Source organism: Ancylomarina longa (assembly GCF_003996985.1).
Taxonomy (GTDB): Bacteria; Bacteroidota; Bacteroidia; order Bacteroidales; family Marinifilaceae; genus Ancylomarina_A; species Ancylomarina_A longa.
The window spans coordinates 1-57,671 of sequence record NZ_RJJX01000025.1 but is presented as its reverse complement, the minus strand read 5'-3'; the positions used below and the strand labels follow the sequence as shown (position 1 = coordinate 57,671).

General features: G+C 34.8%; 48 protein-coding genes (1 of these 48 running past the window's edge). 25 read left to right on the top strand and 23 right to left on the bottom strand.

Annotation, left to right across the window (positions count from 1 at the left end):
* From DLK05_RS14195 to DLK05_RS14180, 4 genes are all read right to left on the bottom strand, one after another.
* A protein-coding gene (locus DLK05_RS14195) for a zinc ribbon domain-containing protein (protein ID WP_127344673.1) crosses the window boundary here: on the bottom strand, window positions 1-681 show its 5' portion. It extends 156 nt beyond the left edge of the window; the window shows 681 of its 837 coding nt (coding positions 1-681); its start codon is at window positions 679-681; its stop codon lies off the left edge, out of view.
* Between the two features lie 5 nt (window positions 682-686).
* The gene (locus tag DLK05_RS14190; RefSeq protein ID WP_127344672.1) at window positions 687-1,781 is read right to left on the bottom strand and encodes a Nif3-like dinuclear metal center hexameric protein; all 1,095 of its coding nucleotides are present in this window, start codon (window positions 1,779-1,781) and stop codon (window positions 687-689) included.
* Between the two features lie 19 nt (window positions 1,782-1,800).
* Window positions 1,801-2,136 (bottom strand): MerR family transcriptional regulator, encoded by a 336-nt coding sequence (locus tag DLK05_RS14185; RefSeq protein WP_209319891.1) that lies wholly within the window; start codon window positions 2,134-2,136, stop codon window positions 1,801-1,803.
* Window positions 2,137-2,274: 138 nt separating this feature from the next.
* On the bottom strand, window positions 2,275-3,243 hold the full coding sequence (locus DLK05_RS14180) for a M23 family metallopeptidase (RefSeq protein ID WP_127344671.1): 969 nt from the start codon (window positions 3,241-3,243) through the stop codon (window positions 2,275-2,277).
* Window positions 3,244-3,373: 130 nt separating this feature from the next.
* Here DLK05_RS14180 and alaS point away from each other — a divergent pair, with 130 nt between their 5' ends.
* Window positions 3,374-6,007 carry an alanine--tRNA ligase gene (alaS, locus tag DLK05_RS14175; protein ID WP_127344670.1) on the top strand — a complete coding sequence of 878 codons (2,634 nt, stop codon included), beginning with the start codon at window positions 3,374-3,376 and terminating at the stop codon, window positions 6,005-6,007.
* A 79-nt stretch (window positions 6,008-6,086) separates the two neighbouring features.
* Here alaS and ccsA read toward each other — a convergent pair whose 3' ends face one another.
* The 5 genes from ccsA to DLK05_RS14150 form a co-directional block, all read right to left on the bottom strand.
* Complete coding sequence (gene ccsA / locus DLK05_RS14170; protein WP_127344669.1) at window positions 6,087-6,872, bottom strand: cytochrome c biogenesis protein CcsA; 786 nt, start codon at window positions 6,870-6,872, stop codon at window positions 6,087-6,089.
* Between the two features lie 17 nt (window positions 6,873-6,889).
* A complete protein-coding gene (locus DLK05_RS14165) occupies window positions 6,890-8,143 on the bottom strand; it encodes a cytochrome c biogenesis ResB family protein (protein ID WP_209319890.1) in 1,254 nt (417 codons plus the stop codon).
* Window positions 8,144-8,265: 122 nt separating this feature from the next.
* Window positions 8,266-9,777 carry an ammonia-forming cytochrome c nitrite reductase gene (gene nrfA, locus DLK05_RS14160; RefSeq protein WP_127344667.1) on the bottom strand — a complete coding sequence of 504 codons (1,512 nt, stop codon included), beginning with the start codon at window positions 9,775-9,777 and terminating at the stop codon, window positions 8,266-8,268.
* Window positions 9,778-9,788: 11 nt separating this feature from the next.
* On the bottom strand, window positions 9,789-10,388 hold the full coding sequence (nrfH, locus tag DLK05_RS14155; protein WP_127344666.1) for a cytochrome c nitrite reductase small subunit: 600 nt from the start codon (window positions 10,386-10,388) through the stop codon (window positions 9,789-9,791).
* A gap of 36 nt (window positions 10,389-10,424) precedes the next feature.
* Window positions 10,425-11,696, bottom strand: a complete 1,272-nt coding sequence (locus tag DLK05_RS14150; protein ID WP_127344665.1) for an alginate export family protein — start codon at window positions 11,694-11,696, stop codon at window positions 10,425-10,427.
* 594 nt (window positions 11,697-12,290) lie between these two features.
* On the opposite strand from DLK05_RS14150, the gene DLK05_RS14145 reads away from it, so the two are divergent.
* Window positions 12,291-15,356, top strand: a complete 3,066-nt coding sequence (locus tag DLK05_RS14145) for a cytochrome c biogenesis protein (protein WP_127344664.1) — start codon at window positions 12,291-12,293, stop codon at window positions 15,354-15,356.
* Between the two features lie 100 nt (window positions 15,357-15,456).
* Here DLK05_RS14145 and DLK05_RS14140 read toward each other — a convergent pair whose 3' ends face one another.
* Complete coding sequence (locus DLK05_RS14140; RefSeq protein WP_127344663.1) at window positions 15,457-15,675, bottom strand: hypothetical protein; 219 nt, start codon at window positions 15,673-15,675, stop codon at window positions 15,457-15,459.
* Between the two features lie 877 nt (window positions 15,676-16,552).
* On the opposite strand from DLK05_RS14140, the gene DLK05_RS14135 reads away from it, so the two are divergent.
* Complete coding sequence (locus tag DLK05_RS14135) at window positions 16,553-17,296, top strand: DUF6261 family protein (RefSeq protein WP_127344662.1); 744 nt, start codon at window positions 16,553-16,555, stop codon at window positions 17,294-17,296.
* Window positions 17,297-17,525: 229 nt separating this feature from the next.
* Window positions 17,526-17,933, top strand: coding sequence for a hypothetical protein (locus DLK05_RS14130; protein ID WP_127344661.1), 408 nt, complete (start codon window positions 17,526-17,528; stop codon window positions 17,931-17,933).
* A gap of 27 nt (window positions 17,934-17,960) precedes the next feature.
* Here DLK05_RS14130 and DLK05_RS14125 read toward each other — a convergent pair whose 3' ends face one another.
* Window positions 17,961-19,400 (bottom strand): sodium:solute symporter, encoded by a 1,440-nt coding sequence (locus DLK05_RS14125; RefSeq protein ID WP_127344660.1) that lies wholly within the window; start codon window positions 19,398-19,400, stop codon window positions 17,961-17,963.
* A gap of 265 nt (window positions 19,401-19,665) precedes the next feature.
* Between DLK05_RS14125 and recR the strand changes: the two genes are divergently transcribed.
* The 4 genes from recR (at window position 19,666) to DLK05_RS14105 (ending at window position 25,514) form a co-directional block, all read left to right on the top strand.
* The gene (gene recR / locus DLK05_RS14120; RefSeq protein WP_127344659.1) at window positions 19,666-20,292 is read left to right on the top strand and encodes a recombination mediator RecR; all 627 of its coding nucleotides are present in this window, start codon (window positions 19,666-19,668) and stop codon (window positions 20,290-20,292) included.
* A 114-nt stretch (window positions 20,293-20,406) separates the two neighbouring features.
* A complete protein-coding gene (locus tag DLK05_RS14115) occupies window positions 20,407-21,717 on the top strand; it encodes a dihydrolipoamide acetyltransferase family protein (protein ID WP_127344658.1) in 1,311 nt (436 codons plus the stop codon).
* Window positions 21,718-22,039: 322 nt separating this feature from the next.
* Window positions 22,040-24,976, top strand: coding sequence for a PD40 domain-containing protein (locus DLK05_RS14110; protein ID WP_148114108.1), 2,937 nt, complete (start codon window positions 22,040-22,042; stop codon window positions 24,974-24,976).
* Between the two features lies 1 nt (window position 24,977).
* Window positions 24,978-25,514 carry a GNAT family N-acetyltransferase gene (locus DLK05_RS14105; protein WP_127344656.1) on the top strand — a complete coding sequence of 179 codons (537 nt, stop codon included), beginning with the start codon at window positions 24,978-24,980 and terminating at the stop codon, window positions 25,512-25,514.
* On the opposite strand, the gene DLK05_RS14100 is transcribed toward DLK05_RS14105, so the two are convergent.
* Entirely contained in the window at window positions 25,501-25,959 is a 459-nt protein-coding gene (locus tag DLK05_RS14100) for a type I restriction enzyme HsdR N-terminal domain-containing protein (protein ID WP_127344655.1), read from the bottom strand. The two genes, DLK05_RS14105 and DLK05_RS14100, sit on opposite strands and share 14 nt — an antisense overlap.
* A gap of 61 nt (window positions 25,960-26,020) precedes the next feature.
* Between DLK05_RS14100 and DLK05_RS14095 the strand changes: the two genes are divergently transcribed.
* The 8 genes from DLK05_RS14095 (at window position 26,021) to DLK05_RS14060 (ending at window position 33,562) form a co-directional block, all read left to right on the top strand.
* The gene (locus tag DLK05_RS14095) at window positions 26,021-26,791 is read left to right on the top strand and encodes an AMP nucleosidase (RefSeq protein WP_127344654.1); all 771 of its coding nucleotides are present in this window, start codon (window positions 26,021-26,023) and stop codon (window positions 26,789-26,791) included.
* Window positions 26,792-26,871: 80 nt separating this feature from the next.
* Window positions 26,872-27,810 (top strand): DNA polymerase III subunit delta, encoded by a 939-nt coding sequence (gene holA, locus DLK05_RS14090; protein WP_235832009.1) that lies wholly within the window; start codon window positions 26,872-26,874, stop codon window positions 27,808-27,810.
* Window positions 27,811-27,856: 46 nt separating this feature from the next.
* On the top strand, window positions 27,857-28,534 hold the full coding sequence (locus tag DLK05_RS14085; RefSeq protein WP_127344652.1) for a T9SS type B sorting domain-containing protein: 678 nt from the start codon (window positions 27,857-27,859) through the stop codon (window positions 28,532-28,534).
* A 2-nt stretch (window positions 28,535-28,536) separates the two neighbouring features.
* Window positions 28,537-29,490, top strand: coding sequence for a PorP/SprF family type IX secretion system membrane protein (locus DLK05_RS14080; protein ID WP_127344651.1), 954 nt, complete (start codon window positions 28,537-28,539; stop codon window positions 29,488-29,490).
* A 5-nt stretch (window positions 29,491-29,495) separates the two neighbouring features.
* On the top strand, window positions 29,496-31,580 hold the full coding sequence (locus tag DLK05_RS14075) for an OmpA family protein (RefSeq protein WP_127344650.1): 2,085 nt from the start codon (window positions 29,496-29,498) through the stop codon (window positions 31,578-31,580).
* 9 nt (window positions 31,581-31,589) lie between these two features.
* Window positions 31,590-32,195, top strand: a complete 606-nt coding sequence (locus DLK05_RS14070) for a rhomboid family intramembrane serine protease (protein ID WP_209319888.1) — start codon at window positions 31,590-31,592, stop codon at window positions 32,193-32,195.
* A 3-nt stretch (window positions 32,196-32,198) separates the two neighbouring features.
* Window positions 32,199-32,696: a D-glycero-alpha-D-manno-heptose-1,7-bisphosphate 7-phosphatase gene (locus tag DLK05_RS14065; RefSeq protein WP_127344648.1), complete on the top strand. Its 498-nt coding sequence runs from the start codon at window positions 32,199-32,201 to the stop codon at window positions 32,694-32,696.
* 2 nt (window positions 32,697-32,698) lie between these two features.
* Entirely contained in the window at window positions 32,699-33,562 is an 864-nt protein-coding gene (locus tag DLK05_RS14060; RefSeq protein ID WP_127344647.1) for an aminotransferase class IV, read from the top strand.
* Between the two features lie 5 nt (window positions 33,563-33,567).
* Here the strand turns inward: DLK05_RS14060 and DLK05_RS14055 are convergent, their stop codons facing one another.
* Window positions 33,568-34,158, bottom strand: coding sequence for a YqgE/AlgH family protein (locus DLK05_RS14055; protein WP_127344646.1), 591 nt, complete (start codon window positions 34,156-34,158; stop codon window positions 33,568-33,570).
* A gap of 295 nt (window positions 34,159-34,453) precedes the next feature.
* On the opposite strand from DLK05_RS14055, the gene DLK05_RS14050 reads away from it, so the two are divergent.
* Window positions 34,454-36,400 carry a Na+/H+ antiporter NhaC family protein gene (locus tag DLK05_RS14050; RefSeq protein WP_127344645.1) on the top strand — a complete coding sequence of 649 codons (1,947 nt, stop codon included), beginning with the start codon at window positions 34,454-34,456 and terminating at the stop codon, window positions 36,398-36,400.
* A 384-nt stretch (window positions 36,401-36,784) separates the two neighbouring features.
* Here the strand turns inward: DLK05_RS14050 and DLK05_RS14045 are convergent, their stop codons facing one another.
* The gene (locus tag DLK05_RS14045; protein ID WP_127344644.1) at window positions 36,785-39,229 is read right to left on the bottom strand and encodes an alpha-ketoacid dehydrogenase subunit alpha/beta; all 2,445 of its coding nucleotides are present in this window, start codon (window positions 39,227-39,229) and stop codon (window positions 36,785-36,787) included.
* A 232-nt stretch (window positions 39,230-39,461) separates the two neighbouring features.
* On the opposite strand from DLK05_RS14045, the gene DLK05_RS14040 reads away from it, so the two are divergent.
* Window positions 39,462-39,707 (top strand): hypothetical protein, encoded by a 246-nt coding sequence (locus DLK05_RS14040; RefSeq protein ID WP_127344643.1) that lies wholly within the window; start codon window positions 39,462-39,464, stop codon window positions 39,705-39,707.
* Window positions 39,708-40,038: 331 nt separating this feature from the next.
* On the opposite strand, the gene DLK05_RS14035 is transcribed toward DLK05_RS14040, so the two are convergent.
* From DLK05_RS14035 to DLK05_RS14005, 7 genes are all read right to left on the bottom strand, one after another.
* Window positions 40,039-41,043 (bottom strand): FAD:protein FMN transferase, encoded by a 1,005-nt coding sequence (locus DLK05_RS14035; RefSeq protein ID WP_127344642.1) that lies wholly within the window; start codon window positions 41,041-41,043, stop codon window positions 40,039-40,041.
* A gap of 191 nt (window positions 41,044-41,234) precedes the next feature.
* Entirely contained in the window at window positions 41,235-42,494 is a 1,260-nt protein-coding gene (nqrF, locus tag DLK05_RS14030) for an NADH:ubiquinone reductase (Na(+)-transporting) subunit F (protein ID WP_127344641.1), read from the bottom strand.
* 52 nt (window positions 42,495-42,546) lie between these two features.
* Window positions 42,547-43,164, bottom strand: coding sequence for an NADH:ubiquinone reductase (Na(+)-transporting) subunit E (nqrE, locus tag DLK05_RS14025; RefSeq protein ID WP_127344640.1), 618 nt, complete (start codon window positions 43,162-43,164; stop codon window positions 42,547-42,549).
* 20 nt (window positions 43,165-43,184) lie between these two features.
* Window positions 43,185-43,829, bottom strand: coding sequence for an NADH:ubiquinone reductase (Na(+)-transporting) subunit D (locus tag DLK05_RS14020; RefSeq protein WP_127344639.1), 645 nt, complete (start codon window positions 43,827-43,829; stop codon window positions 43,185-43,187).
* Between the two features lie 7 nt (window positions 43,830-43,836).
* Window positions 43,837-44,541 carry an NADH:ubiquinone reductase (Na(+)-transporting) subunit C gene (gene nqrC, locus DLK05_RS14015; protein WP_127344638.1) on the bottom strand — a complete coding sequence of 235 codons (705 nt, stop codon included), beginning with the start codon at window positions 44,539-44,541 and terminating at the stop codon, window positions 43,837-43,839.
* Between the two features lie 20 nt (window positions 44,542-44,561).
* Window positions 44,562-45,746 carry an NADH:ubiquinone reductase (Na(+)-transporting) subunit B gene (locus DLK05_RS14010; protein WP_127344637.1) on the bottom strand — a complete coding sequence of 395 codons (1,185 nt, stop codon included), beginning with the start codon at window positions 45,744-45,746 and terminating at the stop codon, window positions 44,562-44,564.
* 113 nt (window positions 45,747-45,859) lie between these two features.
* Window positions 45,860-47,215 carry a Na(+)-translocating NADH-quinone reductase subunit A gene (locus tag DLK05_RS14005; RefSeq protein ID WP_127344636.1) on the bottom strand — a complete coding sequence of 452 codons (1,356 nt, stop codon included), beginning with the start codon at window positions 47,213-47,215 and terminating at the stop codon, window positions 45,860-45,862.
* Window positions 47,216-47,423: 208 nt separating this feature from the next.
* Between DLK05_RS14005 and DLK05_RS14000 the strand changes: the two genes are divergently transcribed.
* From DLK05_RS14000 to DLK05_RS13975, 6 genes are all read left to right on the top strand, one after another.
* Entirely contained in the window at window positions 47,424-48,713 is a 1,290-nt protein-coding gene (locus DLK05_RS14000) for a type IX secretion system plug protein (protein WP_127344635.1), read from the top strand.
* A gap of 223 nt (window positions 48,714-48,936) precedes the next feature.
* Window positions 48,937-49,293 carry a hypothetical protein gene (locus DLK05_RS13995; protein ID WP_127344634.1) on the top strand — a complete coding sequence of 119 codons (357 nt, stop codon included), beginning with the start codon at window positions 48,937-48,939 and terminating at the stop codon, window positions 49,291-49,293.
* 21 nt (window positions 49,294-49,314) lie between these two features.
* Window positions 49,315-50,289, top strand: coding sequence for a biotin synthase BioB (bioB, locus tag DLK05_RS13990; RefSeq protein ID WP_127344633.1), 975 nt, complete (start codon window positions 49,315-49,317; stop codon window positions 50,287-50,289).
* A gap of 262 nt (window positions 50,290-50,551) precedes the next feature.
* Window positions 50,552-52,033 carry a Na+/H+ antiporter NhaC gene (gene nhaC, locus DLK05_RS13985; RefSeq protein WP_127344632.1) on the top strand — a complete coding sequence of 494 codons (1,482 nt, stop codon included), beginning with the start codon at window positions 50,552-50,554 and terminating at the stop codon, window positions 52,031-52,033.
* Between the two features lie 136 nt (window positions 52,034-52,169).
* Window positions 52,170-53,801, top strand: coding sequence for an L-glutamate gamma-semialdehyde dehydrogenase (gene pruA / locus DLK05_RS13980; RefSeq protein WP_127344631.1), 1,632 nt, complete (start codon window positions 52,170-52,172; stop codon window positions 53,799-53,801).
* 267 nt (window positions 53,802-54,068) lie between these two features.
* The gene (locus tag DLK05_RS13975; protein ID WP_127344630.1) at window positions 54,069-54,377 is read left to right on the top strand and encodes an FtsB family cell division protein; all 309 of its coding nucleotides are present in this window, start codon (window positions 54,069-54,071) and stop codon (window positions 54,375-54,377) included.
* Window positions 54,378-54,380: 3 nt separating this feature from the next.
* Here the strand turns inward: DLK05_RS13975 and DLK05_RS13970 are convergent, their stop codons facing one another.
* Both DLK05_RS13970 and DLK05_RS13965 read right to left on the bottom strand, forming a co-directional pair.
* Window positions 54,381-55,649: a glycosyltransferase family 2 protein gene (locus DLK05_RS13970; RefSeq protein WP_127344629.1), complete on the bottom strand. Its 1,269-nt coding sequence runs from the start codon at window positions 55,647-55,649 to the stop codon at window positions 54,381-54,383.
* Between the two features lie 90 nt (window positions 55,650-55,739).
* On the bottom strand, window positions 55,740-56,327 hold the full coding sequence (locus tag DLK05_RS13965; protein ID WP_127344628.1) for an OmpH/Skp family outer membrane protein: 588 nt from the start codon (window positions 56,325-56,327) through the stop codon (window positions 55,740-55,742).
* A gap of 309 nt (window positions 56,328-56,636) precedes the next feature.
* On the opposite strand from DLK05_RS13965, the gene DLK05_RS13960 reads away from it, so the two are divergent.
* A complete protein-coding gene (locus DLK05_RS13960) occupies window positions 56,637-57,542 on the top strand; it encodes a proline dehydrogenase family protein (protein WP_127344627.1) in 906 nt (301 codons plus the stop codon).
* Window positions 57,543-57,671 lie beyond the last annotated feature (129 nt).

Here is a 57,671-nt window from a genome sequence, read left to right as displayed (position 1 = left end):
TTGACGTTGAGGTGGTATCTTATTAAAACAACCTCCACAAGCATCACGTTCAACAGTAACTACAGCCAAACCATTTCTTGCGTTAGCACGAATTCGGGAATAAGCTGTCAACAATCTTTCTTCAATTTTATCCTTAAAAGAATCAGATTGATCTACTAATTTACTTTCCTCTTTTTGAGTTTCTGAAACAATCTCATCCAACTCGCCTTTCTTAGACTCCAAATCACCTTTCTTGTCAGCAAAAACTGCGTCCAAATTCTCAATTAAAGCTTTCTTGCTATTCATATCAGCAGTAAACTCTTTAATTCTTTTTTCGCACAATTCGATTTCAAGATTTTGAAATTCGATCTCTTTAGAAATAGAGTCAAATTCACGATTATTGCGAACATTCATTTGTTGAGCTTCATACTTTTTAATAAGCAATCCAGCTTCTTTAATCTCTTGCTTCTTCTTGGCGATTGTTTCAACAAGTTCTTTTACTTCATTATTTAGATTCGTACCTCTTGTTTCGAGCCCGGCGATCTCATCTTCCAAATCCTGAACTTCAAGTGGAAGCTCCCCTCTAAGCGTTCTAATTTGGTCCACCTCAGCATCAACTCTTTGCATCTCATAAAGAGTGCGTAATTTTTCTTCAACTGAAATATCCTTTAAATCTGAAGCTTTTGGATCTTGTGTTGTCATATGTTTTACAAATAATTTATTGGATTCGAATTTATCTCTGAAATATGAACTGCAAAGTTAGGGAATTTTTTTGTAACTAACTCATAAAAAATATCGCGAGTAAATTGTTCACTTTCATAGTGTCCAATATCTGCAATCATCAGCTTTTCTTCTGCATTAAAAAACTCGTGATATTTAAAATCACCAGTAATAAAAACGTCAGCTTCTTCCTTTATAGCCTGAGCAAGAAGAAAACTACCACTTCCACCGCAAACAGCTATTTTACTAATTTTTTCATTTACAATATTAGTATATCTAATACAGCCAACATTGAAGATCTTTTTAATTCTATTCAGAAATATCATAGCATCTTCCGACTCTTCCAAAACACCTATTCTGCCATGGCCGACTAAAGGATTTTCGTTCTCTATTGGATAGATATCATAAGCTACTTCTTCGTAAGGATGACTCTTTAATAATGCATCAATCACTTTTCTTGTTCGATATCCAGAAAAAATCGTTTCGATTCTTACCTCCGATTCTTCATGCAACTTATCCTTTTCACCTACAAACGGATTTGCATTTTCTCCTCCCCGAAACGTACCTATTCCTTTTGCATTAAAACTACAAGAATCGTAATTTCCAATACTTCCTGCACCAGCTTGAAAAATAGCATTCCTAACTTTCTCGGCATAATCCTCTGGAACAAAACTTACCAGTTTCTTTAAATCTCCTTGAACTGGAACTAAAACCCGTGTATCTTTTAATCCTATTAAATCACAGATTCTATCACTTACGCCACCCTGAACAGCATCCATATTGGTATGGGAAGCATAAATTGCTATTTTATGCTGTATTGCTAAAATCAAAGTTCGCTCTACATAACTTTTACCTGTCAAACTCTTTATTCCTTTAAAAAGAATAGGGTGATGAGAAATAATTAAGTTATCACCTTTCTGTATGGCCTCCTCAACAACGGCCTCGGTAACATCCAAACATATAAGTACACCACTAACCTTCAAATTAGAGTCGCCAACAATTAATCCTGAATTATCATATGACTCCTGATAAGATAGAGGAGCCATCTGTTCTATAGATGAAACAATATCTTGTACCTTCAATTTTTACTCGTTTAAGTGATTATAACGCATCTTTAATCTCCAAAAGAAGATCTTTTATTTCCTGCAATCTGGTGACAACGACAAAATTGTTCTCCGTATCCTCCTTATTTTCTTTTATTTTCTGTTTTGCTCCTTTCAATGTCATTCCCCGTTCTTTTACAAGATGAAAAATTAAATGAAAATTTTCAATGTCTGCTTGCGTGAAAAAACGGTTTCCCTTTTTATTCTTTTTAGGTTTTATAATATCAAACTCCTTCTCCCAGTATCGAATCAGAGAGGTGTTCACCTGAAACATATCGGCAACTTCACCTATAGAATAATAAAGTTTTTCTATTTTCATTTCTTTATAAGGCACGATTATACTTTTTAAATTTAATAGAAAAGTAAAACAAAGTTGTTTAAGAACAATTTACAAACTAAAGTAATAAATAAAATGGCACAGAATATGATTTCCTATGCCATTTTTATGTCTTCTTATTTATTATGCGTTGATCTAATCCATTGTTTGACCAGTATTTGCTGATATAGCTACCATTCTATCATATTCATCAGCAGTTAAATCATTAAAGTAATAATTTACCGGATCGACGGGCTTATTATTTTTTCTAACCTCATAATGAAGGTGTGGCCCTGTTGACTTACCTGTATTACCCGAAAATCCAATTACTTCTCCTCTTTTTACTCTTTGTCCTTTCTTTACATTATAAACACTTAAATGAGCATAAACAGTCTTATAACCATATCCATGATCTATTTCAATCTTTTTTCCGTATCCTCTTTGCTTATGCGCGAATCTAACTACTCCATCCCCCGCCGCATATATTGGTGTACCGATAGTACAAGTAAAATCCATTCCATCATGGAATTTTCGGGTTTTATAAATAGGGTGAATCCTCCATCCAAAACCAGCTGATATTCGTCCATAATCCTTTAAAGCGAGCGGCATTATTGCAGGTATTGCTGCCAACATTTTGAACTTATTCTTCACCATGTCCTCCACATCGTCGTAAGACTTTGTCTGAACATACATGGATTTAATAATTCCATCTAATTTCTTCGTAGTTGAAATAACCAAATCTGCATTGTCTAAATTCTCCAAATTCTTATATCGGTTTACACCACCAATTCCGGCTTTTCGAATATTAGAATGAATGGGTTCCGCTTCAAAAATAACACGGTATATATTATCATCTCGCTGTTCCAGATCCGACAATACACTTTCAACTTGTTCAAATTCCGAGTTTAATCTGTTATATTGAGAAAGAATTTGTTGATTTTCACGTATCAATGATCGCTCCTTAGGTGAGCCAAAGAAATAGAACAATACTACTACCATTGCAATAGCAAGTACTGAACTCGAAGCAATGTGCTTCAATACCTTGATAATTCGAGTCTTAATATTGAGCTCAACCTTTTCGTAGCTAATAGACTCAGGGTTAAACTGATACTTAGTTTTCGCCATGTAATATTTTTCGGTTAATTTTGCAGAAAAAGCCTAAATTTTTGCTCATTTTAGATAACAAAATTAAGGAAATAATCTAACTTTGCAAGCTAAGTATCAAAATCTCACTGATTTAAAACATAATCAACATATGAATTCTAGCGAAATCAGACAAACATTTTTGAATTTTTTTGATTCAAAACAACATAAGATAGTTTCTTCAGCACCAATGGTGATAAAGGACGATCCTACATTGATGTTTACTAATGCAGGAATGAACCAGTTTAAGGATATTTTTTTGGGCAATACTCCAATAAAATATAAACGTATTTCAAATTCCCAAAAATGTTTGCGAGTGTCAGGAAAACATAATGATCTGGAAGAGGTCGGACATGACACCTATCATCACACAATGTTTGAAATGTTGGGTAATTGGTCTTTTGGAGATTATTTTAAAAAGGAAGCTATTGATTGGGCGTGGGAACTTCTTATTGAGGTATTTAAACTGCCAAAAGACAGAATTTATGCTACCGTTTTTGAGGGATGCGAGGATGATAAATTAAGTAGGGATAATGAAGCTTCTCAATATTGGAGCAAATATCTCCCTGAAAGTCATATTATCAATGGGAATAAAAAAGATAACTTTTGGGAAATGGGTGAAACAGGTCCCTGTGGTCCTTGTTCCGAAATTCATATCGATTTAAGAAGTGATGAGGAAAGAAAAATATTGGATGGCGCAAAATTAATCAACCAAGATCATCCTCAGGTTATTGAAATATGGAATCTGGTATTCATGCAATACAATAGAAAATCAAATAAATCATTGGAATCCTTACCTCATCAACATGTGGATACTGGAATGGGATTTGAACGATTATGCATGGCTTTACAAGGAAAAACTTCCAACTACGATACAGATGTATTCCAACCTATTATCCAGACCATTGCTAAAATGGGTGGAAAAAAATATGGCGAAGAGGAAGAAATAGACATTTCACTTCGTGTGATTGCTGATCATATCAGAACAATTGCATTTGCGATAACTGATGGACAATTGCCTTCTAATAATAAAGCGGGCTACGTTATCCGAAGAATTTTACGTCGAGCAGTTCGTTACGGATATACATTCCTTGGATTTAAAGATCCATTTATGTACCAATTGATTCCTGTTCTGATTGAAGTGATGGGACAACATTTCCCCGAACTTATCAAACAACAAAATTTAATCGAAAAAGTGATTAAAGAGGAAGAAAATTCATTTTTGCGAACCTTAGAAAATGGAATACGCCTATTAGATCAAATTATCGTAAAAACTAAAGCTGATGATTTCAAAGTGATCCCGGGAAAATTAGCCTTTGAATTATACGATACCTACGGATTTCCTTTAGATTTAACAGAACTCATTTTAAAAGAAAATGATCTTGTCGTAAATCGCAAGGAGTTTAATCTGGAAATGGAAGCTCAGAAAAATCGCTCCAGATCCGCAACATCCATAGAAACTGGCGATTGGATCGAAATTTTAAAAGATGATGTAGAGGAATTTATAGGTTACGATTATTTATCTACTGATGTAAAAATCACCCGTTATCGTAAAATCACTTCCAAAGGAAAAGATCTATATCAGCTAGTTTTCAACATTACACCTTTTTATGGTGAAAGTGGCGGACAGGTTGGCGATACTGGTTACATTGAAGCTAATGGTTCTAAAATATCTATCCTTGATACCAAAAAAGAGCATGGTTTAATTGTTCATCTAACGAATAAAATTCCTGAGGATCCAACTACTATATTCAAAGCCGTTGTTAGTGATAAAAAACGTACTCTAACGGCCAACAATCATACAGCTACTCACTTGATGCACTATGCACTTAGACAAGTGCTTGGAGATCATGTGGAACAAAAAGGATCCTTGGTTAATCCCGATCATCTTCGTTTCGACTTCTCTCATTTTCAAAAACTTACTGATGAAGAGATTGCAAAGGTTGAATTAATAGTAAACCAAAAAATAAGAGAGAATATAGCTATTGATGTCAAAAATAATATTCCCATGACTGAGGCTGTGAATATGGGTGCAATGGCCTTGTTTGGAGAAAAATATGGCGATTTGGTTCGCGTAATAAAATTCAATGAATCCGTTGAGCTTTGTGGAGGTACTCATGTAAACGCAACTGGTCAAATCGGACTTTTTAAAATTGTCTCAGAAAGTGCTATTTCTGCCGGTGTTCGAAGAATTGAAGCAATCACGGCTGATAAAGCTGAGCATTTCATTAATGATAAGCTAAATACCTTAAAAGAGATTGAACAAATCTTTAAGTCCAATCAAAATTTAATTAAGAACATTCAGGATTTAATGAAAGAAAATTTCGGAATGAAAAAAAATCTGGATGGTTTTATGAAAGACCGATTAAAAGTTCTTAAAAATGATTTGAAAGCCAATATTTCTGTCACAAAAAACATAAGTTTCATTACAGAACCCTTAGTGGTTCAATCGGCCGGTGATATTAAAGATATTGCATTCCAACTAAAAGGAGAAGTGGACAATTTAGTGTTTATTAGTGGTGCTGATTTAGAAGGCAAAGCTAATCTTACTATCATGTTCTCGGATAATTTAGTAAAAGAATTTGGCTTAAATGCCGGAGTAATTATTCGTGAAGCAGCCAAAGAAATTAAAGGTGGCGGTGGTGGCCAGGCATTCTTTGCTTCGGCGGGAGGAAAAGATCCTAAAGGATTAGAGAAGGCAATTGAAACTGCCAAGAAAATGGTATTACACAAGATAGAGGAGTAATTTCATCTCATCTTCTATTACGAATAAAGGTCATTTCAAATTTGAAATGACCTTTATTCGTATGGAAAACTAAGACACTTTAGGGAGCCTTGCTGTAGGTATGAATACTAAACTGTGCGGAAGGCAAATAATTTATCCCGAACCAACAAACTAAAAGAATTACAAATGCCAATGCCAAAATCCACAATGCAGCTTTGCTCTTTGATACATGTTGATATCTAAAATGAATATAAACCAAATAACCCATCCATGTTATAAATGCCCAAGTTTCTTTAGGATCCCATGTCCAATAATGACCCCATGCCTCTTTTGCCCAAAGTGCACCGAAAAGTAAGCCAAGCGTAAGAAATGCAAATCCCAGATAAACCAAGTTATCAGCCATCAACATAAGCTTAGGTGTTAATTTATTTTTATAAAACTGATATAATCCCCGTATTGCCACCAATGAAGATGCAGCCAAAAAAGCATATGCAAAAATATAAACTACCACATGCGGCACAAACCAAGGACTTTGCAAAGCAGGCATTAATGTTTTGGAAAAGTTCTCGGGATGCAAATAATTTATCAGCAAAAATATTAAGGATAGAGCTAAACTATAATAAAGCATCCAATGGTAACGCCAACGCCAATAGGTTATGAATCCAATTATCGGTAAAAAGAAAGCGTACCATAAGCGAGTTTCCCCTAAGGTCCGCAATGGTGGTCTTTCTAGCTGTATCCACAAAAATGCAATAAAAAGAGCGATACTAAGAATCCCTGCAATCACAAGACTATTTCGGAACCCCTCTTTTTTATGAATAAATGCTGCAACGCCCCAACTGGTGGTACTTATGCTCGCAGTGATTAAAAAATAATTCCAAATCATTCTTCTTAAGCTTTAAATTATAGATCTTCGGATAATACCATACTTGTTGCCTTTTGCCTTAGCTTGCTTCCTTGCCAAAACATGTAAACAGAACCTATCATCATTAAAAACACACCGATATAAACGTAGATTTGCCAAGGATCTTTTACCAGTTCAACAATGCTTAATTCTGAATATTTGCCCATTTTTTCATCATAACTTAGTTGGTAAATCTTCCATCCATTTACGGAATAGGATTTATTCACTTCCAGAGTTTGATTTACCTTGCTTCCATCGGGAGTGAAAATAGTTACCTCTGAGGAAAATTTCCTGGGTTCAGGAACAGTCATTAATAAAGAAAAATCCCGGTTTAATTTCAGCGATTCGTGCTGATGATTAAAACTTCCACAGCTTATCCATCCCGAAAGAGTATCCGAAGAGGAAGTAGTAACTTTGACAAAAGCTGCTGGTGCCGCTCCATAATCAAACATCTGGTAATATCGATCACCAGATCTTCCCGAAGAAGCATAAAACTCACTCACCTCCACATTCCATTGATGTAACTTACATTGCAGTTTTTTTTCAATCATGATCATGGAAGGCTTACTCGCCTCGTATAATTTTCCGCTACTATTCTCTACAACTGCTAACTTAGGATGAAATTCATCGATCTGAAAATGATTTAGGTGAATTGCCAATGGCATTTCATAATATTTACCTTCCCCATCGTATGCTTTCCACTCCGTTTTATTTACATGTAAATCCATACGTAGGCGTTGTAAATCTCCTGCTCCTAATCCGACTGTAAAAATCGTAATCCATAAACCAAGATGGCTACAAATAAATCCCCAATTTCTCCTTTTGAATCTTTCTAACTTCTGGAGTATAACCAATCCTAAAACCAGTAACACATATAAATTAATAAGTAAAAATGACCATGAAGAAGTGAGATCATTTAATTTTAAAGTTGTAATTATATTTTTCCCCTGCATAGGTACTTGCGGACTAATCCCCATCAAAATTACCAATGCAGCAAAGGCCACTACAGCTCCTATTGAAGCCGGTATACCAGATAAAAATCTTATTATCCGGATTTTTCGAAGTAAAAAATACAACAGAATAACCAAGGCTACAAAACAGAGTCCTAGTATTAGGTTTAGCGGATAAACAATTTTCACCTCAGGATGATTCGGAATTGAAAACTCCAAAAGAAAGCCTATTAAAACCAGACCAAAAGAGATTAAAAAACTTTCCATGTATGCCCACGGACTTTCCCAAAGTGGTTTATTCATTTTCGTCATAATTACCTATTCCCTTATATCCAAGCCTGAAAATTGGAACAAATTCCTGATATTAAAAAATATGCTGCCCTATTACAGGCAGCATATTAAAACTATATTGTGAGTATTATAAACTATAATTTTACCTGATAGGTACTTTCCCGCTTCTTAGCTTTTTCTCTCCATTCAGGAAGAAGATTTTTCTTGAATCCTTCTTTTTCTTTTTTCAACTTCTCAATATCTAAACCAATAAATTTCTGAGCTTTTGCTTTTGTAGCAATATCAGGATATGCAACTTCTTGGTTAAATCCATATTTTGCAAATATTCTAGCCAAGTCGATTCGGGCATCCTGAGCACGTACAATTCCGGTAGCAATAATTCGTCCAATTTCTGTTGGAGCATGGAAAGAACCACCATGACTTGCTGCTGCATAATCCCAACGCCATTGTGCATGTCTGATTAATTGTAATACCGGTTTCATTTCGGTTTCTGTTGCTCCTAAATCCCAAGCCTTTTTCGCTTCAACATGTGCACGAACCAATAGCTCTTCCAGTTTATCACGGTTGCCAATGATTTGATCCTGACGGGTAAATACATTTTTAATCAACTTGTCGGTTTCCTGACGGTGACAAACCTGACAAGAATTTGCAACATTATTCAATGGACTTTGAATATGATGATCGGTGAATTTCTGTCCACCTTCCGATTTGTAAGGCATGTGACAATCAGCACAAGAAACACCTCTGTCCGCGTGAATTCCTTTCAAATAAATCTCATATCCCGGATGCTGAGCTTTCAACATTGGAGCTCTACTCAATTTGTGCGTCCAATCTTTAAAATCCATTTCGTCGTAGTATTCTTCCGCAGCTTCCACTGTCATTCCTTTATCCCACGGGAAAGTAAGGTAAGGAACACCCTCCACACGCTTTTTATTGAAATAGTATTCCACATGGCACTGAGCACAAACTAAGGAGCGCATTTCCTGATGAGTCGCTTTATTAATATCCTTACCTTGACGTTCAAAAGCTTCGATCAATGCAGGCCGAGTTACTCTAAGATTCATAGTTTTCGCATCGTGGCAATCCGCACATCCAATAGGATTTACGATTTCGCTACCCTTACCAGCCCATTTTCCTTTGTAAAATTCAGCAACCCCAATTTCATTCATTAAACGAGGTACATCCGGACTTTTACAGGTCCAACAGGTAGCAGGCATAGGTCCATCCTTTTCATTTTTAGGACCACCGGTGCGCAAGGTATTCTGAATATCCTTGACAGCATAATAATGACCTCTTCCCTGATTGTAATCTTTAGAAAAGCCATATCCGGCCCATAATACAACCAATCGAGGATCAACTTCCAACATATCAATCATAGCACTACCATCATATTTACTTCTAAATGTAGTATCGGCTGTTTGATAATAAGATTGAAATTCTCTTGGGAAATTCTGCCCCCAAACTTCATTTCTTGGCTCCCACTGGTCGTATTTCACTTGAGGAGTATAAGCAAATACGGATTCTGCCCTACGTTCCATTATCGAGGAAGCTAACAATCCGAGTAGAAATACAACAACTAAAGTGGCGAGAAAAATCATCCATCCCAACAACGGCTTTTTGCCTACAGATTCTTGTATAGGTTTCATAGTATTAAGTTTTATTCGTTTTCTAATTTTGTTTCTTTCATATAATCATTCAACCAATCCGGAACCGGACTCTCAGGAACCGGTACTCTGGCATTAGGTACACTGGATATGCTGTTTACCCGTCCATGAGGAACTTCCCGATGACATTCCCAGCAAACTCTGTCCTGAGTATTATGAGCGTTATTTGGTACTTTAGCAGCCAGTTTAGGATCTGACAACAGTTGATTGTGACACCGAATACAGTTGTTGTGAACAACCTTTTTCCCAGCCTCCAATATAAAGATCACCTCTGGTTCCTTTCTCATTGCAAAGATACTTGCGTGCCGCAGTCCGTCTTTTGCTTTGAAATAGTATTTATTAAACACATTATTGTGCGGAACATGACAATCGTTACAAGTGGCAACTTCACGATGGGAACTATGATTCCAGGTAGCATACTGTGGTGCCATGATATGACAATTCACACAAGTCTTGGGGTTGTCGGACAAATACGATGCTGCCTTTGAAAGGTAAAGCACATAACAACCCAAGCCTACGAATATACCGAGAACAACATATACCGGAAGTTTCCAGAAAGGCGGCGGTGTTAGAAATTTAAATAGTTTTCTCATTCGCGTTAGATTTGATGTATGGTGATTTTATAGTTTCTATAAGAACTTAGGTTTGAAAACAAGCATTACCCAAGCCCAATTCTGTAACTTCGTCTTGTCTCCCCCCTTTAGTACCTCCATAGTATCAGAAGCAAACATTTGGGAATAACCTGCTTTAATCAATACACCTTTAGAATATTTATATCCTACTGATAAATCTACCTCGGTTCCTAAATATTTATCCAATTTTTCCGTTCCACTCATTACATTTGCCTGAGCCGAAAAAATGTGAATTTTAGAAGCGAACGAAAACTTATCTTTTGCATAGTTAAACCCACCATAAAAATCTTGCAAACCAACGTTATTAGTGTGGTTACCCACATAAAAATAATCCATGTGACCATTAAATTTATGGTTGGTTCCAAATAATGGAGTAAAAGATTTATTATCAAATCCTACATTTTGCTTATTAGAATCGGTACCGGATTGAATTTCAAAACCAACATTACCTTTCCAATTCGAGGAAAGTGGAATATTCATTCCAGCAGAAAGTAAATATGCCTTTAAATCTCTATTGTTTACATCTTTACCAAACTGGGTATAAGCCGAACCTGTAAAAGTAACTTTACAAGGACGATAGTTCATATAAGTTCCAAATGTTTGACTGTATCGGGTAGCATCATCCACTACAGTACCTCCAACAACATTCATATACTGAAGACCATTATTTAGGAATAGTAAGCTAAAATCAAATTTTTCAGATTTGCGATTGTACCACATAAACTGCATGCTTTTGTAGTTTCCTCCTGTTTGATACAAACGATTATCCAATTTTTCGCTATCCTGATTGTAGGCAAAACCGACATGTAACTTTCCATTCTCATCGGTATTGAATTTAAACAAGGCTAAATCATGACTTCTGGCTTGTTGTGCCCATCCTACGTTTCCAAGGATTCGGTGATCGTCGTAAACTAATTCCTGACGACCAACTTTTAAGGAAAAACTTTTGTTGAAGATGATTTCCCCCCATGCTTCGTGAAGCATCAATTGATTTTTATCACTAGCATTCAACTGCTTCACGTCTCCCCAAACTCTAATATCCTGCAAAGACAATCCTACTTTGAATTTTTCTTCGGCATAATTTACATTTAAACGGGTTCGTTGGGAAGTAAAGAAAGCGGCTTCGTCGGATGATTCGTATAAAGATTTTAAACCATGACGGTATTCTGTACGAGGACGAATCTCTCCTGTAAAACTTAGCTGTGCCATTACCATGCCTGGCAAAACGCCAAGAAACAGCAAGAGAATTAGCTTAAATAGATTTTTCATAGATAATTTTTTTACTTGATTAGATTAGGGCGGACAACATTTGTTTCATTAATAACTCAATTGTGTGTTCTTTAATCAAATGCGTCCTTTAAATTTAGGTTTATTTTTCGTCTGAATTAACGCTTATTTAATTCATTATTGGTTCGATACGAATACAATACTAATTCAATTAATGATTTTATTCAATATTTTGAGATTATTTAAATTTATTATATTTAAATTTTAATACCTTTTAATCCTTTTCTATACTTGATTCTCAAGCTATTCATATAAATATAATAGCAAACGAATGAATTACAGTTTATTTTTAGTCTTAATAAGTATTGTGTGTTTTCGATTTATTCGTAATAAGAAATGACATTTATCTACAAAAAACATGGAATATATCAACTACTAAAATAAGATATTCTTATTAGCAATAAGTTACAAATTATTAAGGAACCTCTGGTTGGATTTAAGCCTATTAATTGAGTTTTAGGTGATTTTGAATTTATACAGAAAAGCGTATCTTGAACTCCAATTTGTCGGAAGGGGGTTGAATTACCTGCCTTTTTTTCAAGATTTTTACACATTAATTACATTAAAAATATCGGAATGAAAAAGATTTTAAATTTCCTTTTCTCCATGCAAATGATGGGAGTATTAATTCTCTTGTTTGCATTTTCTATTGGTACAGCAACCATTATTGAAAATGATTTTGGTACAGCAGCTGCCCGATCGTTAGTATATAATGCATGGTGGTTCGAGCTGATGTTGCTTATTATTGTGATCAACCTTATTGTGAATATTTTTCGATATCAGCTCTTCCAAAAAGAAAAGTGGTCTATTTTGCTTTTCCACATAGCTTTTATCGTGATTTTTATTGGTTCGGCTTTTACCCGTTATATTGGTTTCGAAGGAAATATGCATATCCGTGAAGGACAAAGCAGTAATCAAATGGCTACTACAGACACCTACGTGCAAGTGCGACTTAAGGATGGAAACCAACAGATGAATGCAGATGAAAAAATGAACCTTTCATCAATTAAATCTGTTGCTTACGATGAAGATCTTAGTATAGAAAACAAACAGGTTAGCATACATCTCAATAATTTTATTCCTCATGCAAAAGCTAGTTTGGTAGAGGATCCTAATGGAACACCAATGATGGAGATGGTTATTGCCGGAAGTCCTGGTAAAAAGGGAATGCAAAATTTCACCATGCAATACAATACCAAACAGTTTGTGGGAAATCATTTACTGGCATTTGGAAAAAATGCTAATCCCGATGCTATTGTTTTTGACTATACCGACAGTTTGCGTTTATATAGCCCTGTACCAATAACCGAAGTAAGCATGATGGGCGGAGAATCCATCCCGATGGAATCGAATAAATGGATTGTTGTTTCGCCAAGAAAGTTATACGATATAGATGGAACCAAGCTTGTTATCCGTAGTTTTTATCCTTCGGCTAAATTCAATTACGTCGAAGGAAAAGATAAAAACGTTACCAACGTATTGGTTTTTAATGTGAATAGCGGAAACGAAAGTCAGGAATTATTTGTGCGCGGAAGACGTGACTATGTTGGTGTTTCGGCAAAGACAAATATTAATGGAGTGAATGTTTCAATAGGATATGGTTCGAAACTAATGCAATTACCATTTTCCTTAAAACTGAACGACTTTCAATTAGATCGTTATCCTGGATCTCATAGTCCGTCCTCTTTTGCAAGCGAGGTTACACTTATTGATAGTAAGGAAGGAATCACTAAAGATTATAGAATTTTCATGAATAATGTGTTAAAATACAAAGGATTCAGATTTTTTCAGGCATCCTACGATTCCGACGAGCAAGGAACCATTCTTTCGGTAAACCATGATCGTTGGGGAATGATAGTTACCTACTTTGGCTATTTTATATTGATGTTGGGAATGGCATGGTCCTTATTTAATCCTTACACCCGTTTTAAAGCTTTGGGTAAAAAATCAAAGGGAACAAAAACAGCTGTGATTACGGCATTTTTGGTAATTGGCAGCATGCTACCCTCTTCTGCTCAAAACAGAAATGTAGTTCCTACTCAACAGGCAAAACAATTTGGCGAAGTTTTGGTTCAGGACAATAGCGGAAGATTTGAACCAATTAATACGCTGGCTAGTGAAGTGATCCGAAAAATTACCAAGAAGAGCAATTTTGAAGGTTATTCTTCGGAACAAATATTCCTTAGTATGGTGCTTAATCCACAAGAGTGGCAAAGGGTACCGATGATTAAAGTCGGAAATTCAGACTTAGCTCGGGAAATGGGAATAAATGGAAAATATGGTTCCTTCATGAATTTTATCAATCAGCAGGGACAATATAAATTAGGACAAAAGGTGCAGGAAGCTTATGCCAAAAAACCTGCTCAGCGTAATAAATACGACAAAGAGATTATCTCGGTAGACGAGAGAATTAATATTTCGTACATGGTTTTTACCGGCGAGTTTTTAAAAATATTCCCGGATCCGAACGACAACATGAAAGCCTGGTATAATCCAACCAGTCAAATAAAGGTTCATGGCGAAGATTCTCTTTTTATCAAGAAATCAATAATCCTGCTTAGCCAGGCAATCTCTAAAAACGAATTCGATAATGCCAATACCTATATTACAGGCATCAAAAATTATCAGAAAAAATATGGCAGCGCTGTAATTCCATCCGAAACAAAACAAAAAGTAGAGATCTTCTATAACAACACCAATATTTTCAAACGCTTGTTTCCATTCTACTTGCTAATTGGTTTTGTATTGGTGGTATTTCTTGTTATTCAGATCTTGAAACCCAAATTTCCCATTAAATGGATTATGCAACCTGCAATTGGCATTTTAGGTATTGCTTTTCTGTTTCATACTGCTGGCCTGGCTGCACGATGGTATATTTCGGGACATGCACCCTGGAGTAATGGTTTTGAGTCGATGACCTACGTGGCATGGGCTTGTTTACTTGCCGGATTTATCTTCGTAAGAAAGTCCTACTTTGCTATAGCAGCTACCTCAGTACTTGCCGGATTAACGCTTTTTGTAGCTCATTTAAGCTGGATGAATCCTGAGATTACCAACCTGGTTCCTGTGTTAAAATCGTATTGGCTAACCATTCATGTGGCTATTATCACGGCTAGTTACGGATTCCTTGCATTAGGAGCTATTCTGGGAATGATTAACCTTGTTCTAATGATTCTTCAGTCGGATAAGAATAAGGATAGAATTGCCAATAACATTCAGGAACTAAGTAGAATTAGTGAGATGACCATGACCATTGGATTGTATTTCTTAACCATCGGAACCTTTTTAGGCGGTGTTTGGGCTAATGAATCGTGGGGTCGTTATTGGGGTTGGGATCCTAAAGAAACCTGGGCTTTGGTAAGCGTTTTGGTTTATAGTTTTGTGTTGCACATACGCTTTATCCCTGGCTTAAAATCAGTATTCTCCTTTAATCTGGCATCGGTTTGGGCCTACAGCTCTATTCTAATGACCTATTTTGGTGTGAACTACTATTTGGCTGGTATGCATTCCTACGCAAAAGGAGATCCTGTTCCGGTTCCTACCTGGGTTTATTACACCTTGGCAGTTGTGATTGCTTTAAGCCTTGGCGCTTATTTCAACTATAAAAAGTACAAGACTAACACCAAAGAGGTAGAGGCCTAAACGAATAGAATACGCTATAAAATTAAACCCGTCAGGTATCAAATATCTGACGGGTTTGTTATGAATACAGGCACTCAAAATTATGAACGATACAACATCTTTACTTTTCCCTAATCCCAAAAATATTTCTCTTACCAGCTCTCAGTCTTTCGCATAATGATGCTCCACCAAGTAATCCGGTCACCATTAACACCAGGGATAGTCCCACGACAAAGCCATACCAAAAATCAGGAAGTTCGAAATGAAATAGGTGTTTTAATAACTGTATAGCAGCAAAAATTAATAAGCCAATGGATAAAGCAATATTCGGTTTTTTCATTTTAATTCATTTAATGATTAACAAGATGGATTTAGCTTTAAAGCAGATTTAAAGGTAGCTTATTTTATTACATCACTAATATCATATCGATTAATAAAACAGCTGCAATTAAAGCAACAGATTACATTTATTGTAACAGAAATATTCCTACAACAAATGCCATCAATATATAATTATATCATCCAAACAAATTTCCTTTAAATCGCCAATTTATTACGCTGATAGTTCCCTATCGATGAAAAGTTGAACTCTAAAACGACAGGATGGCTGAAAACTCTTCGGACTTGAAATAATCATCATTAAAAAAGAGCAAAACGCATCGGAGAAGTGATTTTACATGATGAAAAAACGGCAATACGCAATGGAGTTCCCCAATTTCATCATGTAAATATGCTTCTCCGGGTCGGAGTTGAATATTATACTTATTAAAAAGCCTAAACCGCTTCAGTAACGACTTTTTCGATGATCATTTTCAGGAAAAACGCATCGGAGTAGGTTGATTACATCCTGAACGAAGCCTACGACGCAACGGAATCCATTCCAACAATAATGAATAACTTTTCCATCCGGATGGTAGAAGATGATGCACTCCTATTCCCTTTCTATTTTTTATCTGCAAACAGGTTTTAGTTTATCGACAAGGATAGTTCTGCCCAAAACATACATTAATACACGCAATCCCCATTATTTTACATTACAAATACATAAAAAATCTGTTAAGATAAATATTTTTAATGAATATTCCGCCTGCCAAATGTGCCAACTTACAAATTCACACTTATCTTATTATTTTAGCCTGAATTGCTTTATTGTTTATTAAAAATTTTCTAATTTCAACATCCTAAAGCTCAAAATATACCTACAAACCTTTTAAAAAATGAATCAAAAAATTTATCATTATTGCGATACAGGCGAAATAAATACCCTTGCATCGAACATTGTGTACGAATTCAGCAAGAGTGATTGGAGTGCCGACCCGGTAATTAGTAATATCATCACTACTTTGGCTGCGGATAATCTTGTCTTTTCAAAATCAATAAAGGCATCTAAGCATGGATTTCGCTCCAAAATGTTACAAAAACTGGATGACATTGCAGATAAGGACTTTATTTGTCTGAAGCAATTTGTTTGGGCTAACACCCACATGCCTGATGAAACTATCTCGGCAAATGCCAGAAAAATTTGGCAAATTATTGATGCCAATAACCTTAATTTGCACCGATTAGGTTACGAAAGACAAATGGCTCTTTCCCATTCACTTCTCACAAATCTGGAAGAGGAGAATGTAAAGCCAATGGTGGACAGCTTGATTGGTGTAAGTGATCTTGTAAAAGCATGTATCAGTTCTTTGAATAATTTTGAATCTTTGTTTCGATCAGAAAAGGAAGAAATAGACAACGAAGATGATATTATTGCCCCTTCAAGTCAAAAAAAGATCGTTCGAAATATCATTAATCAGAAATTGATACCATACCTAAATACTGTAGTTTCTGTATTACCAGAACAATATGAGACAATTGCTCAGGTGATCGAAAATCATATTGTTGCGATCAATACCAAAGCCCGATCACGACAATCCAGAAATACTAGTAACAAACCAGAGATTAGTTTATCAGAATAACAACAGGATTATTGGGCTTTTTTAAGGAGGGACAGGTTTTTTATAATCTGTCCCTTGTTGTTGCTTTAACATCTCGTCTCAACACTTTTTAATTTAAACTCTCGCGTAAAGGTTCGTCTTTCTTCTTTCATATTTCTAAGATATAAATTTATTAAAGCATTATATCTTAACTAACTGTCCTGGTAAATATAACAAGTCCTGATTTCGATTCCGGGCTAATTACCAACCTGTGAAATATATTACTGTTGGCAGTAATTATGGATATCGAAAAAGAAAAAATAATGAGAAAGCTTCCACAAATATAATTGGATATATATCCTATCGACAAATACCATTTATCAATAGTACGGCTAGGTTATCTGTCACCAGCCTTCGGAATAATTATCTAAAAGGACAGATTTACAGATTAAAACTTTACAAAGATTTGATTCCTGCAAAATTATTTAGTGAGATCAATTTTAGTCACGTTGATTATAAATACCAATTTAGCGGTAGCAATTTGTTGCAGAATATTGCAGAGGTCAATTTATCCTGGAGAATCAACAGGAAGTTTTCCTTTTCCGCAAACTATGAAGGTACATTCGAAAAATCTCAAAGATATACCAGAATATACCTCAACCTTATTCAAAGATTTTAATTAGATATATCAATTCCTGGTGTTTTATTAACGTCTTTTCCGGATTAAATACAATCCTGCAAATGTTATAATTCCGTTATAAATCAACAACTCAAAACCAATTGGATAGCTAAACCAAGCCACGGCATTATCTTTTAATATATAACAGATTAATGGAGACAATATGGCAATAATTGGTACATAGCGGTCTTTCACCTTGTATTTCGTAAACAAACCAAAGGCATACAATCCCAATAAAGGACCATAAGTATAACCTGCAACCGTAAATATCGCAGCAATAACCGATTCATCATTAATGGCACGGAAAATCAGAATCACGACAAGCAATAAAAATGAAAATAATATATGTGATCTTTTGCGAAGTTTAGTGGTTTCCTGTTCATTCCCCTCCTTCGCACCCAAAATATCAACGGTAAAAGAGGTGGTTAGAGATGTTAAAGCTGAGTCGGCGCTAGAATAAGCCGCAGCCAACAGACCAACCAGAAAGAAAAGACTTACCACCGGACCAAGGTATTTTGTTGCCAATAATGGAAATAAATCATCACCTCTTGCAGGAATCGCAATTCCCTCGTGTTGTGCATACATTAGCAATAAGGCACCTAAGAGCAGAAATAATAAATTAGCAGGTATAAATGCAAAACCATACCAATACATATTCTTCTTTGCTTCCTTTATATTCTTACAGCTTAAATTTTTCTGCATCATATCCTGATCTAAACCAGTCATTACAATAGTTATAAAAGCACCGGTAAGAAACTGCTTCAGAAAATGTTGTCTGCTTCCCCAATCCTTAAATTCAAATATCCGGGAGTATTCACTATCTGCCATAGAATTATACAAATCGGTAAATCCGAGATTCAAACGATTCATGATTAAATAAATACTCACAACAACAGCCAATAGCATAAATAGAGTTTGTAAGGTATCTGTCCAAATAATTGTTTTAATTCCCCCTCTGAAAGTATATAACCAGATTAATAAAATTGTAATTAAAACAGTAACTACAAACGGAATATTCCATGCATCAAAAACCGTTATCTGCAAAACATTGGCCATCAGAAATAAACGAAATGCTGCACCTATGGTTCTTGATAGTAAAAAGAATGCGGCACCCGTTTTATAGGATACGCCTCCAAATCTATTATCCAAATAAGTATATATCGAGGTCAGATTTAATTTATAATATATGGGCAATAGTAAATTGGCTACCACAATGTAACCTAACATGTAACCAAAAACCATCTGCATGTAGGTAAAATCTATCGATTTCACCCAGCCGGGAACGGAAATAAATGTTACTCCGGACAAAGAGGCTCCCACCATTCCAAATGCAACGATATACCATGGCGACTGCTTATTTCCAACAAAAAAGTCTTTATTATCGGCTTTCCTACCAGTAAAATAGGATATGAGTAATAGAAGGGAAAAATATCCCACCACAACGAGAATAATACTAACGGGTGTCACAGGCTAATAAATTTATTGAAGTTCAAAAATAGACAAAGCATTTATTTTAATCAAAAAGAGAAATAATGTATACACAACAAGTTCAATCCTGAAAAAGTAAAAAGATAGATATTCTGGGGATTTCTATTCCCGATTTATTGTCACTGCAACCTGTAACTTATCTGTTTGTATTAGGATTTAGAAATATAGTTGCAAATAAGAGTCTATTCTCTTTTTTCATGCTATTTTGCTACTTTTGATTTACACAAAGAATCAAATCATAAAAATGAGCTATATCAATTTCCCTTCTAAATTACTTGAACATGCGGTTGCAGAATTTGCAAAACTTCCTGGTATTGGTAGAAAAACTGCACTCCGTTTGGTTTTGCATTTACTCAATCAACCCAAAGAGGATGTTCATCTTTTTGGATCTTCCATTATTCAATTAAGGGATGAAATTAAGCATTGCTCCTCTTGTTACAATATATCAGATACTGAAATCTGTGACATTTGTGCAAATCCAAAGAGAGATCATAAAACCATTTGTGTGGTAGAAAGCATTCGTGATGTAATGTCAATCGAACGAACCCAACAATATCATGGCATTTATCATGTGTTAGGAGGAATAATTTCACCTATGGATGGTATTGGCCCAAGTGATTTACAGATTGAACCTTTAATAAAAAAAGTACAGGAATCCTCTATCGATGAAGTAATTCTAGCTTTAAGCACTACTATGGAAGGGGATACAACTAATTTCTATTTATATAAAAAACTACAAACCTTTGAGGCAAAAATCACAACCATTGCACGCGGTGTTTCCATCGGAGATGAATTGGAATATACCGATGAAATAACTTTAGGAAGATCGATCACTCACAGAACGTTATTTGATCAAAACCTACAAGCCTAATTATAGTATTGTTGCCCATTTAAACAACTTCGGATACGTTTGTCTTTTTCTTTAAATTTATTAATTTCGCGTTGTATTTAGACTAAATAAACACAATCAAAAAAAAACATAAACATGGCAAAAATAGAAATCCTACTTCCTGCAATGGGCGAAGGAATCACCGAAGCTACCATTACCCAGTTTTTGAAAAAGGAGGGTGATTTTGTAGAAGAGGAAGAATCTATCCTTGAAATTGCTACCGATAAAGTAGATTCGGAAATACCTGCCCCTCAAAGTGGTAAAATTGCAAAATTCTTATTCAAGGAAGGCGAAGTAGCCCAAGTTGGTGATGTTATCGCAATCCTTGCCACCGAAGGAGAGGATGTTCCAGAAACTGTTATGGAAGAAACAACCAAAACGGAAGAACCAATTGCAATAAAGATAGATATACCTCTTCCCTCTACTCCAGCAAGTAGTACCTCACAACTTACAAGTAAAACTGAAAATGGAACTTTTATCTCTCCTTTGGTACGAACCATTGCGCAGAAAGAAAATATAAGCGCCGAAGTATTAAATCAAATTACAGGATCTGGTGAAGGCAATAGAATAACCAAAAAAGATATTCTTCAATATATCGAGAATACAAAACAGGGTTCAACAGAAAATATTCAGGAGGATCCAATTGTTAAAAAAACTATCCCTGCACCCCAAGTAGGAATAACATCCTATACAGGAGATAATGTGGAAATCATTGAAATGGATAGAATGCGCAAACTAATTGCACAATACATGTTGAAATCTAAACAGGTTTCGCCACACGTTACTTCCTTTGTTGATGTAGATGTTACAGCTTTAGTACAATGGAGAAATAAGGTAAAAGAGGATTTTCTAAAAAAGGAAAATCAAAAACTTACCTTCACTCCCATTTTTGTAGAAGCAGTTGCCAAAGCATTGAAAGATTATCCAATGGTAAATGTTTCTGTAGATGGAGATAAAATCATTCGTAAAAAATTCATCAATGTTGGTATAGCAACTGCTTTACCAAGTGGTAATTTAATTGTTCCTGTTATCAAGGATGCTGATGAAAAAAATCTGATTGGAATTACTAAAAAAGTAAATGACTTAGCAAACCGGGCACGTACGAATAAACTCCAACCAGATGAAATTCAGGGCAGCACTTTTACTATTACTAATTTAGGTGCTTTTGGAAGCACCACAGGAACACCAATTATCAATCAACCAGAAGTAGCCATATTAGCGGTTGGTGCTATTAAAAAGAAACCGGCGGTTATAGAAACACCTCAAGGAGATACTATTGGCATTCGAAATATTATGGTCCTTTCTCTCTCCTACGATCATCGGGTGGTTGATGGTGCTTTAGGAGGTATGTTCCTCAAACGAGTGGCAGAATATCTAGAGAATTTTGACATAACACGAAGCATATAAAATCAAACTAATATGAAATTTTAACCATTGAACCCCGTTCAGTGGTTTTTTTATGCTATTCTGTAACCAATTACTCAAAAAATGACACAATTTTATTTATTTTGTCCATAAATTGTGTTTATGTTTCTTACTTTTAGAAAAGATTTTGAAACTCTGAGAAATTAAAATTTTATTAACAATTTTGATTTTTAAGACGATTCTCTATTGATATTTAACTCTTATCTATTATATTTAGTTATTGTTAATTAATTTAATCCATATTAACTGCCCGGAAAACCCTAAATCGACAAAAAATCTAGCTTTTGCTTCAAAGGCTTTTTTTGTGGTGATCTTCTCTATTTTCATAGGGATATCTAGTTCTTATACACTTTATGCTAGTTCAAAAAAGCAAAAAATAACTTCACATAGAAAGTATCAACTTGCAGAACAACTTCTTGCAAATCGTAATTATTCTAAGGCAGCAATTATATACAAAGAACTGCTTGATAAAGCATCACGCAATGCTGACTTAAATTTCAAACTAGGTTTGTGTTATTTAAATATTTCTTCACAAAAAGAAAAATCAGTTGGATTAATCGAGAAGGCAATCCAATATACCAGTTCAAAGAATAATGTCTCGCTTGATGTTTATTTCAACCTTGCAAAAGCTTATCATACCAACTATCAGTTTCGGGATGCTTTAAAAGTATATAGAGATTTATTGCAAATTATTTCTCCGCAAAACATAGCCTTTCGGAATGAAATCCAGCGAGAAATAAACATGTGCAAAAATGGCCTCGAATTGATTAAAAATCCCATTGATATATCTATTACCAATCTAGGAAACAAGATAAATACGGAATATGCAGAACATAGTCCTGGCATAACCGCAGACGAAAGTACTATGGTTTTCACTTCCAGAAGAAAAGGTACTGGCGGCAAAATTGATATTGATGGTCAGTACTTTGAGGATATTTACATCACCCATCGAATAAATGGAATTTGGACAGATCCTGTGGGGATTTCCGAACTTAATACTAACGATCATGATGCCTCCATCTCTATTTCAGCAGATGGACAAGAACTATATATCTACAAAGCAGGTTATTTTAGTAAAAAGGAATCCGAAGGTGGCGATATCTATGTTAGTCATCTTAATGGAAGTAGGTGGTCTGCACCTCGAAAACTTGGACCTAATATTAATTCAAAAAGTAAGGAAAGTCACATCTCCATTTCAGCAGATGCCAGAACAATTTATTTCTCTAGCGACAGACCTGGGGGATTTGGCGGAATGGATATTTACACAGTTACAAAATTACCTAATGGGAAATGGGGTAAGGCAAGAAATTTGGGCCCGGCAATAAATACAGAATATGATGATGATGCTCCTTTTATTCATCCCGATGGCAAGACCCTTTATTTTAGTTCTGCCGGTCATAAAACAATGGGAGGCTTGGACATCTTTAAAAGTGTAAATATTAAAGGAAGATGGACATCTCCTAAAAATATTGGCTACCCGATTAACTCAACGGATGATGATATCTATTATACACCAACTGCTGATGGTAAAAGAGCCTATTTTGCATCTTACCGAAAAGGAAGCGTAGGTCGAACAGATATTTTTCTGGTGAAAACTCCGAATGCTGATGAGGTTGGATTATTTGTGCTGAAAGGGAAAGTAGTTACTTCAGATGGTAAACCTGTGCCAAATTCAAAAATAACTGTTAGCAGAAATGGTCAGACAATAGGAATTTACAATCCGAACTCAGCAACAGGGAAATTCCTTTTTATTGTTGATGCCGGGAAAAAATATAAAATTGAGATAGTTGCTGAAGGATTTAGAACCTTACGTACAACACTAAATATTCCACCGGAATTCGCCAACAAAGAAAATCATAGCGTAATTACACTTCTTCCTTTAACATTAAGATCGAAATATGAGTCGGACTACCCTCAAAGTATGGAATTGATTAATTTTGAAGAGAGTAAACTGAATGAAGTAAATTCGACACTATCTAAAGTTGATAGCATCCCCGAGAACAGAGAATTTAAAGCGCCTCCAATAGCAGTTCCAGAAAAAGTAATACCAAAAAAGGAAGATACAGTCAATGCCCCTGTGGTTATTCCCGATAGTGGAATTATTCCTGTAGTGACACCTGTTGTTTCTGATAAGAAGATCGAAGAAGTACAAGAAGAAAAACCTATAATTTCACAAAAAGAGCAGGCTTCAAAAGATAAGGTTAAAATATGGAAAAAGAAATCCATTCCTAACCAGCCGAAGTCTCAGATAAAAGCAATAGCATCTCGAAATCTTGCCTTCACTTTGGATCTGGGGAATTTTAATGCTCCCAAACCTGAACTTTTTGAAAAATTAGATGGCGTTATTGAAAGTGTTGGCCCTGATAAGCGTTACCATTACACCTATGGTAAATTCAAAAATTATAAGGAAGCATCTAAAATTCAGAAAATTATTGCAAAAAAAGGCTTTAATTTCACAAATATCAGAATCTTAGAGAAAGATCAATTGGTTCAAGAAAAATCAGGAGGTGAAACTTATTATACTATTCAGATAATGGCATTGCATCTACCTATTGAGGCTGAATTTTTTGACAACCTCGATAATGTAAAAGTTTTTAATGGTATGGATGGAATGACACGGTACACTTATAAAAAATTCACTTCTTACCGTAAAGCTATTAATGAAATGAAGCGCCTGATTAGAATGGGATACTGGGATGCTTTTGTAAGAACTGTTATTAACGATCAATTGCTCTACTCCGGAATGCAATATTCAGAACAAGCCAATTACACCATTCAGGTTATGGCACTTCGAAATCCTAAACCATTAAACTATTTTAATGATCTGGGGAATGTTCAGGTTTTTATTGACCATACTGGCTTATACCGATACACCTATGGTAATTATCACACAAAAAATGAAGCAATTCTAGATCTGGGCACTGCTCTTAAAAAAGGCTACTGGGATGCATTTGTTCGAAAATCATTAAAGGGAGAACAATTGCCTAATAAAGAATTAATCAATTCCTCTAATTACTATACAATTCAAGTTATGGCATTACGAAATTTCAGGCCTTTGAATTATTTCAATAATTTGGGAATAGAAAATATGAATTTATATAAGGGTAAGGATGGATTATCCAGGTATACCTATCAAAAATTCTCTAACTTATCGAATGCAAAAAACAGCTTACCGTTTGTAATAAAAAAAGGTTATTTAGATGCATTTACCCGTGAAATAAAATGGTACAATCAACATTAACATGCAAATCCTGGAAGATAGAAATATTCGCTTAAGAGCCTTAGAACCAACAGATCTAAATCTTTTATATAATTGGGAGAATGATTCTTCTATCTGGGAGGTTAGTAATACGCTCAAGCCATTTTCTATTTTTGTTTTGAAACAATATTTAGAAACTTCTCATCTTGATATTTTTGAAGCCAAACAATTAAGATTAGTAATTGAAAAGAAGAATGATAATATACCGGTTGGATTAATTGATTTATTTGACTTTGATCCCTTTCACCGCAGAGCTGGCATTGGTATTTTAATTCATAATAAGGAACATCAAAACAAAGGATATGCTACTAAAGCCTTGTCAATACTTTGCAACTATGCTTTCAGTGTATTACAAATTCATCAGCTTTATTGCAATATCACTTCTGAAAATGAGAATAGTATAAAACTATTTCAAAATGGCGGTTTTGAAATTATCGGAATAAAAAAAGATTGGATAAAAACTAGAGAAGGATGGTTAGATGAATATTTACTTCAAAAAATCAATATCACCGATTTTTAACCAATTGATAAATGGGAATATCCGGTATAAACCTGTAAGTTTTCTGCTCGTAATCCATTTCACAACAGTAATGATGTAAACCATTAGTTACTACTAAATAGGGAACCTTCAATTTCATATTATAGCGTGCAATCTGATTAAATACATCCTGCGTGATTTTTACTCTGAAGGCTTTGCACTCTACAATCATTATCGGATTAGCATTTTGATTGTATAATACAATATCACTTCGTTGAGGAAGTAGGTTTACATCCACTTTTTTTTCAATGGCGATCAAGGACTCAGGATAAGATTTTTCTTCCACTAAAAACCTGATGAAATTTTGTCTTACCCACTCTTCCGGTGTTAGTACAACATACTTCTTTCGAATACTATCAAAAATTAACTTTCTTTGCAGATCTGATTTTATTTTGAAGGAATAAGTTGGTAAATTTAAATTTTCCATAAATTCTGTCTAAAACCCTAAAGGTACAAGATTATTCCTGATTTTAAATTGCATCAATTTTATGAAAACTAAAGAAGAAATTGTAAAAAACTGGTTAACAAGATATACAGGCAGAGAGCTTTCTGATTTTACACCTTATATACTCCTCACTAATTTTAATCATTACGTAGAATTATTTGCTGAGTGGCATCAAGTTACTATTCTTGGAGAAGATAAAGCAATGCCAAATGCTTCTGCCAACGGAATAACTATTATCAATTTTGGAATGGGAAGTCCAAATGCTGCAACCGTATTAGATCTGCTAAGTGCAATAAAACCAAAGGGAGTTCTTTTTCTTGGTAAATGTGGTGGCTTAAAACGCAAAAATAAATTAGGCGATTTGATTCTTCCAATAGCCGCTATCCGTAGTGAAGGAACATCTAATGACTATCTGCCGCCAGAGGTTCCTGCTCTTCCGGCCTATAGCCTTCAAATGGCTGTTTCTCAAGTAATTTCAAATAAGAATAAAGATTATTATACTGGAACGGTATTTACAACAAACAAAAGAGTTTGGGAGTATGACGAGCGATTTAAAAAATATCTGAGTAAAACAAGGGCAATGGCTATTGATATGGAAACAGCCACAATTTTCACAGTTGGTTTTTATAATGGGATTCCTGCTGGGGCACTATTATTAGTATCTGATCAACCCATGATTTCGGAAGGCGTGAAAACAGATAAAAGTGATACAATCGTAACCAATAAATATGTGGAAGAACATCTTCAAATTGGAATTGATGCATTGAAAGAAATTATGCACAACCGTAAGTCTGTGAAACATTTAAGATTTTAAGTCCATTTAGATAGATTATGACTTTTGAAAACATATTGCAAGATCTGAAAAGAAAACACTATTCCCCTATTTATTTTTTAATGGGTGAAGAAAGTTTTTTTATCGATCAGATAACAAATTACATTCTCGACAATGCTTTAGCTACCACTGAACGTGACTTTAATCAAACTATTTTGTATGGAAAAGATACTGATATAGGAACGATTATTACTGCAGCTAGAAGATTTCCGATGATGGCGGAAAGGCAGGTCGTTGTCGTTCGAGAAGCTCAAAGTATTAAGAACATCGAACAACTATCTTCTTATGTCAAGAATCCTTTAGAGTCGACAATACTTGTCATAAACTATAAATACAAAAGCCTAGATAAAAGAAAAAATTTCCCAAAAGAAATTGCCCAGAATGGAATTCTTTTCGAATCGAAGAAAATATATGACAATAAAATTCCAGATTGGATAAAAAGCTATGTCAAGAATCAGAATTTTCAAATTGATCCGAAAGCTTGTTTCTTGTTAACAGAATTTTTAGGAAATGATCTCGGGAAAATTACGAATGCTTTAGAAAAACTAAGCATAAATATATCAAGCAGCAAAATTATTACTGCCGAAGATATTGAGAAAAATATTGGAATATCTAAAGATTACAACAACTTTGAACTACAAAATGCGTTGGGTAGAAAAGATGTATTCAAAGCCAATCAAATCATAAACTATTTCTCTACAAATGAAAAAAATAATCCAATGGTTGTAACCATTGCCCTTCTGCACTCGTATTTCTCCAAAGTTTTGAAGTATTATTTTATCAAGAATAAAACAAACGAAAAACTTGTTGCTTCAAGCTTGCGTATTAATCCATATTTCGTTAAAGATTATAAACTTGCTGCCAGAAATTACAGTGCAAAAAAACTGGTTTCTATTATTGAACTTTTGCGAGAGTATGATTTAAGGTCTAAAGGATTTAGTGACGCAGGGACGAATCATGGAGAGCTATTAAAAGAACTTATATTTAAAATTCTCCATTAGCAACAGGTTAAAGTTGTTAAATATAAATTGCACACAAATCCCGAATATGAGATTTATTCTACCCAATTATCTGTTATTTATTGGTCTTTTGTTAGGTCATTTGAATGGCTTTGGACAAAATTCTGAAACTCCAATTGCTCGTAATGATACGGTTTCAATAACCAATCAAAGTCTAACAAATGAAGTTGTCTATATTGAAATAAATTTCCTGAAAAATGATCAGTTTACAAATGCAGATCAATTGGAAAGTAGTATTACTCGACAAACAGATCAATATGGAAAAGCCTATTTAATTGAGAATAATACCTTAATGGTATATTATCCTTATGAACTAAGTTATGGCACGGATACGATCTATTATCAGATTTGCAAGAACGATAAATGCGACAATGCTTTAATTTTAGTGAACGTTCTGAATCCAAATCAAGTGAAACTTTTCATTCCATCCTCCTTTTCACCAAACAATGACGGAAAGAATGATAGATTTTTTATTAAAGGAATAGAAAACTATCCTGAAAATGAATTTATAGTATTCTCCAGATGGGGAACAAAAGTCTATGAGAAAAAGAACTACGACAATCAGTCTGCCTGGGACGGTAGTTATAATAATGCAGGTGTGAAATTAGGACCTGGGGACAAGCTACCTAAAGGAACATACTTTTTCAAGCTAATAATAAAAGATAAGGAGTATGTTAAGAGTGGTTATATTGTTGTTAAATACTAATAATGAATCGATTAATCAAAATTTTAATATTTTGGATATGTTATCAGTTTTCCATTTCATCAGTTATGGCACAGGAAAACCTTCGCTTTTCCAATTACAATTATAATCGATTATTCTATAATCCAGCCTACGCTGGAACGAGTAGATTTATGGAAGCAGTAATTGCCTACCGTAATCAATGGGTTGGTATTGAAGGGTCACCGGAAACTGCCTTAGTGTCAGTTCAAGCTCCTGTAAACTATACTAACTTTGGGCTTGGTGCAATCTTTTACAACAATAAATTTGGTATCCAACAGGATAACGCAATCTTCTTAAACTACGCATACCATTTTCAGGTAAGTTATAACGGTATCCTCTCTCTTGGAGTGCAAGCCGGTTTTGTAAACAAACAAATTAAATGGACTAATTTAACACGTTTTGATCCTAATTTCCCTTCGCCAAACGATCCTGCTTTTCCTTCCCAAGACATCTCTACTTGGGTGAGCAATTTTGGAATCGGTTTATATTATTACACTCCCGAATACTTTATTAGCTTCTCTGCACCGCGCCTATTGTCAAATAATCAGCCTTCAACAGAGGGATTATCTAATAATTTAACTTTTGATGTAAAACAAATCCACTTTTTTCTAGGTGCCGGAATCAATTTACCTATCAACAACGAAATTAATTTTGTTCCTTCTCTTCTTTTGACTTCCTCCTATTCTTCCTCTACTAATATGAACATGAACTTTGATTTTATTCATGAAAGTGGTGTTTCCATAGGTATGGGCTACAGATCTGATGATTCTTGGGCTGCTCTCATTGGCTATCAATTGAATCCTAAGCTTCGTTTCTCCTATTCTTATGAAAAATCTTTCGGAAAATATAGGTCAAAAGGCTTTACTAATCATGAAATAATACTAAATTACAATCTTTCTTTGAAGAAGAGCCAGATTACATCACCACGATATTTTTAATACTCATGAATAGGAAACAAAGTATATATTTTCTGTTTGTTGTTATATTTTCTTTTTTTGGACATAGCACTTCATATGCCCAGAGTCAACTCATACAAAAAGGCGACCGCTTATACGACAATAAGGAATACTCTCTAGCTTCAAGCTATTACGAGAAATATCTTTCAAACAATGAAAATTTTGAGCTAAAACGTAAATTAGTTAGATGTTATATTGCAACCAATAAGGATAGACTAGCCATCCAATTAATGAATAAAATTGTTACGGATCCTAAAGTAATTCCCGATGACTATTTGATGTATGCTAATCTTCTGAAAAGAGAAAACAATTATGAGAAAGCTAAAATTTGGTTTAAAAAATATGCTAATATCCACCCAAAAAATAAACTTGTATCTAATCTAATATTATCTTGTAATCTGATTAACGAATTGGAGGATAATAAATTTTACACTACAAATTCATTAAATATCAATTCTCCCCAATCTGATTTTGCTTCAGCCATTTATAAAAATGGCATTGTGTTCGTTTCTGGTAGAAAAAATGAAAGCTCCAAACAAATTGATGGAAGAACTGGTGAATATTATCTGGATCTCTATTATTCAAAAAAAGAAGGAAATAAATTTTTGCCTCCAGTACCATTTGACAAAGGACTAAATACTAAATATCATGAAGGTCCTGCATGTTTTACAAAAAACAATAAATTCATCTATTTCACGAGAAATAAAGGAAATTTAAATCTCGAAGGTAAATCAGAATTAAATATTTATACCGCCAGATTTAACGGAGAAAACTGGGATAAGCCAGAACTTTTTCAGTTCTCTGGACAAAACTATTCCATTGGACATCCATGTATTTCTTCTGACGGAAGGGATCTTTATCTTATTTCTAATATGTCCGGCGGATATGGTGGAACTGACATTTATGTATGTCATAAACTTGGGTTTTCATGGAGTTACCCCATTAATTTAGGTCCCAATGTAAATACTTCGGGTAATGAAATGTTCCCATTCATTGCAGAGGATGGTTATCTGTATTTTGCTTCCGACGGTCATATAGGGTTTGGGGGATTAGATATTTTCAAAACCATCTTCCAACAAAACCAATGGACTTATCCAGTAAATTTAGGTCCTCCTTTTAACTCTTCGAAAGATGATTTTGGATATCTAGTTGATAAAAATAAAGAATTAGGATATTTTTCGTCTAACCGCAATAACAATGATGATATTTTTGAATTCCACGAAAACAAGGATATGGTGGATCATCTTAAAGGAAGAATTGTTAAAAGCACGAATAGAGAAAGTCTCGAAAATGTTCAGGTAAGTTTGATGGATAATTTATCCAAAGAAAAAACAGATAGCACTGATACAAAAGGGTTCTTCACTTTTAAAATATTTAAAGGAAAAAATTATAGTTTAATCATTAATAAGCCAGGTTATAAAACAAAGAGGATCCTTTACTTTGCTTCAGATAATAATTCGGCTCCTGCACAATTAAATATTCTGATGGAACCAACCAAATGGATGCCATTAAAAGGAAATATTATTGATCAATTTTCAGCTCGTTCTATTGAAAATGCGAGTATAGATATTGTCAATATATCCTATAATATCAATAGTTTTAGCAGATCTGATAAGTATGGGGATTTTGAAATCAGAATTGACCCTAGTAAGTCATATAATATCATTATTCAAAAAGAAGGTTATTTTACAAAAGTGCTCAGAAATTACAAATATAAGTCTGATAAATTTGAACAAATAGAACTTCAACGATTTAACAAAAATCAGAATATGGAACTTTATGGTTCTGAATTCAAAAATGAATCCGCTGATCTGGAAAAATCGACTATTAATGAATTGGAAAATTTAGCAGGCCTTTTACAAGTGAATCCTCACGTAGCTATTGAAATTATAGGATATACACATTCAGACAAAGGAAGAAAAGAGAATAGAATACTATCGATGAAACGAGCTAAAAATGCTGCGGCTTTCTTAATAAATAAAGGAATTACTCCAAATCGTATAAAAACTCGGGCAGCAGGATATAATTCTGGAAAATCTGCTTTGATAGTTAAACTAATCGAAGCCTTTTAAACACAGATTATGACAATTATAATTATAGTAATAACTGTAATAGCCTCAGTAATGGCATTTAAAAAGGTTGAGTTGCTATATAAATATCAATTTAACGCCTATCAAATTCTTAAAAGAAATCAATGGTATCGAATTATAACCTATGGATTTCTACATGCAAACTGGGACCATTTACTCGTTAATATGGTTGTGCTGTATTTTTTTGGAGAAGCATTGGAGAACTATTTCAACTACTATTTTGGTGTTGCAGGTGTTCCTTATTTTTTCATTCTCTACTTCGGGGCTCTTATTTTCTCAACTTTATATGATTTAAGAAAACATCGGGACCATTATCATTATAATGCTGTTGGAGCTTCCGGAGCTATCTCCGCCATTGTATTTGCAACAATATTTTTTGCCCCATTGGAGAAGATTTATTTCATGTTTTTGATTCCAATACCCGGAATTATATTTGCGATTTTATATCTATATTATTCCTATTATATGAGTAAAAAAAATATAGATAACATTGGCCACAGTGCCCATTTTTATGGTGCCTTATTTGGATTTCTTTTTCCTATAATCATCAAACCACAATTATTTCAGCTATTTTTGCATCATATTCTCAATTTCTAGTACATGCAAAAAGCAATATTTCTTGATCGTGATGGCGTAATCAATTCAGATATTGGCCATTACTACATTTACCAAATTAAAGATTTTGTAATAAATGAAGGTATTATTTCCTCTTTAAAAAAGTTTTCGGATAATGGATATCTACTATTTATTGTTACCAATCAAGGAGGAATTGCCAAAGGGATTTACACTAAAAAAGATGTTCATATTCTGCATCAACATCTTTTAGAAATACTTAATAAAGAATCTATTCGAATTGAAAAAATTTATATGTGTCCCCATCATGATTCTATAGCACCCTGTAAATGCAGAAAACCAAGCCCATTTTTTATTCAACAAGCATTAAATGATTTCCACATCAATAAAGATCTATCCTATATGATCGGGGATAGTGAGAGGGATATTGAATCAGCTAAAGCGGCAGGAATCAAAGGAATAAAAATAAATCCAAATGAAAATATCAGTTCCTATTGCGATAAAATTATAAAAGGAGAAATTTAAGTATGCCTTCTATTAAATATATATATTATAACGGAAATTTATATCCATCTGACACCTCTTTGTGGGGTGCAGAAAATCGCGCCTTTCGCTATGGTGATTCCTTATTTGAAACAATCCATGCTAATGGTACTGATATTCAATTTCTCTATGAGCATTTAAACAGATTAATGAATGGAATGCAAATTATAGGAATGCTAATTCCTAATGACTTTAAAAGTACTATTGAGAAAAATATTAATTACTTGATTCAGAAAAATAAGGCTTTTTCCGGAACTAGAATTCGCCTTAGTGTATTTAGAAATGATGGAGGATTTTACACACCCACAAAAAATACAGTTTCTTACTTAATCGAGACATCGCCTCTGGATAATCCTTATTATCAAATTAATCGTAAAGGTCTTAAAATTGGAATATATGAGGCTATCAAAAAATCTCCCAGTATCATTTCATCCTTCAAAACCGGTAATGCGTTACCGTTTATTATGGCTGCAAATTATAAAACTAAAATGAATTGGGATGATTGCTTATTATTAAATGATAGAGGAAATCTTGTAGAGAGCATTAGTTCCAATCTATTCTTGGTGAAAGACAATATTTTAATGACTCCTTCACTGGAAAGTGGTTCTGTTGCAGGAATTATGAGAGAAAAGGTAATTGAGACTGCAATAGATTTGAAACTTACAATTTATGACGATTGTTTGATTAAGCCAAAACAACTTTTGGAAGCGGATGAAATATTTCTAACAAATTCCATCTCTGGAATTCGTTGGATTGTAGCCTTTAACGAGCGAAGATATTTTAACAAAACCTCCAAATTATTGGTTGATCGACTTAATCAAAACACATTTGAGTTTCCTCCTCAATAAGAAGATTAGTTTAAACTGGGATTTTCCGGAAAGTTAGCCCACATCATATATTTACCTCCCATCTGTCTAAGTGATTTTTCCCATAAATTTTCTATGTACGGACTCATAATTTCCTCCACCTTAAGTTGACTAACCAACCATGAATTTCCTAATATTTCCTGCTGCAATTGCCCGGCACTCCATCCTGAATAACCAACAAAAAATCTTATTTGATGAGCTAAGACATTTCCCCTCTCTATTAATTCCTTTAAAACAGAAAAATCACCTCCCCAATATAGATTGTCAATTATAGGAATACTATTCGGAATCAACTCAGGTATAGTATGTATATAGTATATTCTATTAGTATCAACAGGACCACCAATAAAAACATCACCATCAAAGTGAGAAATATTAACTAGCACCTCATCAACTGTAAGATTTATTGGCTTATTTAAAACAAAGCCAACGGCTCCATCCTCGTTATATTCTGCCAATAGTACAATCGAACGCTTAAAATATTTCCCTTCCAAAAAAGGCTCCGCTATTAATACTTTTCCTTTTTCCGGTTTGAAATTTTCATGTTCAATTCGAAATAAATTTGATGATTTATCCACTCTTTATCTATTTAATTCTACTTTCCAAAATAATCAAAATTGATGAGGAAAAAAAAGATTTTATTTATCAGAACTCGAATGTACGAATAACAGAATAATTCTAAAAAACATTTCAATTTGCTTTTTTTATGTTTGTATTGATCTAGTATCAAACCCTATCTAAGCTCCAATAGGCTATCAGATACAAACAGATTTCAAATATTCCATCGCAAAATAAAAGCTTTATTAATCATATCCTTAGGATATATAACTAAACAAATTTTGTATATTTAATGCTCCTAAAATCTTTCATTTTATGCATAGGACTCTACTTCTCGCAATATTATTTACAACAATTTTCACCTCATCCTTTACATCAAGAGCCAATTCAAAAAACAAAGTAAATGATGATTTTAGGATAGAATTACCCAAAATTATTATTGCGGATATTGAATCACAAATAATAATTCATTCTAATGTAGACCTCTCTAAGATCGAAGGATTAAATATCGAAATCAATGGAGTAAAAGTAAATGGGGAAATTGGCAAGAAGCAAATTGTAATTCCATATACCTTTCACAACAAAGAAAATCTTATTATTCAAATTGATGATTTGATTGAAACGAATAATGTTTCACCAATTCCATTATGGTTATCCATAGTTCCTCCACTGATTGCTATATTAATGGCTCTCCTCTTTAAGGAAGTTTTTTCCGCCCTTTTTATTGGTATTTTTTCTGGTACATTTATCATTTACAGCTATCAGGGAATTTCGATTTTCATAGCTTTTTTTAAAGCTATTTTTGCCATTTCAGACACCTATATAATTAGTTCTCTGACAGATTCCGGACATATTTCCATAATTGTGTTTTCAATGCTTATCGGCGCAATGGTGAATCTTATCACTCAAAATGGAGGAATGCAGGGAATCGTAAATAAATTGTCAAAATATGCTCATAATGCCCAATCTGGTCAATTCATTACCTGGCTATTGGGAGTTTTAATATTTTTTGATGACTATGCGAACACTCTAGTGGTAGGAAATACTATGCGCCCAGTTGCTGATCGATTAAGAATTTCGCGAGAAAAATTAGCATATATTGTCGATTCTACAGCTGCTCCCGTTGCTTCGATAGCAATGATTACTACCTGGATTGGTATTGAATTAAGCTATATACAATCAGCAGCCACACAAATCAATGTCACTGAAAGTCCTTATAGTATTTTTCTGAACTCGCTGCCCACGAGATTCTATTCTTTTTTTACACTCTTCTTCATCTTAATGTTGATTTTTCAGAAAAAAGACTACGGCCCGATGTACAAGGCTGAGCAAAAATGTAGAACCAATTCTTCAATTCCGGATAAAACGAATAATATTGCTAAAATGTCCGAATTAAAGGAAATGGAAATTTCAGCCAATATACCAACACGATGGTACAATGCTGCAATTCCTGTTTTTATAGTTATTTTTGGAACTTTCGTCGGATTAATCTACACAGGTTGGGATGCTAGCGTATGGTCCAACCCCAATATGGAATTCAGTAAAAAACTGGCTTTTATCATTGGTGAATCGGACTCCTATTTGGCTCTTCTTTGGGCTTCATTAAGTGCCGTATTAGTAGCAATAGCCTTAAGTGTGGGACAAGGTATTTTAAGCTTACAAAAATCCGTAGAAGCATTGATGAATGGATTTAAAACAATGTTAACTGCAATTATTATTTTAATATTGGCATGGGCTCTTGCTGATATTACAAAGGATATGCATACTGCTAATTTCATTTCAAATTCACTCGTAGCAACCAATATTTCGCCACAATTAGTCCCCACTTTCACCTTCATACTCTCTGCACTTATTGCCTTTTCAACAGGCTCTTCATGGGGAACCATGGCTATATTATATCCACTCATATTGCCAGCCTCCTGGACGGTATGTCATGCTGCAGGAATGGATGATCTTCAAGCTATGAATATTTTCTATATTACAGTATCCGCAATTTTAGCAGGATCAGTTCTTGGTGATCACAGTTCGCCAATTTCTGATACAACAATTCTTAGTTCCCTTGCGAGTTCCTGCAATCATATAGAGCACGTTCGAACACAATTACCATATGCGCTTACAGTTGGTATAATTGCAATTATTTCAGGTTTGTTGCCTGCAGCATATGGTATTTCATCCTGGATATTAATTCCTATAGGATTTATAATACTCTTTCTTCTCGTAAAATTTTTCGGAAAAAGCATAGTTGAAAATAAATATCTGTAATCCTGAGAAATAAAAAGGAGCATATAGAAAAGCTCATGCAACCTGCAGGAAGAAAATGTAGGACGCAAAAAAACCCATGCAATTTGCAGGAAGAAAATACAGACGAAATATATCAATATTAATAAAAAAAGAATAGCCATCTCCGTAAAGATGGCTATTGGCTCGTATATTTTGGAGCCCTTTAGAATTGTGACGTTGATTAGAATTACCACATTGCACCCAACTATCACCAACTAAACTATTCAAGCTTCTCCCCTATTTTGATCCACTCGAACTTATATATAACAACTAAGATTGTATTTGGGGTGACAAACAGATAAAAAATATCCGCAATATTTACATTACGGATATATTTTTCAAGTTACACTACTTATTTTAGGAAACTTAATCCTTATAAATAGGAGGAAATTTTTGTGGATTTGTTTCTCGAAGAATTTCATAAATCACTTCAAATACATCTTCTGCATTTGGATTAGAGAAATAATCACCATCTGTTCCATATGCTGGTCTATGATCTTTAGCAGTTATCGTTCTCGGTTCAGAATCTAAATGATAATAAGCTTTCTGTTCCTCTAAAACTTTCTGCATCATAAATGCCGAAGATCCACCAGGAACATCTTCATCAAAGAACACAATACGATTCGTCTTCTTAACGGATTCCACAATCATCTGATTAACATCAAAAGGTAATAAGGTCTGAACATCAATTAATTCTACTGAAATATCAAAGTCCTTCAATTGTTTTACGGCATCTTCGGCTATTCGAACACAAGAACCATAGGTAACCAAAGTAATATCATTACCTTCCTCTAAAATTTCGGGTATACCTAGAGGCGTTTTAAATTCCCCTAAATTTTCCGGTAATTTTTCTTTTAAACGATATCCGTTTAGCGGTTCAATTACCAATGCTGGTTCGTCTGATTCTAAAAGCGTATTATAAAATCCAGCCGCCTTTGTCATATTTCTGGGAACACAAACATTTACGCCTCTGATAGAGTTGATAACCATACTAAGCGGTGAGCCAGAATGCCAAATACCTTCTAATCGATGACCTCTGGTACGGATAATAACAGGGGCTCTTTGTCCTCCTTTTGTTCTATACTGAAGGGTTGCCAAATCATCACTCATTGTCTGTAAGGCATATAATAAATAATCGAAATATTGAATTTCAGCAATGGGTCTTAATCCACGCAAAGCCAACCCTATACCTTGTCCTAAAATGGTAGCTTCCCGAATTCCTGTATCACTAACACGAAGCTTACCATACTTATCCTGCATTCCCTCTAAACTTTGATTAACACCTCCAATAAAACCAGTGTCTTCTCCAAAAGTGAGTAATAGCGGATATTTAGCGAATAATTTATCAAAATTGTCCCGCAAAACTTCTCTTCCATTTACAATTTTTGAATCAGAATTATATTGCGGTACTATGGGCTTAATCTTTTGAACACAAGATTCTGTTTCACTATACAACAAACTACTATATCGTTCCTCATTCTCCAACAAAGCTTGCTTTAACCATTCCTGTAATTGCGATTTTAACGGTTTGAAACTGGCACAGGAACTGCATATATGTCGTAATATCTTTTTAGCGGCACTAACATTATCCTTACGAACTGGATGGATCACTTTCTTCAGGTTTTGAACAATCTCATCTATCCTATCTGTTTTCTGACAATCGCAGTCGGCCTTAGTTACCAAACGAATCAAATCCTCTCTCTCCTTTTTAATAGGATCACTATAGGATTTCCATGCCGCTAGTCGTGCTCTTTTCACTTCTTCTAAGGCAGCCGTCTCAATTCCATCCAAAGTCTTTTCATCTGTTAACTCCATGGAAAGAATCCACTCCCTCATTTTTCCAATTGGATCATATTCTATTTCCCAGTCCAAACGTTCCTTATTTTTATAACGTTCGTGAGAACCAGATGTAGAATGACCTAAAGGCTGAGTCATTTCTGAAACATGAAATAGAACCGGAATATGATCTTTACGACATAAGTTAACTCCTTCCATATACATTTTGCAAAGCCCAGGATAATCCCATCCCTTAGCTCGGTAAATTAGGTAACCATCTCCCTTTTCATCTTGTTCAAAACCTTTAAGAACTTCAGATATATTTGATTTAGTAGTTTGGTACTTGTTAGGTACTGAAATTCCCCAACCATCATCCCATACACTCATGGCCATTGGTATTCTCAGAACCCCTGCAGCATTAATAGCTTCCCAAAAGTGCCCTTCAGAAGTACTTGAATCACCAATAGTACCAAAAGCAACCTCATTTCCTTTATCAGAAAACCCACTATAATTATGCAACTCTTTATTTTCCCTAAAGAGTTTGGAAGCATAAGCCAAACCTACTAGTCGCGGCATTTGCCCTGCTGTTGGAGAAATATCTGCAGATGAATTTTTCTGTTTAGTAAGATCTTTCCAACTCCCATCTGCATTCAAACTACGCGTAGCGTAGTGATTATTCATTAAACGACCACCGTTCGCCGGATTTTTATCCAATTGTGTTTCGCCAAACAATTGTGCAAAAAATTCCTCAGGTGATAGCAATCCTGCAGCAAGCATGAATGTCTGATCTCTATAATATCCAGAACGCCAGTCTCCTTCTTTAAAAGATTTTGCCATAGCGATTTGAGCAATTTCCTTACCATCCCCAAAAATTCCAAATTTAGCCTTTCCGGTCAACACTTCCTTGCGACCGAAGATGCTCAATTGACGACTCATATTAGCAATTCGATAGTCTTCCAGGACTTCGGAAGTAAAATCATCAAAAGATAAATGTTCATCCTTTACTTCCCTGTTTTCCCTTAATGTTTCTGACATATTTTTAATATTTGCCGAACCTAAAAAGAATCCCCCAATTCGTTTAAAGTCCTGAATAAGTTAGTGTGTTTTGTTTAACAGAATAAATCTGCGTTTTTCAATAGTAAATTTAGCAAGAATTATTCTAAATAAGAAGATTTACTCAAAGTATTTAAGACCCGTAATTCTTTAATTATTTTGCAATGCAAGACTGAATTGATATCTTTGTAAGGAATTAAAATTAAATATACGGATGATTATTAAAGTTTTATTATTAACTGTGGTGATTCTTGGAATTGCTTTTGCAGGATTTGCCATATCCATATTAATAAAGAAAAATGGACGTTTTCCTGAACTACATATTGGTGCAAATAAGGATTTAAAAAAAAGAGGAATCGCTTGTGCTACTTCACAAGATAAAATGGAACAACTTAAGGTGAATAAGACAATACACCTTAAGCAACTAACAATTATAGATAAAGAATTTGAAAGTTTGTAAACTACAAAAAAATTAATACCTCCCGAGCGTATTCATAACAAAGTAGTTTTATTTCTTAATACTTAAAAAACGATGATGGTTTTTCTAAAAATATTACTTCTGTCTTTATTTCTGCTTTTGATTGCTTTTTTAGGATTTGGCATTAAATTGCTGTTTGATAAAAATGCAAAATTCACAAGTGGTACTTGCAGTTCTTGCGCATGTAACGAGGATGAAAAAGACAATTGTGAGGTAAAATAAATTATCCAAAAATTAGAACTATATCTCCTACTCAGGGAGAATATGCATTCAAACAGAAGGATTCGCAAATAGCTATTTAGCTAAGTTTTTTCTATTCTAAAATCCTATCCTTTAAATTTCCAGTCATTTTAATCTTCAGAATTCCATCCTTATCTGAGTAAATAAAATAAGCATCCAATAAAGAATCTTTCTCTACAATTTTCAAACTCTTATCTAAACCTAGTACCATAAAAGCAGTTGCATATGCGTCAGCAGTCATGCAATCCGGAGCTAAAACGGAGGCAGAAAGTAAACTGTGTTGGACTGGATAACCTAATCTTGGATCGATTGTATGAGCGTATTTAATCCCATCTTTCAGATAAAATTGTCTATAGTTACCAGATGTTGCCATCGCTCCATTTCCAATGGTAATAACATCTTGAATTTGCCTGGACAAACTACTTGGATCATCAATCGGCTTGTCAATTCCGACTCGCCAGATTCGGTCTTTATCGCTTTTCCCTTTGGCTCTAATTTCCCCACCAATCTCAACCATATAATTACGTATCCCTTTTGATTCCAAAAACTCAGCCACCACATCTACCCCATAGCCTTTTGCAATAGCACTAGCATCAAACATTATTCGGGGATCTTCTTTCACAACCTTTCCATTTTCCAAATGAACTTTATTATAGCCTACAATCTTCAAAAGACTATCAACCGGTATCTTATCAGGATCTAATTTATTTTTAAACCCAAATCCCCACGCATTTACCAAAGGTGCAACAGTCCAGTCAAAAGCGCCGTCAGTAATCTCTGCAACCTCCTTGCTCTTTTGAAAAACCTTTAGAAAGTAATGATCCAATACTACACTTGAATCATTTTGATTCACCTTAGAAATAATTGATTCAGGATTATAAGTAGAAAGAGAAAAATCAAACTGTTTCAATTTTTCCATTATTTCATCTTTCAAATCCTTATTAGGATATTTATATATGATGTGATAAAAAGTACCAAAAACTTTTCCCTGATTAAAGTGATAATTTGCTTCAGGTTTCTGGCAAGATATTAGGAAAAAAGAGACAAGTAAACTTGCTATAAGCAATCTATTCTTCATATGTAGTATAGTTCTATAATTTGATCAATTAAATAGGATTTTGTTATGACAGTAATTTCTTTTAATCTAATGCGAGCTTAATTAGCAAGAGAAATATCATACCTTTTCATGTAATACATGATTACAAATTTAGATCAGGCTACTAAAAAACAAGCCTCGATACAGATGACCGAGGCTTGTTTTTTTATTAGTTAGGATCCAAAATCATCGAATGCAATCATTTCTTCTGGAACACCTAATTCGTACAGCATATTATTAATAGCTGAATTCATCATTGGCGGTCCACACAAGTAATATTCAATATCCTCAGGTTCATCATGTTTACAAAGATAATTATCGTAAATCACCTGATGTATGAAACCAGTTGGTCCTTCCCAATTATCCTCTGGAAGTGGCTCTGAAAGTGCCAAATGCCATTCGAAATTTGGAAATTTCTCCGCAATAGCGTCAAATTGATCCGCATAGAATACTTCTTTTAAGGAACGTGCACCATACCAGAAAGTAGCTTTTCTACCTGTTTTCACAGTGTGGAACATGTGGAAAATATGAGAACGCATTGGAGCCATACCAGCACCACCACCAATAAACATCATCTCGTTATTGGTTTCTTTAATAAAGAATTCTCCATAAGGGCCTGAAACAGTAACCTTATCTCCCGGCTTACGTGAGAAAACAAATGAGGAACAAATTCCAGGATTCACATTCATCCATCCACCGCGAACTCTATCGAAAGGTGGCGTTGCAATACGAATATTCAGCATTACAATATTCCCTTCTGCTGGGTGATTAGCCATAGAATATGCTCTGTATGTAGGCTCGGGATTCTTCATTTTCAAATCGAATAATTTGAACTTTTCCCAATCTGATAGATACTCCTCTTCAATGATCATATCCTTGAAGTCAACCTCAATTTTAGGAACATCAATTTGAATATAACCTCCTGATTTGAAATCCAGGTTTTCTCCTTCTGGCAATTTCACAACGAACTCTTTAATAAAAGTTGCCACATTGTGATTGGACACCACTTCACATTCCCATTTTTTAATACCAAGGATTTCTTGAGGGATAGACATTTCCAAGTCTTCTTTCACTTTCACTTGACAAGCAAGTCGCCAATCGTTTTGAGCCTCCTTGCGAGTGAAAAAGCCTATCTCTGTCGGTAATATCGATCCTGCTCCCGAATGTACTTGACATTTACACATTCCGCAAGTTCCACCACCACCACATGCCGATGGTAAAAATATTTTTTGAGCTCCCAAAGTTCCTAATAGACTACTTCCTGGTTCTACAACCATTTTTTGGTCTCCATTATTTATGTCAATCGTTACTTCTCCAGATGGGGTAAGCTTCTTTTTTGCGTATAATAGTATGGAAACCAGTACGAGTATTACAAGCAAAAATACTATAATACTTGTTTCAATTACTGTACCTTGTATTGTTGATAATATCATCTTTATTCCGGTTAAATTTTAAAATTTCAATTTACCTTATTTCTTTATCCGCTTAGAGTTTTATGCCCATAAAGCTCATGAAGGCAATTCCCATCAAACCAGTTACAATAAAAGTAATCCCCAGACCTCTTAAAGGGGCCGGAATATTAGAGTAACGGATTTTTTCGCGAATTGCAGAAATTCCTACAATAGCTAGCAACCATCCAATTCCTGATCCTAATCCATAAGTAGTAGCCTCGGCTAAGGTATTATAACCTCTTTCTTGCATGAAAAGGGATCCTCCCAAAATTGCACAGTTTACAGCAATTAATGGTAGAAAAATTCCTAGAGTAGAATATAAGGCCGGAGCAAACTTTTCAACGATCATTTCAACTAACTGTACCATGGAAGCAATAACTGCAATAAACATGATAAAGCTTAAGAAGCTTAAATCTACATTTGCAAATGAACTGTCAAACCAAGTAAGTGCACCTGACTCCAGAATGTATTTGTTCAACAAATAGTCCACTGGCACAGTAATTCCTAATACAAAAACAACTGCAATTCCAAGTCCCATTGATGTTTTAACAGTTTTAGAAACTGCCAGAAACGAACACATTCCAAGGAAGTACGCAAATACCATATTGTCGATAAAAATCGACTTGATAAATATATTAATCAGATTTTCCATGTTTTGATATTTCTTTTCAATTAATTAGACTCAATTAAACCTTTGTTTCTTGATCTGTGAACCCAGATAATGATACCTAAGGTAATCAAGGCCATTGGAGGTAGAATCATCAATCCATTGTTTTGATAACCCATATCATATAAAACTTTCGGAATCACATGAAAACCGTATAAGGTTCCAGATCCCAACAACTCCCTGAAAAATGCTACAATAATTAAAATTACACCGTAACCAGCACCATTACCAATACCATCAAGGAAGGCTGGCCAAGGTTTATTTCCCAAAGCAAATGCCTCAAGTCTACCCATGATAATACAATTTGTAATAATCAAACCGACAAAAACGGATAGTTGTTTACTAACATTATAGGCAAAAGCCTTTAGTACCTGGTCAACCACAATAACAAGTGCAGCCACCACAACTAGTTGTACAATAATTCTAATTCGTGAAGGAATAGTATTTCTTAATAATGAAACTATCACATTCGCAAGTGCTGTAACTGCCATAACTGATAGTGACATTACTATAGCTGGTTCTAATTTTGCAGTAATAGCCAAGGCTGAACAGATACCGAGTACCTGTACCGTTATAGGATTTTCGGCACTCAACGGATTAGTTAATAACTTTCTGTTCTTAGCGGAGAATAATGGTTCTTTATCGCTCATCTCGTGCTTAATTTAAGGATTTTAAAAACTTTTCATAACTTCCAAGGTTGTCCCGAAGCATTTTTTCGAGTCCTTTGGAAGTAACCGTACCACCTGATACAGCATCAAATTGGTGAACATGACCAGAGGCAGTTCCTTTTCTCAAAGCCAAAGATGTAAAAGTTCCTTGCTCATCAAAAATTTGTTTTCCAGCAAAAGGTTTCTGAAATGCAGGTTTTGCAATTTCAGCTCCCAAGCCTGGAGTTTCACCCTTATGGTCGAATATAGCACCGTAAATTGTTTTCCCATCTGTATCCATGGAAATAAAACCCCAAATAGGTCCCCACATACCTTTACCACGTATAGGCAGAATTATTTTTTCGCCAACTCCTTCTTTTTCAAAAATAAAAACAGGAAGCTCCCTGTTTTTTAAAGCCTTAGCATTTTCAACCTTTAGGTCAACTTCAAACGCTTTATCCATATCTTCGGAAATAGTCTTCCCTTGGGAATTAACAAGAAATGCTTTTTCAATATATTTTTTGTATAAAGCTTCTGCATCTTCCGGAGTGGAGGATATATCCACAGCTTTAAGTATATATTGCTTTTTCTCTATCTCTCTATTTTTATTTTGCCGTGGCTTCAGTTGTAATGCTGTGAAAGAAAGTACCGCAGCAACCACTACTACCAAAATAGAGGCGTAAAGAAATGTATATGTATTACTTTGAGTATTCATATTCTAATTGATTATTTGATTTAAGCAGTTACCTTAACTCGTTTCAATCTTCTTTTAATATTTCCCTGAACCACGAAATGATCGATTAGTGGAGCGAAAGTGTTCATTAAAAGAATTGCTAACATCATAGCTTCAGGGAAACCTGCATTAAGAACTCGGATCAATACTGCAAGAAATCCAATTAAAAATCCATATATATATTTTCCTCTGGTTGTCTGAGTTCCAGAAACAGGATCAGTAGCCATAAATACAGCTCCAAAAGCAAATCCACCCATAACAAGGTGTTGCCATGCAGGTATTAATGTCATATAGGAATTAGAACCCAATAGATTAAATAAAGTTCCCATAACAAATCCTCCTGCAAATACAGAAACAATAATTCTCCAGCTTCCAATTCCTGTTGCAATTAAAATTAAAGCTCCAATTAAAATAGCAATAGTAGAGGTTTCTCCTATTGATCCGGGAATTAAACCAACAAACATATCCCAGGTGTTGGAAAGATGTTGTTCTATAATTGAAGTTGCTGCTTCACCTTTTGCTCCAACAAGAGCTGCCGCATGTGCTAGAGGAGTAGCTCCGGAAAAAGTATCCGCTTTATCAGCTATCCAAACAGCATCTCCTGACATTTTTGATGGATAAGCAAAGAAAAAGAATGCTCGAGCTACTAAGGCTGGATTCCAGATATTCATTCCAGTTCCACCAAACACTTCCTTACCAATAACAACGGCAAAGGCAGTAGCAACAGCAACCATCCAAAGAGGTGCCTCTACTGGCATGATCAATGGAATAAGCATTCCCGAAACAAGGAATCCTTCATTCACCTTATGGCCTCTCATTTGTGCAAATGCAAATTCAATACCCAATCCAACAACGTAGGATACCACAATAATAGGTAATACTTTTATTAAGCCATAAAGGAATAAATCAAACATTCCTGTTGCAGCCAATTCTCCTGCCGAACGAAAATGCTGATAACCCACATTATACATTCCAAACAGAAGAGCAGGAAATAATGCCAAAACAACCACAGACATAGTTCGCTTCAAATCAATAGCGTCCTTAATATGAGTGCCTGTTTTGGATGTAATATCAGGAACAAACAGAAAAGTTTCAAAAGCCTCAAATGTAGACTGCAACTTCGCATATTTCCCCCCTTTTTCAAATAAAGGTTTCTTTTTATCAAGAAATTTTCTTAGTGCTTTCATTGTATATTATTATCCGTTTTTTCATCCGTACAATTTATTAAATAGATCGGATGGAACTTCCAACTTATTTCTAATTTGCTAAAAATCGCCTTTAGAAATAAATCAGTATTTATTTAGCTCATTTCCTTAATCATCAGACCGATTCCTTGACGAATAATATCTTGTACATTAATTTTTGATGTACAAACGAATTCGCAAAGTGCAAAATCTTCCGGAGCTACTTCGTATATACCTAATTGCTCCATTCGATCAATATCTTCAATCATGATTGATTTCACCAAATGAACTGGTAAAATATCCATTGGTAAAACCTTTTCATATTCTCCAGATACAACGTAGGCACGATGTTCTCCATGCATATTTGCATCTAAACGATATTCTTTTTTCGGCATTAACCATGAAAAGAAAGATTTTGACATTGAGAATTTATTCAATCCAGGAAGTGCCCAACCAAGGAATTCAAATTGATTTCCCTCTGGTATAACAGTCAATTGTGAATCGTAAGAGCCTATGAAACCATCCTCGAAAATCTGTGTTCCGGTTAAAACATTACCTGAAATTACTCTGATTTTTTGCTCGTCTTTTAATTTCCCTTTCAAAATATTTCTAACGGAGGCTCCTTGAATTGTTTCAAAATAACATGGAGTTTTTACCTCTGAACCACAAAGTGCAATTTTACGACTTACATCATAAATCCCTTTGGTAAACAATCGACCAATAAAAACGACTTCCTGTGGACGAATTACCCAAACTACTTCGCCTTTATTAATTGGATCAACGTGATGAATTTGAACTCCTACATTACCAGCTGGATGAATTCCTGTAAATTTATTAATCGCAACATTTTTGGCATCAGAAAATACTTTTGACTGATTCAAATTTGGATTGATATTCAAATTTACCTTACCGTCTGTTAATTTAGCAAGAGCATTAATTCCTGCCTGAAATGCTTCTGATTCTCCTTCAACAAGGAAATCAAAATCAGCTGCTAAAGGTGCTGTATCAAAAGCAGAAATGAATATTGCTTTTGGAGTTTCAAGTGGTTTAGCAATTACATCGTAAGGACGTTGGCGCAAGTAGCACCAAAGACCACTTTTTAATAATTCTTCCTTTACATCCTCGCGCGAAAGACCATTCGGATCAGCCTTTTTAAACGTCTCGTATTGGGTTTCCGTGTCGGCTTGAATTACTACCTCTAAGATTTTCCGTCGTTCTCCTCGGTTTACGGCAATTACCTTACCACTCACCGGTGATGCAAAATTAATTTCAGGGCAATACTTATCGAAGAATAAAGGACTTCCGGCCTTTACTTCAGCATTAACCTTCACTTTTAATTTTGGTGTTAATCCGGGAAAATCGGTAGGTTTAATTGCGTATGTCTCAGAACGATCAGCTTTTTCAAGAACTTTTTCAGCCTTTCCTATCAGCTTAATATCTAAGCCTTTTTTGATCTTTTTAACTTCAGACATGTTAAACTATTTGATTTTATTAATTTGCGTCAAAAATAACTAAATTATACACTAATTCACAATCATTAACAATAAGCTCAAAGGTTTTAAAAACTTTTGAAGTCATTTTTTTTAATAGCTGTAAAAAATTTGCACACAAAGATATAAAGCAATTTTCTATTTTTGTAATTCTTCAGTTTATTTTTAATCAGTATATATACATATCAATATGCCTAAAAATTTCTTTATTTATATATTCCTCATTCTTATTGGATTTCCGCAACATCTTCTTGCTGCTCAAAGCGATTTAAATCTTGTATTTATCAACGAAATAAAGAAAAAAAGCATCCATACTGTTCAAATACATCCCTTAGGATGGGAATTAATGGCGCCAATAATAGAATTGGATGGAGATAATCAGCTCCTTTTTTCTTTTGATGAAATTGGAGTAAATATTCAAGATTACTCCTATAGAATTATCCATTGTAATAAAAATTGGCAGATTTCCGACCTCAGTGAATTTGATTATCAGGATGGATTTGCACAAAATCAAATTCAGAATTACGAACCTTCCTTTAATACAAATGTAGATTACATTCATTATAGTTTAAAAATCCCCAATGATGATTTAAGTTTGAAATTATCAGGAAACTATGTATTGGAGGTATATGAAGATTTTGATCCTGAAAAAATTGTGATTCGGCAGAGATTTATGATTGTAGATACGAAAGTTGAAATTCTGGGCGAAGTTAAACATCCAATTTCCATTGATAAAAGAGAGACTCATCAAGAAGTAGATTTCAGTATTTTACATCCTAATTTTGCCATAGATAATCCACAAATGGATTTGCAGGTTGTACTTTGCCAGAATGATCGTCTGGATGGAAGTGAAAAGAAATTGAAGCCACTCTTCATACGTAAAAATGAATTGGTATTCGATTACGAATCTGAAAATGTTTTCCCAGGAGGTAATGAATTTAGAAATTTTGATCTGAAAAGTTTAAGATATCAAACCCGATTCATACGGCAAATAAGGAAAGAAAAAGATACAACCTATGTTCTCCTTGCTCCTGGAGAAAATCGGCATTTTAAACAATACATTTTTGACAGAGATATAAATGGCCGGTATTTAATTGACGTGCAGGAAAGAGATGAGCCCGATACCGAAGCCGATTACGTTTACGTTACTTTCTGGCTTCCATTTGATAATAAAATACAATTTGGTGATGTATATGTTGATGGTGATTTCTGCAATTGGAAGTGTACTCCTAAAAATAAAATGGAATACGATTATGCAAGCAACTCCTATCGCAAAACAATATTTTTGAAACAAGGATACTACAATTATCAGTTTGCCACCCTAGATAAAGGAAAAAAGGTACCTGATTTTGGATATATTGAAGGAAATCATTGGGAAACCGAAAACAACTATGTGGTTTACGTTTATTACCATGATATTGCCTTAAATTACGATATGCTCATTGGTTATAAAAGTCTTAGTTCTACTGCAAAATTTTAATATAGAGACGTTGTGCGGTATTATAAAAATCGTGCAAGCGGTATTACTATGACGTTACATGTGGTATTACAAAGATGTTGCATGCGGTATTACTGAGACGTTGCGTGCGACATCTCTACAGGATATGTTCTACAATCATTTTCAAATCAAAAAAAAACAATACTTTTGACTCCAAAATAGCGGGATTCATTATCTTGTGTCTCGAAATTAAAATGATACACCTATGAAGTCTGTATTTACAATCGGCAATCAAAGATCGGATGTACAGGTATTTAGACGTTGGAGCAGGAAATCGTATGCTGCATTTGCAAGTATGAATCTACAGATTAAGATTTCCAACATCAACACTAGCTACAATTTGCTGGTTCCATCGAAAGAATGCGGTTTTTCCGGATTTTGCTATTTGCCCGACAACGAACGAGAGGTGAATGAAATTGATGATTTGGATCTGCTCGGATTCGAGTTGATCGAAATACTGTTGCTTCAGAACGAAAACAAGAACATCAGCAAAGCGAAGGAATCCGGCTTTTGGTCAAATAAGATTCTTTCCGCTCATTCACATCTCGCAGCAAACAATTAATTGATAAGAAAGAATTTTATTATGACTGACATTAGAAACAACTGGACCCACGAAGAGGTCAGCGAAATTTACAACTTACCATTGCTTGACCTTGTAAATCGTGCCGCGAACATTCATCGCAAACACCACGATTCTCAAAAAATGAACATGAACACCTTAATATCGGTTCGAACCGGTGCATGTTCGCAGGATTGCAAGTACTGTGCACAATCGGCTAAATACGACACTCACGTAAAACCCGAAAAACTGAGTCTGGAAAAGGTTTTGGAAGAAGCCAAAATTGCCAAAGAAAACGGCGTAAAGCGCGTTTGTCTGAGCTCGGCTGGACGTGATGGAAACAGAGACGACCGTTTCGACGAAATGGCTGAAATGATTACCGAAGTGAAAAAGATGGGGCTGGAAGTTTGTTGTACCATGGGTATGATTAATAAAGAAAAAGCCAAAAAATTGGCAGATTTGGGAATCACTGCGGTGAATCACAATATTGATACATCTGAACGCCATTATCCAAACATTACCACAACCAGAACTTATAGCGAAAGATTGGAAACACTTGTCAATTTACAAGAAGCAGGGATTTCTTACTGCTCGGGGGGTATTTTAGGAATGGGCGAAACCGACGAGGATCGCATCGAAATGCTTCGTACGCTTTCCAATCAGGAAAAACATCCTTATAACGTACCACTAAACTCTCTCGTTCCCGTTGAAGGAACTCCCTTTTTTGGCAAAAAAACCATAAGTATATTTGACATGGTTCGTGCGGTTGCAACTGCTCGAATTCTCATGCCTAAAACGGTGATTGCCTTTGCAGCCGGCAGAACACATTACAGCCAGGAAGGGCAGGCGCTTTGTTTCCTTGCTGGTGCCAACTCTATCTTTTTTGGCGAAAAACTGCTTACCGTAGAAAATATGACCGTAAACGAGGATCAGCATTTGTTGGATACCATTGGTATGAAACCTACTCGTTTTCATGAATTAACGACATTAGAAGAATAAGAATTCTCTTATGTTAAGTATTAAAGCCGCAATATCATGCGGCTTTTTTTACGCCTATCATTTTATAACTGGCCTTATTTTGCACACTTAATTTTCAAATCTACCACCTTTAAAAATCATTTAGAAACACCATTATATACTCATAACACTTTATCGTAAAAATTCTGATAATATTATAAAGATTGTGCAGTTGTTTATTAAGCATTCCCTTTTCTCCTTTATTTTTGTAAATTCATGCCTAATTAAACGACCTTTAAACCCTATGAACCAACAAAATAAATCCATCACTCTCGGCGAGTCACTCCTCCCAATTATACTTCTGATCTCTTTATTAAGCATTAATGCAATTGTTTTTGGCGATCAAGCCATTGAAGGCGCCAATCAATTTGCGCTATTATTAGCCGCGGCTCTAGGTGGAGTCATTGCCTTGCGACATGGCAAAAACTGGGAAGATTTGCAGAATGGATTTGTAAAAAGCATAAGCTCAGCCATGCCTTCCATGTTAATCCTATTACTGATTGGATCACTTGCCGGTACATGGATGATTAGTGGAGTAGTTCCGGCCATGATTTATTATGGACTAGAATATCTTAATCCTACTCTTTTTTTGATGCTTTCGGTTATTATCTGTGCTGTTATCTCTTTGGTAACTGGAAGCTCGTGGTCAACCATTGCTACCATTGGAGTAGCCCTTCTGGGAGTAGGAAATGCCATGGAAATCAACAAAGCATTAGTAGCTGGTGCAATTATTTCGGGTGCTTATTTTGGTGATAAGGTTTCCCCACTTTCTGACACCACAAATCTTGCTCCAGCTATGGCTGGTGTTGATTTATTTGTTCACATTCGCTATATGATGTACACCACCATTCCTTCCCTTATCATTACACTGTTATTGTTTCTGGGAATTGGTTTTTTTAAGCATGGCGAAATTCATCCCGAAGGCATTCGTAGTGTACAACTCGCGATTAAAGAAAGCTTTCATATTAGTCCGTGGCTATTTCTGGTTCCGGCACTGTTGTTTTTTATTATCAGCAAAAAAGTACCTGCGCTACCTGCAATATTTGCAGGAACCTTAATTGGTGGTGTTTTCGCCATTATTTTTCAGCCACAAATCATTCACCAGCTTTCCGGGAGTGAGTCCTACCTTCAAGCTTCCTACCAAACGGTAATGAAATCTATCTTTACGGATATTAGTATTCCTGTTGCAAACGATAATATTAAGGATTTACTTTCTACTGGAGGGATGGCAGGAATGCTCAATACCATTTGGCTAATATTAACAGCAATGGTATTTAGTGGTATTCTGGAGGCAGCAGGAATATTAGAGAAAATTACAGAAACCATGCTAATAGCAGTACATTCAACAGGTTCGCTGGTAAGCACAACTGTTGCGAGTTGCGGCTTTTTAAATCTAACCGCCTCCGATCAATACATATCGATTGTAGTTACCGGCAGAATGTTTTCCAAATCTTATCAGGAGCAAAATCTTAAACCAGAAGTATTAAGCCGAACCTTGGAGGATGCAGGAACTGTTACATCTGTACTGGTTCCATGGAATACTTGCGGCGCTGCTCAAGCTGGAGCCTTGGGAGTGGCAACAGTCGCTTTTGCTCCCTATTGTTTCTTTAATATCATTAGTCCTATCATGTCGATTACTATTGCCTATTTAGATATTAAAATCAGAAAATTAACAGATCCCGAAACTCGGGTTGTCATTCCTGAGAAAGAAGTATTAAATCAATAGAAACGACTCCTGTTTATTGGATATCTCTGCAAGCTTTAAAGTATGACAATATTCATGTATGAATTATTCCTTTTTTTTTACATTTGCTCTGAGTGTAAAGGAAAATTTTAAAACATAACCCTTAAACAACATTATCATGCCAAAAGGTATATACAATGTTCCGGTTGCAACAAATGAACCTATTTATTCATATGCACCAGGATCAACAGAAAGAGCTGAATTACAAGCTACAATTAAAAAAATGCGTTCTGAAGAAATTGATGTGCCTATGTACATCGGTAGCGAGGAAGTAAGAACCGGAGATAAAAGATCAATGAATCCTCCTCATGATCACAAACATGTTTTAGGATATTACCACCAAGGTGGTCAGAAACATGTTCAAATGGCTATTGACGCTGCAATGGCAGCAAAGCCAGCATGGGAAAATCTGGCATGGGAACATCGTGCATCTATCTTTTTAAAAGCTGCAGAATTAATTTCCGGTCCGTACCGCATGAAATTAAATGCTGCAACCATGTTAGGACAATCCAAAAATGCTTTCCAGGCTGAGATTGACGCCGCATGTGAAATCGCTGACTTCCTTCGTTTTAACGTTGGCTATATGACTGAAATCTATAATCAACAACCTAAATCCTCAAAAGGAATTTGGAATAGATTGGAGCAACGTCCATTGGAAGGTTTCATTTTTGCTCTAACTCCATTTAACTTTACTGCTATTGCTGGTAATTTACCTTCAGCTCCTGCTATGATGGGTAATACTGTGGTTTGGAAACCATCTAAAACTGCAGTTTATTCTGCACGGGTGTTAATGGAAATATTCAAAAAAGCTGGCGTGCCTGATGGTGTTATCAACTTGGTATATGTTTCAGGTCCTGATGCTGCTGAAGTTATTTTCAATTCTCCTGATTTTGCAGGAATTCATTATACTGGTTCTACTGCTGTTTTCCAGAATATTTGGAAAACCATTGGAAACAATATTCACAAATATAAAACCTATCCTCGCATTGTAGGTGAAACCGGTGGTAAGGATTATATTTTCATGCACCCAAGTGCTAATTCAAAAGAAGTTGCAACAGCTATTACCAGAGGATCATTTGAATTCCAAGGTCAGAAATGTTCTGCTGCATCCAGAGCATACATTCCAGCAAGCAAATGGGATAAGGTATTGAAATACGTTCAGGAAGATCTTGCTAAAATTAAAACTGGAGGAACCGAAGATTTCACCAACTTCCACAATGCTGTGATTGATGAGACTTCTTTCGATAAATTAGCAAAAGCTATTGATGAAGCAAAAGCTTCACCTGATGCTGAAATCGTAGCCGGTGGTACTTACGATAAATCTGTTGGCTACTTTATTCATCCAACTGTAATTCGTGCTAAAAAAGCAGATTACACAAGTATGGTAGAAGAATTATTCGGCCCAATAATGACTATTTTTGTTTACGATGATGAAAAAGTTGACGAGACTTTAGAAATTCTGGATAAGACATCTATGTATGCATTGACTGGAGGTATTTTTGCCAATGATCGTTATGCTATCGATAAATTAATGAAGCGATTGGTAAATACTGCTGGAAACTTCTACATCAATGACAAACCAACTGGTGCTGTTGTTGGTCAGCAGCCTTTTGGAGGATCAAGAGGTTCTGGTACAAATGATAAAGCAGGTTCTATGATTAACCTATTGCGTTGGGTTTCTCCTAGAACTATCAAAGAAACCTTTATTCCTCCAGTGGATTATATGTATCCTAACTTTTTGGAGGACTAAGAAAATAGAATTTGGTCAAGACGCCAATTCTAAAACATGATTATATTTTGGACGAAACGATCGGAGTTTTCTTCGGTCGTTTTTTTATTTAATCAATAGCTAATGCCAATAAAATTATCTCCTAAATCCCCAATGAATTGATAACGACCGAACTATTTGGTTTTAAATTACAAGCCTACAGCTTGAGTCTCTTTAGAATTATAAATCTGATATTTTAATCCGTTCCATTTCGTATATTCTTTGTAATTTAGCTGGAAATTATTGAGCATGAATCCTAAAAAGACACAAAATATTTTTCTTCGGATACTCAGGAACAAGTATCTTATTACTTTCCTGATTTTTTATGTCTGGCTATTTTTCTTCGATCAGAATTCCATATGGGAAAGAAAAGGAAACGAATCTACCATCGAATCCCTCGAAAAAGAAAAAGCCTATTTTCTGGATAAAATCGAGCATGATAAGAAGAGAATTCATGAGCTAAAAACCAATCGGAAGAACCTCGAGAAATTCGCACGAGAACAATACCTTATGAAAAAAAAGAATGAGGATATTTTTATTGTGATTAAGGAGGAATAAATTCTATTGTTTTTTTTCCAATTCCCGATAAATCTTCAGCAATTCTTTCGCAGCATAAATACCTTTACTATCGATTCCCAAGTCGACCAACAATTGCTTGGCACAAACCACAATACTTTCCTCATCGATAAACTGTTCGTGTACATTATTCAGGTATTTCAATACTTTAAAGGCATTGAAAGCACCAAAGAATTTCTTTCGAAAGCTTTCTAAGGAAGCACAATTTTTATTGATCTCATCTAAGGCCTCATAGAAATTATCCTCCTTTAAATAACTTCGCACCGGACCGGGGAGATTTACAATCAACTTATTTAAATAGGTGTCATAATCCACTCCAAAGAATTCATCAACCCGATCAAACAAGACTTTTAAATCTGTGAATGCAGCATAATTGTAAGTTTTATAATCGACAATCCCCTCTTCTATAAAGGTGGAAATTGCTTTTCCTGTTCCGAATGGTACACGATCTGATATTCGAGGGGATGGTATTACCCGTGTAGAATTAATCTCATAGAAATTACCAAGCGGAATAATTTTTTGCAAGAAGTAAAAGTCCTCGCCTGCCTGACGGCGATTCATTCCTCCTTGCTTGACATAGGCACTTGCTGTAACTGCAAAACTGGAACCTACAGTATGAAAAGCATGTGGATGTCCAGCGTACTGCATTGCCAACCTATAATATCGCAGATACAACTCGTATTGCGCTATGGCTTGATAAATATCTTCTTCAAATTCATTTCCCTCTAAAGGATGCTCGTAGAAGATATTGGCTCCATTGGCTTTTGGGTGTTGCTTAAAAAGTTTCTCAATCTCCACTAAATAATTGGTATCACAAGTGGAATCAGCATCAAACCCAGTAATGATTCCATTTGCTTTATCTATTTTATTAAATCTGCCTACTGCCTCATCCATTGCAATTTTGCGAGCAAACCCTACACCAGCGAATTTCCGTGGTAGATTTGCTTGATGAATAAGGTAAAACTTTAAATGATCCTCCTGATGATTTGCAATCCAATCATTGGTAGCCTTTATCGTTGTTGTATTCTGATTTAAGGCTTCCTGATCGGTTTTTTCCCCGGAATTGACTATCACAATTACTTCCACATCTCCCTGTGGTCGCTCACAATTCCAAAGGGAATTCAGACTTGTAATCAAATCCGGTTCATTAAAACATGGAATGGTTACAATTATATTAAGATTTTCGGAAACAGGAGTACTTATATACTCCGGATACATTCTCTGTTTTTTTAAATACTTATCTGCAAAAGCCATATTGGTATTTTCTATTGGGAAGACAAAGATATAAAAAAGGGCAAACTGCATAATATGCAAGTCTGCCCAATAATTTATAGAGTAATGAGATTATTTAGACTCTCCTTTGTATCTTCCATTTAAGCCGTCAATAATTTCTTTAGTAATATCTAAACCATCTTGTGATAATAAAACATTTCCCCCTTTTGTTGTGCTTAAAATTAAGCTGTACTTGTGTCCTGCATTAAATATCTTCAAATAATTGGTAACACTATCAAACAAGCGCTTGTTATTCGCATTTTGTTCTCCCATTAATTGATCGGTTAATTGGCGATTTAACTGCTGTAAATTTTGCTGTTTTGCAATTAATTTTTGTTGTGCTTCTTCAGCTCTTGCACGAGTTAAAAATCCATTATTTTGAAGTTTGCGTTGAAAATCATTAGCTTCTTTTTGTAATTTTTGAGCCTTAAAATTAAAATCTGTTTTAGAATCTTCCTGTTTTTTCAAAAACTTTTCATTCAACTCAAGAGAGAAATTATAATTACTAAGCAATGAATCGGTGTTAATATACACCACTGCACCTTCACCAGCTGTTGCTGTCACCATCTTACTTTCCTCTTTGCCTGAAAAATGGAATATATATAGTATTCCAACAGCAACAATTAATACAGCATTTAATGCAATAGATAAATTTTTCATAGTTATTTAGAATTTAATTATTCAAGATATAGTAAACCTCAAATTGAATTTTCAGGCTACATCTTGTGTGTCTCCTACCATTCCAACATTAGGCTTTTATGGATTTTTTTTGATTTTGCCTAACAAATATAAGCTTAAAAAGGAGACTAAAAAATACTTCTGTCTTCATTTTCGCAAAATTAAAATGCTTCTAAGTGTGATTTTTACCCTATTTCCAGATGCTGATAAACGTCATTCTTTTTTTTCGCAGGACTCTCTACATTGGGGACAAGAATTAGAAATGAAAAACCTATTAAAATTTCAAACTCAATGATCAATAAACTTATAGCAGCAACACTTCCCCACATGCCAAAAAAATTAGTTTGGCTCTTTTCTAAAAGATATATTGCAGGGGAAACAATTGAAGATGCAGTAAATGCATCTAAAAAATTAAATGCAGAAGGCATTAAAGTAACCGTTGATTTACTTGGTGAATTTATTAAGGATCTTAGTCAAGCAACAGAAAACAAAGAAGCATACCTGAATATTATTGAAACTTTTGAATCCAACAAAATCGACGGTAACTATTCCGTGAAACCAACCTTTTTTGGTTTATTGATAGATGAAGAAATTTGCTATGAAAACATCAGAACTATTGTAGCAAAGGCAGCAGAATATAACAATTTTGTTCGAGTTGATATGGAAGATTCTCCATGTGTGGATAAAGAAATTAAAATTTTCCGTCGTTTGAAAGCAGAATTCCCAAATAATGTTGGATTAGTAGTTCAAGCTTATTTAAAAAGAACTCAATCTGATTTAGAAAACATGATGAATATGCAAAATGGCACATCTAACCTAAATTACCGTTTGTGTAAGGGAATTTATGTGGAACCTAAGGAGATTGCCTTCAAAAGATATGAAGAAATCAATAGTAATTACCTTAAAAATCTAGAATTCCTATTGGAGAATAAGGTATTTCCAGGCATTGCTACTCATGACAAAAATTTGGTTGGACCAGCAATGGAATTAATAGAAAAACATAAAGTTTCGAAGGACATGTATGAATTTCAAATGCTTTATGGCGTTACTCCTGAGTTGCGTAAATCGATACTTAAGAAAGGACACAATATGAGAGTATATGTTCCTTTTGGAAAAGATTGGTTTGGTTATTCAACCAGAAGATTGAAAGAGAATCCAAAAATGGCTTCCCTAATTATGAGGCCACTGAAAAAGTAACATACTATCAAGCATCAAACCGAAGAATTACTCTTTGGCTTGATGCTTTTTTAATATCTTAGAGCCTGTTAGAAAAATAATATCATGCTCGTTCAACAACAAACATTAGGCTTAAGCCCATATACAGAT

What these genes read in the sequence shown, in the direction of transcription:
- DLK05_RS14180 (WP_127344671.1), bottom strand. Translation starts at nt 3,243, where the DNA reads ATGGCGAAAACTAAGTATCAGTTTAACCCTGAGTCTATTAGCTACGAA.
- alaS (WP_127344670.1), top strand. Translation starts at nt 3,374, where the DNA reads ATGAATTCTAGCGAAATCAGACAAACATTTTTGAATTTTTTTGATTCA.
- ccsA (WP_127344669.1), bottom strand. Translation starts at nt 6,872, where the DNA reads ATGATTTGGAATTATTTTTTAATCACTGCGAGCATAAGTACCACCAGT.
- DLK05_RS14165 (WP_209319890.1), bottom strand. Translation starts at nt 8,143, where the DNA reads ATGAATAAACCACTTTGGGAAAGTCCGTGGGCATACATGGAAAGTTTT.
- nrfA (WP_127344667.1), bottom strand. Translation starts at nt 9,777, where the DNA reads ATGAAACCTATACAAGAATCTGTAGGCAAAAAGCCGTTGTTGGGATGG.
- nrfH (WP_127344666.1), bottom strand. Translation starts at nt 10,388, where the DNA reads ATGAGAAAACTATTTAAATTTCTAACACCGCCGCCTTTCTGGAAACTT.
- DLK05_RS14150 (WP_127344665.1), bottom strand. Translation starts at nt 11,696, where the DNA reads ATGAAAAATCTATTTAAGCTAATTCTCTTGCTGTTTCTTGGCGTTTTG.
- DLK05_RS14145 (WP_127344664.1), top strand. Translation starts at nt 12,291, where the DNA reads ATGAAAAAGATTTTAAATTTCCTTTTCTCCATGCAAATGATGGGAGTA.
- DLK05_RS14140 (WP_127344663.1), bottom strand. Translation starts at nt 15,675, where the DNA reads ATGAAAAAACCGAATATTGCTTTATCCATTGGCTTATTAATTTTTGCT.
- DLK05_RS14135 (WP_127344662.1), top strand. Translation starts at nt 16,553, where the DNA reads ATGAATCAAAAAATTTATCATTATTGCGATACAGGCGAAATAAATACC.
- recR (WP_127344659.1), top strand. Translation starts at nt 19,666, where the DNA reads ATGAGCTATATCAATTTCCCTTCTAAATTACTTGAACATGCGGTTGCA.
- DLK05_RS14115 (WP_127344658.1), top strand. Translation starts at nt 20,407, where the DNA reads ATGGCAAAAATAGAAATCCTACTTCCTGCAATGGGCGAAGGAATCACC.
- DLK05_RS14105 (WP_127344656.1), top strand. Translation starts at nt 24,978, where the DNA reads ATGCAAATCCTGGAAGATAGAAATATTCGCTTAAGAGCCTTAGAACCA.
- DLK05_RS14100 (WP_127344655.1), bottom strand. Translation starts at nt 25,959, where the DNA reads ATGGAAAATTTAAATTTACCAACTTATTCCTTCAAAATAAAATCAGAT.
- DLK05_RS14095 (WP_127344654.1), top strand. Translation starts at nt 26,021, where the DNA reads ATGAAAACTAAAGAAGAAATTGTAAAAAACTGGTTAACAAGATATACA.
- holA (WP_235832009.1), top strand. Translation starts at nt 26,872, where the DNA reads ATGGGTGAAGAAAGTTTTTTTATCGATCAGATAACAAATTACATTCTC.
- DLK05_RS14085 (WP_127344652.1), top strand. Translation starts at nt 27,857, where the DNA reads ATGAGATTTATTCTACCCAATTATCTGTTATTTATTGGTCTTTTGTTA.
- DLK05_RS14080 (WP_127344651.1), top strand. Translation starts at nt 28,537, where the DNA reads ATGAATCGATTAATCAAAATTTTAATATTTTGGATATGTTATCAGTTT.
- DLK05_RS14075 (WP_127344650.1), top strand. Translation starts at nt 29,496, where the DNA reads ATGAATAGGAAACAAAGTATATATTTTCTGTTTGTTGTTATATTTTCT.
- DLK05_RS14070 (WP_209319888.1), top strand. Translation starts at nt 31,590, where the DNA reads ATGACAATTATAATTATAGTAATAACTGTAATAGCCTCAGTAATGGCA.
- DLK05_RS14065 (WP_127344648.1), top strand. Translation starts at nt 32,199, where the DNA reads ATGCAAAAAGCAATATTTCTTGATCGTGATGGCGTAATCAATTCAGAT.
- DLK05_RS14060 (WP_127344647.1), top strand. Translation starts at nt 32,699, where the DNA reads ATGCCTTCTATTAAATATATATATTATAACGGAAATTTATATCCATCT.
- DLK05_RS14050 (WP_127344645.1), top strand. Translation starts at nt 34,454, where the DNA reads ATGCATAGGACTCTACTTCTCGCAATATTATTTACAACAATTTTCACC.
- DLK05_RS14045 (WP_127344644.1), bottom strand. Translation starts at nt 39,229, where the DNA reads ATGTCAGAAACATTAAGGGAAAACAGGGAAGTAAAGGATGAACATTTA.
- DLK05_RS14040 (WP_127344643.1), top strand. Translation starts at nt 39,462, where the DNA reads ATGATTATTAAAGTTTTATTATTAACTGTGGTGATTCTTGGAATTGCT.
- DLK05_RS14035 (WP_127344642.1), bottom strand. Translation starts at nt 41,043, where the DNA reads ATGAAGAATAGATTGCTTATAGCAAGTTTACTTGTCTCTTTTTTCCTA.
- nqrF (WP_127344641.1), bottom strand. Translation starts at nt 42,494, where the DNA reads ATGATATTATCAACAATACAAGGTACAGTAATTGAAACAAGTATTATA.
- nqrE (WP_127344640.1), bottom strand. Translation starts at nt 43,164, where the DNA reads ATGGAAAATCTGATTAATATATTTATCAAGTCGATTTTTATCGACAAT.
- DLK05_RS14020 (WP_127344639.1), bottom strand. Translation starts at nt 43,829, where the DNA reads ATGAGCGATAAAGAACCATTATTCTCCGCTAAGAACAGAAAGTTATTA.
- nqrC (WP_127344638.1), bottom strand. Translation starts at nt 44,541, where the DNA reads ATGAATACTCAAAGTAATACATATACATTTCTTTACGCCTCTATTTTG.
- DLK05_RS14010 (WP_127344637.1), bottom strand. Translation starts at nt 45,746, where the DNA reads ATGAAAGCACTAAGAAAATTTCTTGATAAAAAGAAACCTTTATTTGAA.
- DLK05_RS14005 (WP_127344636.1), bottom strand. Translation starts at nt 47,215, where the DNA reads ATGTCTGAAGTTAAAAAGATCAAAAAAGGCTTAGATATTAAGCTGATA.
- DLK05_RS14000 (WP_127344635.1), top strand. Translation starts at nt 47,424, where the DNA reads ATGCCTAAAAATTTCTTTATTTATATATTCCTCATTCTTATTGGATTT.
- DLK05_RS13995 (WP_127344634.1), top strand. Translation starts at nt 48,937, where the DNA reads ATGAAGTCTGTATTTACAATCGGCAATCAAAGATCGGATGTACAGGTA.
- bioB (WP_127344633.1), top strand. Translation starts at nt 49,315, where the DNA reads ATGACTGACATTAGAAACAACTGGACCCACGAAGAGGTCAGCGAAATT.
- nhaC (WP_127344632.1), top strand. Translation starts at nt 50,552, where the DNA reads ATGAACCAACAAAATAAATCCATCACTCTCGGCGAGTCACTCCTCCCA.
- pruA (WP_127344631.1), top strand. Translation starts at nt 52,170, where the DNA reads ATGCCAAAAGGTATATACAATGTTCCGGTTGCAACAAATGAACCTATT.
- DLK05_RS13975 (WP_127344630.1), top strand. Translation starts at nt 54,069, where the DNA reads ATGAATCCTAAAAAGACACAAAATATTTTTCTTCGGATACTCAGGAAC.
- DLK05_RS13970 (WP_127344629.1), bottom strand. Translation starts at nt 55,649, where the DNA reads ATGGCTTTTGCAGATAAGTATTTAAAAAAACAGAGAATGTATCCGGAG.
- DLK05_RS13965 (WP_127344628.1), bottom strand. Translation starts at nt 56,327, where the DNA reads ATGAAAAATTTATCTATTGCATTAAATGCTGTATTAATTGTTGCTGTT.
- DLK05_RS13960 (WP_127344627.1), top strand. Translation starts at nt 56,637, where the DNA reads ATGATCAATAAACTTATAGCAGCAACACTTCCCCACATGCCAAAAAAA.